We start from the raw sequence: 57,671 nt of genomic DNA on the forward strand, positions 1-57,671 counted from the left end.
CGGCCGGGTCCTGCTGCCCGGTGCGGGCCTGGTGGAACTGGCCCTCGCGGCCGGTGACGCGGCCGGCTCCGCCGCTCTCGAGGAACTGACCCTCGCCGCGCCGCTGGTGCTGCCCGAGGACACCGGACTCCAGCTCCGCGTCGTCGCGGGGCCGAAGACCGACGGACGCCGCACCGTGGCCGTCCACTCGCGGCCCGAAGGCGCGGAGGACGCGCCGTGGACAGCCCATGCGCACGGCTTCCTCACCGACGTCCCGACGGGCTCCGGCGAGGCCCTGACCGAGTGGCCCCCGCCCGGCGCCGAGCCGGTACCGGTCGAGCACGCCTACGAGGAGTTCCGCGAGCGTGGCTACGGCTACGGGCCGGTCTTCCAGGGCCTGTGCGCCGCCTGGCGGCGCGACGACGCGATGTTCGCGGAGGTGGCGCTCCCCGAGGACGCGGCAGGCGAGGCGAGCCGGTTCGGCCTGCACCCGGCCGTACTCGATGCCGCCATGCACGCCGGCATCCTGAACGAGGAGGAGGGCCAGGCAGTCGTTCCGTTCGCCTGGAACGACGTGGCCCTCCACGCCGTCGGCGCGTCCGCCGTCCGCGTACGGGTGAGCCGCACCGACGCCCACACCGTCTCCCTGACCCTCGCCGACTCCACCGGCGCGCCGGTCCTGACCGTGGGCTCCCTCGCGAGCCGCCCGGTCTCCGCCGAACAGCTCGGCAGTGCCTCGGCCGGCGCGGGCGCCCTTTACGGCATCGAGTGGACGCCGGCCACCGTGGACACCTCCACGGTCGGTGGCCATGTCTCCTGGGCCGAAGCCCTGGAGGCGGACACCACAGCGCCCGCAGCGGTCGTCCTGGAGGTGCGCGAACCCTCCGGTCCGGACGTCCCGGCGGCCGTCCGGGCCGTCCTGGACCAGGTCCTCTCCGCGATCCAGCAGTGGCTCCACGACGAGCGCTTCACCTCCTCGCGTCTGGTCGTCGTCACCCGTGGCGCGACACCGGCCGGTTCCGCCGTCGACGTCGTCCAGGCCCCCGTGTGGGGTCTGGTGCGGGCGGCGCTCGCGGAGAATCCGGGCCGGTTCGCCCTGGCCGATGTCGCCGTGGACGCGGGCGACGCGGCAGTGGGGCGTGCGGTCGCGGCCGTCCTCTCGGGCGAGGCCGAGGTCGCCGTCCGTGACGGTGAGGTGCTGGTGCCGAGGCTCGGCAGGCTCGGCGAGCCCGAAGTGCCGGTGTCCGTGCCGCCGTCGGACGGTGAGGGCGCGGTGTTGGTGACGGGTGGTACGGGTGGTCTGGGTGCGGTGATGGCCCGGTATCTGGTGGCTGAGCGTGGCGTGCGGGACCTGGTGCTGGTGTCGCGGCGTGGCGGGGACGCCCCGGGTGCGGCGGAGCTGGCCGGGGAGCTGCGCGAGGCCGGTGCCGCGGTGGAGGTCGTCGCGTGCGACCTGTCCGACCGTGAGTCGGTCGTCGGTCTGGTCGAGTCCCTCGTCGCAGGACGCGGGCTGCGCGCCGTCGTGCACGCGGCCGGGGTCGGGGGCGGCGGCCTGGTGGGCACGCTGTCGTCCGAGCGGTTCGGTGCGGTGCTGGGTGCGAAGGCCGATGCGGCGTGGTGGTTGCACGAGGCGACGGCGGGTGTGGGGTTGGCGGCGTTCGTACTGGTGTCGTCGGCGGGTGGTCTGGTGCTGACGGCTGGTCAGGGTGATTACGCTGCGGCCAATGTGTTCCTGGACGCGTTGGCGGCGCGGCGTCGGGCCGAGGGTCTGGTGGCGACGTCGATGGCCTTCGGGTTCTGGGACGTGGGCGCGGGGCTGGGTGAGTACCTGTCGGAGGTGGACCGGCGTCGGATGGCGTCGCAGGGTCTGCCGTCGTTGTCGCACGAGGCGGGGCTGGCGTTGTTCGCGGCGGGTCTGGACCGGAGTGAGGCGACGGTCGTGCCGCTGCGCGTCGACACCGCCGCGCTGCGCACCCGCACCGACGAGATCCCCGCGCTCCTGCGCGCACTGGCCCCCGCCCGCCGCGTCACCGCGGCCACGGGATCGGCGGTGGCGCCGGGCCAGGGTGACTCCCCGTCGCGCAAGCTCGCCGAACTGCCCGCGCCCGAACGGCACCGCACGGTGCTGCACCTGGTCCGGTCGCAGGTCGCGGCGGTGCTGGGCCACGGGTCGGCCGAGGCGATCGGCGCGGACCGGGCCTTCCAGGAACTGGGCTTCGACTCGCTGGCGGCGACCGAACTGCGCAACCGGCTCAACACACTGACCGGACTGCGGCTGCCCGCCACCCTGGTCTTCGACCACCCCAACGCCCTCGCCGTCACCGACCACCTCTCCGCGCGGCTCGCCGGCGAGACCGCGCGGACAAGGACCCCGGTCCGCACCGGCACAGGGGCGCCGGCCGCCGACGAGCCCATCGCCATCGTCGGCATGGCCTGCCGCTACCCCGGCGGCGTCACCACCCCCGAGGAACTGTGGCGCCTGGTCACCGAAGGCGTGGACACCGTCTCCGACCTTCCCGACGACCGGGGCTGGGACATCGACGGGCTCTACGACCCCGAGCCCGGCAAGGAGGGCAAGAGCTACACCAAGCGCGGCAGCTTCCTCCACGACGCCGCCCAGTTCGACCCCGGCTTCTTCGGCATCTCGCCACGCGAGGCCCTGTACATGGACCCGCAGCAGCGCCTGCTCCTGGAGACCTCCTGGGAGGCACTGGAGCGTGCCGGCATCGACCCGGCCACCCTGCGCGGCAGCCAGACCGGCGTCTTCGCCGGCGTCATGTACCACGACTACGCGCTGAACGTCTCGCCCTCCGGCACCGCCGGCGGCAGCGTGGTGTCCGGTCGCCTGTCGTACACCTTCGGCTGGGAGGGCCCGGCCGTCACCGTGGACACGGCCTGCTCCTCGTCCCTGGTCGCGCTGCACCTCGCGGTACAGGCGCTGCGCTCCGGCGAGTGCTCGCTCGCCGTGGCCGGCGGCGCCACCGTGATGTCGACGCCCGGCATGTTCGTCGAGTTCAGCCGCCAGCGGGGCCTCTCCGCCGACGGCCGCTGCAAGGCGTTCGCCGGCGCGGCGGACGGCGTCGGCTGGTCGGAGGGCGTCGGCGTCCTCCTGGTGGAGCGGCTCTCCGACGCCGTGCGCAACGGCCACCGCGTGCTGGCCGTCGTCAAGGGCACGGCCGTCAACCAGGACGGCGCCTCCAACGGCTTCACCGCGCCCAACGGCCCCTCCCAGCAGCGCGTCATCCGCCAGGCCCTGCGGGGCGCCGGAGTGCCCGCCTCCGAGGTGGACGTGGTCGAGGCGCACGGCACCGGCACCACCCTCGGTGACCCCATCGAGGCCCAGGCGCTGCTCGCCACCTACGGCCAGGACCGGCCCGGGGACCGGCCGCTGCTGCTCGGCTCCGTCAAGTCCAACATCGGCCACGCCCAGGCCGCAGCCGGGGTCGCCGGCGTCATCAAGATGGTCATGGCGATGGAGCACGGCACCGTGCCGCGCACCCTCCACGTCGACCAGCCGTCGCCGCACGTCGACTGGACCGAGGGCAGCGCCGAACTCGTCACCGAGGACCGGCCGTGGCCGGTCACCGGCCGTCCGCGCCGGGCGAGCGTCTCGGCGTTCGGCCTCAGCGGCACCAACGCCCACGTCGTCCTGGAGCAGGGGCCCGGCGTCGCGGCCGACGCGCCGCGATCCGCCGAGGAGGGCCGCGCCCCCGCCGTCCTCCCGTGGACGGTCTCGGCGGCCACCCCGGACGCCCTGCGCGCCCAGGCCACCCGTCTCCTGGATCACCTGGCGGACCGGCCCGAGGCGCGCCCCCTGGACGTCGCCCACGCGCTGGCCACCTCCCGCACCTCGCTGGAGTCCCGCGCGGTGGTCCTCGGTACTGGCCGGGACGACCTCCTGACCGGCCTGCGCTCCCTCGCGGCCGGCGAGAACGCCCCCGGGGTCGTCACCGGAACCGCCCGCTCCGTCGGCACCACGGCCTTCCTCTTCTCCGGGCAGGGCGCACAACGCCTGGAGATGGGGCGCGCCCTCCACGAGGCGTTCCCCGTCTTCGCTGAGGCGTTCGACGCGGTCTCGGCCGGGCTCGACGAGCACCTGGACCGGCCGCTGCGCGAGGTGGCCTGGGGCCAGAACGCGTCGGACCTCGACGGCACGGCATATGCCCAGTCCGCGCTGTTCGCCTACGAAGTCGCTCTCTTCCAGCTTCTCGCCTCGTGGGGCGTCACCCCGGACCTGGTGGCCGGCCATTCGATCGGTGAGGTGGCGGCCGCGCATGTGGCGGGTGTGTTCTCGCTGGCGGATGCGTGTGCTCTGGTGGCCGCCCGGGGTCGTCTGATGCAGGCGTTGCCGGAGGGTGGCGCCATGGTGGCTCTGGAGGCGTCCGAGGCCGAGGTGCTGCCGCATCTGGAATCCGTCGAGGGCGTTTCGGTCGCCGCCGTGAACGGTCCGTCGTCGGTGGTTGTCTCGGGCGTTGGGGAAGCCGTCGAGACGGTGGCGGAGGCGTTCCGTGAGCAGGGACGCCGAGTCAGCCGTCTGCGTGTGTCGCACGCCTTCCACTCGCCACTGATGGAGCCGATGCTCGCTGAATTCCAAGAGGTCCTGGTCGGCCTGTCGTACGCGGAGCCGTCGCTGCCCGTCGTCTCGAACGTCTCGGGCCGGATCGCGCAGTCCGGTGAACTGACCACGCCGGACTACTGGGTGCGGCACGTCCGTGAGGCCGTCCGCTTCGGCGACGGCGTCCGGGCGCTGCGTGCCGCGGGCGTGGACCGCTGTGTCGAGGTCGGCCCCGACGCCGTCCTCACCGGAATGGCCCGCACCTGCCTCGACGCCGACGAGGAGACCGCGGTCCTGCTGGTGCCGTCCGCCCGCAAGGGACGGGAGGAGCCCGACGCCCTGCTCACCGCGCTCGCGCAGCTGCACACCGCGGGCACGGCCGTCGACTGGGCCGGCTTCTTCGCCGGCTCCGGTGCCCGCCCCGTCGACCTGCCCACCTACGCCTTCCAGCGCGAGCGGTACTGGCTGACCGCCGCCGACGGGGCCCCGGCCGCCGCCGGCGCCGGGCTCGACACGGCCGACCACCCGTTGGTGGGAGCGGTGGTGTCGCTGCCGGACTCCGGCGGCGCGGTGCTGACGGGCCGGCTGTCGGTGGAGGCGCAGCCGTGGCTCGCCGACCACGTGGTCCTCGGCAGGACCATGCTGCCGGGCGCCGTCCTCGTCGAACTGGCCCTCACGGCTGGTGAGTCCGTCGACTGCGCCACGCTCGACGAACTGACCCTGGCGGCGCCCCTGGTGCTGCCCGAGCGGAGCGGTGCCCAAGTCCGCGTCGTCGTCGGGCCGCGCACCGCCGGACGCCGCACGGTCGCCGTCTACTCGCGCCCCGAGGACACCGAGCAGGAGTGGGCCACCCACGCCACCGGCTTCCTCACCGACACCTCCGTCCCGGCCGGGGACGAGCTGACGCAGTGGCCGCCGGCCGGCGCCGACACCGTGCCCGTGGAGCGGGCGTACGAGGTCTTCCACGAGCGCGGCTACGCGTACGGGCCGGTGTTCCAGGGGCTGCGCGCCGCCTGGCGGCGGGGCGGGGAACTCTTCGCGGAGGTGGCGCTCCCCGAGGAGGCGGCCGACGAGGCGAGGCTGTTCGGCCTGCACCCGGCGCTGCTCGACGCCGCCATGCACGCCGCGATCCTCAACGACAGCAACGACAGCAACGACAGCAACGACAGCGATGCCGGGGACGCCGGCGCCGAGGGAGGGAGCGGCGAGACGGTGATCCCGTTCGCGTGGAACCGCGTCGCCCTGCACGCGGTCGGTGCGACCGCCGTCCGCGTCCGGATCGCCACCGCCGACGACGGCGGGATGGACATCCGTGTCGCCGACGTCACCGGTGCCCCGGTGATGACGGTCGGCTCCATGGTGAGCCGCCCCGTCTCCGCCGACCAGCTCGGTGCCGCGTCCCGCGACGCGGGCGCGCTCTACGCCCCCGAGTGGATCCCCGCGACCGGGGCCGGTGTCACCGGCACGGCGTGGGCCCACTGGGCCGAGGTCGCGGAGTCCGGCGGCGAGGCGCCCGCCGTCGTGGTGCTGGACGCCTCCGTCATGTCCGGCCCGGACGAGGCCGAGGTGCCCGCCTCGCTGCGGTCGGTGCTGGACGGTGTGCTGGCCGTGGCGCAGCGCTGGCTGACCGAGGAGCGCTTCGGCGCCTCCCGCCTCGTGGTGGTGACGCGGGGCGCGATGCCGGTGGGCCTCGCCGGTGCCCCGGCCGTCGGTGATGTGGTCCTGGCTCCGGTGTGGGGTCTGGTGCGGGCGGCGGTGGCGGAGAATCCGGGTCGGTTCGCTCTGGCCGATGTGGCGGTGGACGCGGATGAGGTGGCGGTGGACCGTGCGGTCGCGGCGGTGCTGTCGGGCGAGGCGGAGGTGGCGGTTCGCGAGGGTGTGGTGTGGGTGCCGAGGCTGGCGCGGTTGCGGGAGGACGTTTCCGCTGTGGGGGTGCCGGTGTCCGTGCCGTCGTTGGATGGTGAGGGTGCGGTGTTGGTGACGGGTGGTACGGGTGGTCTGGGTGCGGTGATGGCCCGGTATCTGGTGGCTGAGCGTGGTGTGCGGGACCTGGTGCTGGTGTCGCGGCGGGGTGCGGATGCTCCGGGTGCTGGGGAGCTGGCGGGGGAGTTGCGTGCGGCTGGTGCGACGGTCGAGGTGGTCGCGTGTGATGTGTCGGACCGGTGGGCGGTGGTCGGTCTTGTCGAGTCTCTTGTCTGCGGCCGTGGGCTGCTTGCTGTGGTACATGCGGCCGGGGTCGGGGACAACGGTCTTGTGCGGGATCTGAGTTCCGAGCGGTTCGGTGCGGTGCTGGGTGCGAAGGCCGATGCGGCGTGGTGGTTGCACGAGGCGACGGCGGGTGTGGGGTTGGCGGCGTTCGTACTGGTGTCGTCGGCGGGTGGTCTGGTGCTGACGGCGGGTCAGGGGAATTACGCTGCGGCCAATGTGTTCCTGGACGCGTTGGCGGCGCGGCGTCGGGCCGAGGGTCTGGTGGCGACGTCGATGGCCTTCGGGTTCTGGGACGTGGGCGCGGGGCTGGGTGAGTACCTGTCGGAGGTGGACCGGCGTCGGATGGCGTCGCAGGGTCTGCCGTCGTTGTCGCACGAGGCGGGGCTGGCGTTGTTCGCGGCGGGTCTGGACCGGAGTGAGGCGACGGTCGTGCCGCTGCGCGTCGACACCGCCGCGCTGCGCACCCGCACCGACGAGATCCCCGCGCTCCTGCGCGCACTGGCCCCCGCCCGCCGCGTCACCGCGGCCACGGGATCGGCGGTGGCGCCGGGCCAGGGTGACTCCCCGTCGCGCAAGCTCGCCGAACTGCCCGCGCCCGAACGGCACCGCACGGTGCTGCACCTGGTCCGGTCGCAGGTCGCGGCGGTGCTGGGCCACGGGTCGGCCGAGGCGATCGGCGCGGACCGGGCCTTCCAGGAACTGGGCTTCGACTCGCTGGCGGCGACCGAACTGCGCAACCGGCTCAACACACTGACCGGGCTGCGGCTGCCCGCGACCCTGGTCTTCGACCACCCCAACGCCCTCGCCGTCACCGGGATCGTTCTGGACGAACTGGCAGCCGCCCACCCCCAGACCGGCCCGGGCAGCGCCACCGATGACGACGACGGGGTGCGCCGCGCCCTGTCCGCCATCCCCGCCCGTCGCCTGCGGGACGCCGGCCTGGCCGAGACGCTGCTCGAACTCGCCGGGGAGTCCGGCGGGGTCTCCGCCGGCGAACGGGACGCCCTGCTCGCGGCCTTCGACGACGCCCCGGACGAGGCACCCGGTCCGTACGACGGGAGCGACGGGGACGGCACCATCGCCGACGCGACCGGGGCCGCGGACGGCACCGCCGGGACCGGAGCGGCCCCGGCCACGGACCCGGGTGCCGGCGCGCTGCGCGCGGCCCGGGCCGAGACCGCCCGGCTGCGCCGCGACAACCGCAGGCTCGCCGCGGCCCAGCACGAGCCCATCGCCATCGTGGGCATGGCCTGCCGCTACCCGGGCGGCGTCAGCTCGCCCGAGGACCTCTGGCGACTGGTCACCTCCGGTGACGACGCGATCGTCCCGTTCCCCGAGGACCGTGGCTGGGACCTGTCGATCCTCCGCGACCCCGAGAGCGAGCACCCCGACGGCCTCTACGCCCGGGAAGGCGGATTCCTCGACGGAGCGGCCGACTTCGACCCCGGCTTCTTCGGCATCTCGCCGCGCGAGGCCCTCGGCATGGACCCGCAGCAGCGCCTGGCGCTGGAGATGTCCTGGGAGGCACTGGAACGCGCAGGGATCGACCCGACGTCGCTCAAGGGCAGCCGGACCGGCGTCTTCGCCGGCGTCATGTACCACGACTACCCCGGCAGCGACGGCAACGGCAGCGTCGTCACCGGCCGCGTCGCCTACAAGCTGGGCCTGGAGGGCCCGGCGGTCTCCGTCGACACCGCCTGTTCCTCCTCGCTGGTCGCCCTGCACCTCGCGGTGCAGGCGCTCCGGCAGGGCGAGTGCTCCCTGGCGATCACCGGCGGTGTCACGGTGCTGTCGACGCCCGCCGTGTTCGCCGAGTTCGGCCGCCAGGGAGGCCTCGCTCCCGACGGCCGCTGCAAGTCCTTCGCCTCGGCGGCCGACGGCACCGGATTCTCCGAGGGCGCGGGCTTCCTCGTCGTCGAGCGGCTGTCCGACGCGGTACGCAACGGTCACGAGGTGCTCGCCGTGGTCCGCGGTTCCGCCGTCAACCAGGACGGCGCGAGCAACGGCCTCACCGCGCCCAACGGCCCCTCCCAGCGCCGCGTCATCCGGCAGGCGCTGGCCAACGCCCGGCTCGCCGCCGACCAGGTCGACGCCGTCGAGGCGCACGGCACCGGCACCACCCTGGGCGACCCCATCGAGGCCCAGGCGCTGCTGGCCACCTACGGGCAGAACCGCGCCCCCGGGCAGCCGCTGCTGCTCGGCTCGGTCAAGTCGAACATCGGCCACACCCAGGCCGCCGCCGGGGTCGCCGGCGTCATCAAGATGGTGCTGGCCCTGCGCAACGGGCGACTGCCCGCCACGCTGAACGTCGACGCCCCCAGCGACCAGGTCGACTGGACCACGGGGTCGGTGGAACTGCTCACCGAGGCGCGGGAGTGGACCGGCTCCGGCCGTCCCCGCCGCGCCGGCGTCTCCTCCTTCGGGATCAGCGGCACCAACGCCCACGTCATCGTCGAGCAGGCGCCGGCCGCCGCCCTCCCGGCGGCCGGGCCCGCGACCGGCGACACCGACGGCGGGCAGGCCGCGGCCCCGGTCGTCCCGTGGCTGCTGTCGGCCCGCGACCGGGACGCCCTGCGCGCCCAGGCCGAGCGACTGCTCGACCACCTCACCGCGGCCAAAACGCGTGCGCCGCGCCCGCTGGACGTCGCCTGCTCCCTGGCCACCACCCGGGCCTCGTTCGAGCACCGGGTGGCCGTCACGGGCGCCGGCCGGAACGGCCTGCTGGCCGCGCTCGGCGCCGTCGCCCGCGGCGAGGAACCCTCCACGACGGCCGGCGAGGGACTGCTCGCCGTCCTGTTCCCGGGGCAGGGCTCGCAGCGGCTCGGCATGGGACGCGGCCTCCACGAGCGGTTCCCGGTCTTCGCCGAGGCGTTCGACGCGGTCTGCGCCGGACTCGACGAGCACCTGGACCGCCCGCTGCGCGAGGTGGTCTGGGGCGACGACGAGGACGCCCTGAACGCCACCGCGTACGCGCAGGCCGCGCTGTTCGCCCTCGGAGTGGCCCTCCATCGGCTCACCGCCTCGTGGGGCGTCACCCCCGACCTGGTGGCCGGGCACTCGATCGGTGAGATCGCCGCCGCGCACGTCGCCGGGGTGTTCTCGCTGGCGGACGCCTGCGCCCTGGTCGCCGCGCGTGGCCGGCTGATGCAGGCGCTGCCGGAGGGCGGCGCGATGGCCGCCGTCCAGGCCACCGAGGAGGAGGTGCTGCCGCGTCTCACCGACGGGGTCTCGGTCGCCGCCGTCAACGGCCCCGCCTCCGTGGTGGTCTCCGGTACCGCCGAGGGTGTGGAGAAGGTGACCGGAGCCCTGCGCGAGCTGGGCCGCCGGACCACCGCGCTCCGCGTCTCGCACGCCTTCCACTCGCCGCTGATGGAACCGATGCTGGAGGAGTTCCGGGCGGTCGTCGCCGGGCTCACCCCGCAGGCCCCCGCGATCCCGGTGGTCTCCAACCTCACCGGGACCACCGCCGGCGCCGAGGAACTGTGCTCCGCCGAGTACTGGGTGCGGCACGTCCGGGAGGCGGTCCGCTTCGCCGACGGCGTCCGCGCCCTGCACGAGGCCGGTGCCACCCGCTTCCTGGAGCTGGGCCCCGACGGCGTCGCCTGCGCCATGGCCCGCGAGTCCCTGCCCGAGACCGCCGTGACCGTCGCCGCCCAGCGGCGTACGGCCCCCGGGGAGGCCGCGCTGGTCGAGGCCGTCGCCCGGCTGCACGGACACGGCGTCCGCGTGGACTGGCCCGCCTTCTTCGCGGGCCTCGACGCCCGCCGGGTGGACCTGCCCACCTACGCCTTCCAGCGGCGCCGGTTCTGGCCCGCCGAGATGATGGCCATGGGCGCCGGCGCGGAGGCCGCGGGTCTCGCGCCGGCCGGCCACCCGTTGCTCGGCGGCGCGGTCGAACTGGCCGGCACCGACGGCCACCTGTTCACCGGACGCCTCTCCCAGGGCACCCACGGCTGGGTCTGCGACCACCGGGTCATGGGCGCCGTCCTGGTGCCCGGCACCGCCCTGCTGGAACTCGCCGTCCACGCCGGCGGCGTGCTCGGGTGCGAGCGGGTGGAGGAACTGACCCTGGCCGCACCGCTGGTCCTGCCCGAGCGGGGCACGGTCCAGGTGCAGGTCGGCGTCGCGGCCCCCGACCCGGAGGGCCGCCGCGCCATCGCCATCCACTCCCGGCCCGCCGACGACCCCGGCGCGCCGTGGACCTCGCACGCCGAGGGCACTCTGGCCGCCGGCCCCGCGCAGGCCCCCGCCACCGACTTCGACGCCACCGTGTGGCCGCCGGAGAAGGCCGAACCGCTGGACACCGCCGGACTGTACGAGCGCTTCGAGGACGCCGGGTTCTCCTACGGCCCCGTCTTCCAGGGGCTGCGGGCCGCCTGGAGCCGCGACGGCGAGATCTTCGCCGAGGCCGCGCTGCCCGACGGCACCCACGGCGAGGCGTTCACCCTGCACCCGGCGCTCTTCGACGCCGGGCTCCACGCCACCGCCCTGGCCGGCGAGGAGGGCGAAGGCGCTGGCGGGGTCCCGTTCTCCTGGAACTCGGTCTCCGTGCACGCCGTCGGCGCCTCCGCCGTGCGGCTGCGGCTCTCCCGCACCGAGGACGGCATCCTCACGATCGCCGTCAGCGACACGGCCGGCGCCCCGGTCGCCACGGTCGGTTCCCTGGCGACCCGCCCGATCTCCGCCGGACAGCCCGGTGGCACGGGCGGCCCGGGCCGCGACTCCCTGTTCCTCCTGGACTGGGTGCCTGCCGGGGAGACCACCACGCAGGACGCCGCGGCGGCCGGCCCGTTCGCCGTCCTCGGCGCGGACAGCACGCTCCTCGCGGACGGTACCGCGGGCGTGGCCGGCCTGACGGACCTCGCCACCGGCCCCGCCGCCGGGGACGGCGTGCCGCCCGTGGTCCTGCTGCCGGTCACCACCACCCCGGGGGCGGAGCCCGGCACGGGCGAGGGGGACATGGCAGGGGCCGCCCGCGTGGCGACCACCAGGGTTCTGGAGACGGTCCGCGACTGGCTGGCGGACGAGCGGTCCGCCGCCTCCCGCCTGGTGGTCCTCACCCGTGGCGCCTCCGACGGCGCCGACCCGGCGGCCGCGGCGGTCTGGGGCCTGATGCGCGCCGCACAGGCGGAGAACCCCGGCCGGTTCACCCTCCTCGACCTGGAGTCCGCCGCCACCGAGCCCGTCGAGCCGTCCGTCCTGCGGGAGGCGCTGGCCTTGGGCGAGCCGCAGCTCGCCCTGCGCGAGGGCCGCCTGCTGGCGCCCCGTCTGGTACGCGCCGCGGCGCCCGCCGGAGGGGACGCGGCCGGCTGGGACCCGGCGGGCACCGTCCTGGTCACCGGCGGCACCGGCGGCCTCGGCGCCGCCGTCGCCCGCCACCTGGTCACCGAGCACGGTGCCCGGAACCTGCTCCTGGTGAGCCGGCGCGGCCCGGACGCCGAGGGGGCCGGTGACCTCGCGGCCGCCTTGGAGGAGGCGGGCGCCCGCGTCACCGTCGCGGCCTGCGACGTCGGTGACCGGGCGGCCCTCGACGCCCTGCTGGCGGACCTCCCCGCCGACCGCCCGCTGCGGGCCGTGGTCCACGCGGCCGGCGTCCTGGACGACGGGGTCCTCGACTCCCTCAGCCCGGAACGCCTGGCCGCCGTACTGCGCCCCAAGGCGGACGCCGCCTGGCACCTGCACGAGGCGACCGCGGGGCTCCCGCTCGACGCTTTCGTGCTGTTCTCCTCCGTGGCGGGCACGTTCGGCAGCGCCGGACAGGCCAACTACGCGGCGGGCAACGCCTTCCTCGACGCACTGGCCCGCCACCGCCGGGACCGCGGACTGCCCGCGGTGTCGATGGCCTGGGGCCCGTGGACGCGGGGGAGCGGCATGACCGGCGAGCTGACCGAGGCGGACATCGCCCGGATGTCCCGCGCGGGCATGCCCCCGATCGACCCGGAGCAGGGCCTGGCCCTGTTCGACACGGTCATCGGTGCCGCCGATCCCGCCCCGGCCCTCCTCCCGGTCCGGCTGGACCTGTCGGCCCTGCGCTCCCTCGGTGAGGTGCCGCCACTGTTCCGCTCGCTGATCCGGGCCCAGGCGCGCCGCGCCTCCGACGGAGGGGCCGCGGCCGCCGCCGGCCTCACCCGGCGCCTCGCCGGCCTGACCCGGGCCGAGGGAGAGGAGGTCCTGCTCGACCTGGTGCGCGGCCAGATCGCGACCGTACTGGGCCACACCGGCCTGGCCGACGTCGAACCCACCCGCGCGTTCCAGGACCTGGGCTTCGACTCGCTCACCTCCGTCGAGCTGCGGAACCGGCTCGGCGCCCTCACCGGTGTCCGGCTCCCGGCCACCCTGCTGTTCGACCACCCCACCCCAAGTGAGCTCGTCGCACACCTGTACACCCGGGTGGCACCCGCCCCGGCGGACGGGCCGGGGGCGGTCCTGGCCGAACTGGACAAGCTGGAGAAGTCCTTCACGGGTGTGGAGATGGGGGCGGAACTCTTCGACCAGGTGGCCGGTCGGCTGGAGGTGCTCCGCAGCAAGTGGCAGGAACTGCGGGCCGAGGCCGTCAAGGGTGCCGAGAAGGCGGAGGAGGAGACCTTCGACTTCGACTCGGCCTCCGACGAGGACATGTTCGACATGCTCGACAACGAACTCGGGCTCTCCTGACCCGACGGTGGTGGGGGCCGCCCGCACCGGCGGCCCCCACCACCGTCCCCGTGCAACTGAGGGCGGCCCTGGGGCCCGGCATCGTCACGATGCCGGGCCCCAGGGCCGCCCTCTCGCCGCTGTCCGGATTCGCCCCCCCGGGGCGGTCCGTTCGGGACGTCCGGTCACCCGAGCGAGTAGCCGATCCCGGGCGACGAAGCCCGATCCTGCCCGTTCAGGTGCGGTCGATGACCGCTTTTTTGTGCACGGAGAGTCCTTCTCCACTGGTCACGACCGCGCGTGTGTGAGGCAGGTGGGTCCTGCCTGCCCCCGTGCCCGCCGACCGTGCCCGTTGCGGGCGCAGTGCGTCCGGGTGGCCTCATCCCTCAGGCAGGTGCCGCCAGCCGCCCGTTCGCGAGTCGCGGCAGCGTCCCCGCGGTGGCCTTCGCCGGCGTCGAGCGAGCGCCTCAGGGCTCCTGGATGAACATGTCCGGCGGATTCTGGTGGAAGCGAGAGGCTTTTCGGAGTTCTTCAGTCCGTTTCTGTGCGAGCGGGTGCCCGCTTTTGCCCGCCGTTCAGGGCGTGCCTGCCGGGTCCCACCCCGGCAAGCTCCGGAGTTCGAGGGATTCCGCCGAGGGCTGACAGCGGGCGCTGCCCGTTCGGGTGCCCGCCGACGTGACCGCATGCCCGTCTCCCACGCGGAAGGGAGCGTGCGCCCAGCGGTCCCGCCCCTCCGGCTGAGGGAGCCCGTCGCCGGCCGGACACGGGAAAGGCCCGTGGACGCGGGGGGAGCGTCCACGGGCCTCGTCCCCGCACGCACGGGGGGAGTCGCGTGCGGGGAGTCAGAGCGGCCGGCGGAAACCGCGTACGGCGGCCGCCATGCCGGTCACGGCGATCACGGCGCAGATCACCACGGCGGGGACCGCGTGGTCCAGGCCGGGCACGTCCAGGGCGAGCGCCCGGGTGGCGTCGATCGCGTACGTCAGGGGGTTGACGCTCGCGACCGCGCCCAGCCAGGCGGGCAGGTCCTCGACCGGGACGTACGCGCTGGAGGCGAACATCAGCGGGAAGATCACGATCAGGGCGAGGTTCTGCAGCGGCTCGGCCCGCCGCAGCCAGGCGCCCGCCGCGATGAACGCCCAGCCCAGCGAGAAGCTGATGAACAGCGTCAGCCCGGCGGAGAGCGCCAGTTCGGCCGCCCCGCCGTTGGGGGAGTAGCCGAGGACGGTCATCGCCAGCGCCATGATGACGACGATCTGCACGGCGCCGCGCACCAGGCCGACCAGGCTGCGGGCGGCCAGCAGCGCCCCCGGGTGCACCGGCATGGACCGCAGCCGGGCCACCATGCCGTTCTTCTGGTCCTCCACCAGGCCCACGCCGGACTGCATCGCCGACTGGGCGGCGTTGTCCACCAGGACGGCCGGCAGCACGTAGTCGAGGTAGCTGACGCCGCCCGGGAAGTGCGGTGGCATGCCCATCCTGCTGAAGACCTGGGTCAGCACGAAGAGGATGACCACCGGCTGGATCAGGCCGAAGAGCACGATGCCCGGGTCGGTCACCATGGCCCGCAGGGACCGGCCGGTGAGCACCCGGATCTGGGTGAGGAGCGAACTCCCCCCGAAGGCGGGCACCGCACCGCCCTCATGCCGCGGCGCGGCCGGAGCGGCCGGCGGGGCGAGCTGAGTGGTCAAGGGGTCCTCCACGAAAGGCGTCGTCGGCCGGCGGGGCACCGGCCGGGGTGTCGAGGGGTGCGCGCGGCGCGCGACGGCACGCCGGGCCGGGCCCGGGGGCGGCCGGGGGCCTGAGCCGTCAGGCCGGGGTCCGGGCGGCGGCCTGATCGGCCAGGGTCAGGTACACGTCGTCGAGGGTGGGCTCGCCGAAGGTCAGCTCGCCCGCCTCGACGCCCACCTGGTCCAGGGTCCGGATGACGTCGGCGATCTCCCGGGTGGCGTCGATGGGTACGACGACGGTCCGGTCCGGGCCCTCGCCGTTGACCGGGGCGAAACCCGCCCGGCGCAGCGCCGCGCCCGCCGAGCGCACCTCCTCGCCCGACCCCAGCGTCAGCGTCACCGTGCGGCGGCCGACGGTCGCCTTCAGCTCCGACGCCGTCCCCGCCGCGACGACCCGGCCCGCGGACAGCACCGCGATCCGGTCCGCCAGCCGGTCGGCCTCCTCCAGGTACTGCGTGGTCAGCAGCACCGTCGTGCCCTGCTCGACCAGCCCCTCGACGATCTCCCACAGGTTGAGGCGGCTGGAGGGGTCCAGACCGGTGGTGGGCTCGTCGAGGAAGAGCACCTCCGGCGCGCCGACCAGCGACACCGCCAGGTCCAGGCGCCGCCGCAGACCGCCCGAGTAGCCGCTCGCACGCCGGTCGGCGACCTCCGTCAGCCGGAACACGTCCAGCAACTCCTGCGCGCGCGCTCGGGCAGCCCGGCGCCCCGCGCCCAGCAGACGGGCGATCAGCACGATGTTCTCCCGCCCGCTGAGCTGCGCGTCCACCGACGCGAACTGCCCGGTGAGCCCGATGCGCCGACGGATCTCGACCGGCCGGCCGGCCACGTCGTAGCCGGCGACCCTCGCCCGCCCCGACGTCGGCGGCAGAGCCGTGGTGAGGATGTCGACCAGAGTGGTCTTCCCGGCCCCGTTGTGGCCGAGGAGCCCCAGCACCGTGCCTCGCGGGACACTGACGCTGACCGAGTCCAGCGCGAGGACCGTGCCGTACGACTTGGTGACGTCCTCCGCCTCGATCATCAGGTCGCCGCACGCGGTGCCGGCGGCCGGTGCGGGCGTGGTGACAGGGGGCAGGTGGAGCCCGCTCATGGGGTGTACTCCCGCTCGTGGGTCTGTGCAGGGTGGACGACCGGCCGAGGGCCGGCCGGACGGGGACGCTCGCCACGCCCGCGCCGGGCGGGAGCGGTGCCGGGGCACCGGAACGACGGGCCCGGGAGGGCGGGGTGATCAGGAGCCCCGTACGGGGCGCCCCCCGCCGTACCGGGGGCGGAGGCCGTCGGGCCGCGGGGGTACCGCCGGGCCGGGAGGGTCACGGCGTGCCGCCGTCCATGAGGCGGAACAGCTCCTCGTCCGACGCGTCGTCCAGATCCAGCGGCGCGCTCGCCGGGGCCGCCGGGCCACCGCTCGGCGCCCACCGGCCGGCCAGGGCCCGCAGCCGCGCCGCCGTGTCCGAGTCGACCTCGGCGCCCGAGACGAGCAGCGCCTCCAGTTCGTCGACCAGCGAGACGGCGTCCCGGCACCGCGGGGCCGGACCGCCCCGGAGCGTGTCGCACACCAGGCGGGCCACGGCGGCGGGGGAGGGGTGGTCGAAGACGAGGGTCGGGGGAAGTCTCACGCCGGTGACGGCGGTCAGCCTGTTGCGCAGTTCCACGGCCGTGACGGAGGTGACGCCCAGCTCGGTGAAGGCCGTGTCCGGCCCGGCGTGCGAGAGGTCGTCGCCGGTCACCGCCGCCAGCTCGGCCCGCACCAGCTCGGTGACCAGCGCGCCCGCCTCGCTCCCGGACAGGCCCGACAGCCGCTCGGCCAGCTCGGGACCGGCGGCGCCGTCCGCTGAGCCGCCGGGCAGGGAGAGCCCGGTGACCACGGACCGGGACGAGGCGAGCCAGTACGCCTCGTGCTGGAAGGCGTACGTCGGCAACGGCACCGTGCGGGCCTGCGGCAGCACCTCCCGCCAGTCGACGTCGAGGCCGAGCGCGTGCAGCCGTACGGCCGCGGTCAGCGCCGACCGCTCCTCGTCCCCGTCGCCGCGTACCACCGGCTCCACGGCGGGGCCCTCGCCCGCAGCTTCGCCCAGGCACTCCCCGACCATCGGGGTGAGCGCGGCCTCAGGGCCCAACTCGACGTAGACGGCCGTGCCTTCGTCCGCCAGGTGCCCGATGGCGTCGGCGAACCGGACGGTCTCGCGGGCGTGGCGCACCCAGTGGTCCGGATCGCTGACCTCCTCGGCGGTGAGCGGCCTGCCGGTGACGCCGGAGACCACCGGCATCGCGGGCGCGGCGAACGACAGCCCGGCGACCGTCGCGCGGAACTCCGGGAGCATCGGCTCCATGAGAGGCGAGTGGAAGGCGTGGCTGACCATGAGCCGGTGCGTCTTGTGCCCGGCGGCGGCTAGCTCCGTGACCATTTCGGACAGGGCTTCCTCGGCCCCCGACAGGACCACGGAGCGCGGGCCGTTGACGGCGGCGACGGCGACCTCGCCGGCGCGGCCCGCCAGCAGCGGCAGGAGCTCCGCCTCGGAGCAGCGCACCGCCGCCATGGCGCCGCCCGGCGGCAGCGCCGCCATCAGCCGGCCGCGTGCCGTGACCAGGGCGCAGGCGTCGGGCAGGGACAGCACGCCCGCCACGTGGGCGGCGGCGATCTCGCCCACCGAGTGCCCGACCAGCCGCGTGGGGACGATCCCCCAGGACTCCAGGAGCCGGTACAGGGCGACCTCGAACGCGAACAGCGCGGGCTGGGCGTGGCCCGTGCCGTCGAGCAGCCCGGCCTCGTCACTGTCGGGCGCCGCCCACATGACCTCGGTCAGGGGCCGCTCAAGCAGCGGGTCGAGGACCTGGCACACCTCGCGCAGCGCGGTGTCGAAGACGGGGAAGGCGGTGGCCAGCCCACGGCCCATGCCGAGTCGCTGGCTGCCTTGCCCGGTGAGGACGAAGGCGGTCTCCGGGGCCGGGCCGAGCGGCCCGCGTCCGGCGCTCCCGGGGGCCTCGCCCCGGGCGAAGGTGTCGGCGGACCGGGCCAGCGCGTCCCGGTCGCCGCCGGTCAGCACGGCCGTGCGCGGGTGCAGCGCCCGGGTGGTGAGCAGGGAGTACGCGATGTCGCGGGCGGAGACCTCCGGATGGGCGGCGGCGTACCCGGCCAGGCGCCGCGCCTGCCCGCGCAGCGCGTCCGCGCTCTTCGCCGAGACCAGCCACGGCACGGCGGCGCGCGGGGTGAGGGTGTCCGCGCCCTCGGTCGGTTCCTCGTCGGGGGCCGGTGCCGGCGCCTCCTCCAGGACGAGGTGGGCGTTGGTGCCGCTGATGCCGAAGGAGGAGATGCCCGCGCGGCGCGGCCGCCCCTCCTCGCGGGGCCAGTCACGGGGAGCGGACAGCAGCCGTACGGTGCCCGGCGACCAGTCCACCCGGGAGGTCGGCGGGTCCGCGTGCAGGGTGCGCGGGAGCAGGTCGTGCTGGAGGGCCAGGACCATCTTGATCACCGCGGCGGCGCCGGCCGCGGCCTGGGTGTGGCCGAGGTTGGACTTCACGGAGCCCAGCCACAGCGGCCGGCCCTCCGGCCGGTCCCGCCCGTAGGTGCCCAGCAGCCCGTCCGCCTCGATCGGGTCGCCGAGGGCGGTGCCGGTGCCGTGCGCCTCGACCACGTCCACCTCGGCGGCCCGGACACCGGCGTCGGCGAGGGCCTGCCGGATCACCCGGCGCTGGGCCGGACCGTTGGGGGCGGTGAGGCCGTTGGAGGCGCCGTCCTGGTTGACGGCGGAGCCGCGGATCACGGCGAGGACTCGGTGGCCGTTGCGGCGGGCGTCGCAGAGCCGTTCCAGCATCAGCAGGCCCGCGCCCTCGGACCAGGCGGCGCCGTCGGCGCCCTCGCCGAACGACTTGCAGCGACCGTCGGGGGACAGGCCCCGCAGCCGGGAGAAGCCCACGAAGGGGGCCGGGGTGGACATCACGGCGACGCCGCCCGCCAGCGCGAGGTCGCACTCCCCGGAGCGCAGCGAGCGGCAGGCCAGGTGCAGCGCGACCAGGGACGAGGAGCAGGCGGTGTCCACGGTGAGCGCCGGACCGTTCAGCCCGAGTGTGTACGCGATCCGCCCGGAGAGCGCGCCGCCCGCGGTGCCGACCGGCAGCAGACTCTCCAGCTCCCCGGTCGGGTCGGCGGCGCCGGCCGCGTAGTCGTGGTACATCGCGCCGGTGAAGACGCCGCTCCGGCTGCCCCGCAGGGCCTTCGGCGCGATGCCGGCGCGTTCCACGGCCTCCCAGGCCGTCTCCAGCAGCAGCCGCTGCTGCGGGTCGGTGGCGAGCGCCTCGCGCGCCGACATCCCGAAGAAGCCCGCGTCGAAGTGGGCCGCGTCGCGCAGGAACCCGCCCTCGCGCGCCACCGAGGTGCCGGGCACGTCGGGGTCGTCGCCGAAGAGGGTGTCCAGCTCCCAGCCACGGTCCTCGGGGAAGCCGGACACGGCGTCGGTGCCGTCGCGCAGCAGCTCCCACAGCGCCTCGGGGGAGGCGGCGCCGCCGGGCAGGCGGCAGGCCATCGAGACGATCGCGACGGGCTCGCCGTCGTGAGCCGCCGTGCCGGGGCTCTCCTCCTCGGCCGGGGAGGAGAGGCCGGCCAGCTCCCGGGCCAGGGCGGCCGGGGTAGGGAAGTCGAAGGCGACGCCGGCGGGCAGCGGCAGCCCGGTGGCAGCGGCGAGCGCGTTGCGCAGCCGTACCGAGGCGACCGAGTCCAGGCCGTGGGCACGGAAGGTGGTGTCCGGCCCGATCGGCGCCGCGGCGGCTCGTGCGCCGGCCTCACCGGGCGCGGCGGCCAGCACCTCGGCGACCGTGGCGACCACCAGCTCCAGTGCCGCCCGGGGGCCGGGGCGGGGCGTCCCGGCCGGAACGGCGGCAGGACGCCCGGCCGCCTCGGCGAGATACCGCTCCAGCGCCCGCCGGTTGATCTTTCCGGCCGGGGTACGGGGCAGCTCGGGCAGGGCCACCAGCTCCAGCGGGATCTTGTACTCGGCGATGCCCTGGCCACGCAGGAACGCCGTCACCTCGTCGAGCCCGACCGTGCCGCGCGGGCGCGGTGCCACGCCGTCCGAGGGTGCGCCGGAGGGCCGTTCGGTGACGACCAGCACCGGGTACTCGCCCAGGCGGGGGTCCGGCGCGGCGCACACGGCGAGCGGGCCGATGCCCGGAAGCTCGGCCAGCAGTGCCTGGATCTCCACCGCGTTGAACTTGCGGCCGCCGACGTTGATCAGCTCCGCCGAGCGGCCGTGGAAGACGACCAGGCCGTCCTCGCCGATCGAGGCCAGGTCACCGGTGCGCAGCCAGCCGTCCTCCGACACCACCGACCGGGTCAGCTCCGGCTCGCCGAAATAGCCGCGGAACATACTGGGGCTGCGGTAGTACAGCTCGCCGGGCACTCCGGGCGGGCACGGCGCGCCGTCCTCGTCCAGGACGCGCGTCTCGGCGTCGCGCGTGGGCCGGCCGACGCTGCGCGAGACCACCTCCGGCGCGTCCGCGGACAGGCTGCTGGTGCCGTTGCCGGCCTCCGACATGCCCCACACCACCACCAGGGTGGTGTCCAGGGTCTCCCGCACCTCCCGGACGAGGGCCGGCGGCAGCGCGGCTCCGGCGGTGAGGACCCGGCCGGGGCGGAAGCCCGGTCCCGCGGCGTCCTCGCGCACCCGGGAGACCACGTCGTGCAGTTGGGCGGGGACCGCCACGACCACGCTCGGCCGCTCCCGGCGGGCCAGCTCCAGGAACCGGTCGACGTCCCATCCGGGCAGCAGCACCTGGCAGCCGCCGCGGAAGAGCGCCGAGTACGCCGACTGGAGGCCGAAGCAGTGGGTCAGCGGGCACGCCGTGAGCAGGGTGCCCGCGAAGGCCTCCGCGGTGTCCTCGGTGGCGGCCCGGGAGTTGGTGAGCAGTCCCTCGTGCGAGTGGAGGCAGATCTTGGGACGCGCCGAGGTGGTGCCCGAGGACGGCAGCAGCAGGAACGGCGAGTCGGGGCACACCTCCACGGGCAGCGGGTCGCGCCCGGACCACCGCTCCAGCATCTCGGTCACGGTCTCCGTGCCCTCGCCCGCCACGTCCCCCGTGACCAGCACCGCGCCCAGACCCGGCAGCGCCTCCCGCAGCGCCGGTCCGGAGAGCGGGCCCCCGCTCTCCTGGGTGCGCGGCGGCAGGACGACGGCGGCGGGTCCGACCCGCTCCAGCAGGGACCGGACATCCGCGGCCGCGTTGCCCTGGTGCACGGGCATCGTGACCGCGCCGACAGAGGCCGCGGCCAGATGGAGCGTCAGGTACTCCCAGCTGTTGGGCAGGTGCAGGGCCACCACGTCGCCGGGGACCACCCCCGCCTCCTGGAGGCCGCGCGCCAGCGCGTCCACCGCGGTCCGCCAGGCGTTCCAGGTCAGGGCGTACTCCCCGTCGACCAGGGCCACGGCGTCGCCGCCGTGCCGCACGGCCTCGGCGAACACCCGGGGCAGGGTCAGCCCGTCCAGGGCCCGGCCGGTGGCGCCGGGCGGATCGGTCACGTAGTCGTGTGCGTGGACGGGCACCATCACTCCTGGATGTCGAGCGTCGCCGTCGAGGGGGGGAACGGTTCCAGGCTGTTCCCACCCGGCCCGGGTTTTCCCTAGAGATCCCGCCGTAGCGGTCCGGGTGCGGCCCCGCCGGGCCGGGCCGCTCGGCGAGGTGACCGTGTGCGGATACGACTCAGCCCCGGCATACCGGGCAACGGGTGGCCGGGGAGGAGGTCCTGCGCCGTACGCGATGCCCCGGTGGCCGGGCCACCGGGGCATCGCGGAGGTCACCCGGGCAGGGCGAGGCCCTTCGGGGCTTCCTGGGACGGACGGCCTTCCGGGCCCTCGCCGTGGTCCGCGCCGGGTGCCTCCCGGCCGGGGAACGCGGTGTTGAGCAGACGCAGCAGCGGGGCGGCCTTGACCGCCGTCTCCTCGAACTCGTCCGCCGGGTCGGAGAGCGCGATGACGGCGCCGCCGACGCCGTAGCGCAGCCGGCCGCCGCTGAGCACGACGGTGCGGATCACGATGGACAGGTCCACCGCGCCGGTGAGGGAGAAGTAGCCGATGGCACCCGAGTAGACGCCGCGCGGCCCGCCCTCCAGCCGGTCGATGATCCGCATGGTGCGGATCTTCGGCGCGCCGGTCATCGACCCGCCGGGGAAGGCGGCCCGGACCGCCGCCACCGGACCGCTGTCCTGGCGCAGCCGCGCCGTGACGGTGCTGACCAACTGGTGCACGGTCGCGTACGACTCCACCTGGAACACCGGCTCGGCGACGACCGAGCCGACCTCCGCGCACCGGCCCAGGTCGTGCCGGACCAGATCCACGATCATCAGGTTCTCGGCCCGGTCCTTCTCACAGGTGGCCAGCGCGCGCACGAGCGCGGCGTCCTCCTGCGGGGTGGCGCCACGCGGCCGCGTGCCCTTGATCGGCTTGGACTCCATCCGACCGTACCGGTCGATGCGCAGGAACCGCTCGGGGGAGCTGCTGAGCACCGCCATCGGGCCGAAGTCCAGGTACGCGGCGAACGGGGCGGCGCTCACCCGGCGCAGTGCCCGGTAGGCCGCCCAGGGGGTGAGGTCGGTGTCCGCCTCGGCCATGTTGGTCAGGCAGACCTCGTAGGTCTCCCCGGCGGCGATCTCCTGCTGGCAGACGTCGATCAGCTTGAGGTAGGCGTCCCGGTCGTGGCGCAGCTCGACCGGCCCGGTGGTGCACCGGGGGGCCTCGGCGCACGGTTCGGGTTCCCGTCCGGCGATGTCGTCCAAGGTGGTGGCGGCCGCCGTGAGCCAGGAGCGCGCCGCCTCCTCGGCGTCGTCCTCCACCAGCGCCAGCAGGTACGTGGTGCGGGTGCGGTGGTCCAGCACCAGGGCCCGGTCGGCGAAGACCAGCACGGCGTCGGGATCGGGCGAACGGTGCGCGGCGTCGCCGTCGCACTCGGCCTTCAGCTCGTAGCCGAGGCAGCCGACCCAGCCGAGCGCGAACTCGAAGGGCAGCTCGGGCACGTCCGTGCGCAGACCCGCCAGGTCGTTCTCCAGCCACGTCAGGAAGGGGCTCTCGACGGTGCTGTCGGCGCCGCCGGCGGTCACCGTGACCGTCCCGGCGTGCACGTCGGCCCTGGCGGTCCGGGCGAGCGGGCCGGAGGCGTCGCCCATCACGGAGAGCTGCCCCAGGCTCCCCCCGGGGCGGGCGCTGTCGAGCCAGAAGGGGTGGTCGCCGGTGCGGAACAGCGCGTCGAAGGCGACCTCGTCGTCCCAGTGGGTGGGCAGTGACTCGACGATCACCCGGAGGCGCCGCGCCGCGCCCGCCGCCGCCGGGGCCGCCGGTCCGCCCGCCGGCCCGGCGGCCGTGACCTCCGGGCCGGGGAGGTCCGCGGCGGTCCGCTGGGCGGGCACGGTCGCCAGGAGCGGACCGCGCCCGCCCGGGGCACCGCGTCGCGGACGGTCGTACCGCTCGGTCAGGCCACGGAAGTTGGCCAGCAGCCGGTGGCCCTCCTCGGTGCCGATCGACTCGGGGTGGAACTGCACTCCCCACAGCGGCAGCGTGCGGTGGCGCAGCGCCATCAGCACCCCCTCCGCCGACCAGGCGGTGGCCTCCAGCTCCGGCGGCAGCTCCGTCACCGCGAGGGAGTGGTAGCGGACGACCTCCAGCGGGTGCGGAAGCCCCTCGAAGAGGCCGGTGCCGTCGTGCCGGACGGCCGAGGTACGGCCGTGGCGGGGCTCGGGGGCGCGTCCCACCCGCGCGCCGTGGGCGAGCGCCATGCCCTGGTGCCCGAGGCAGACGCCGAGCACCGGCAGCCGCCCCTCCTCGGCGATTCCGGCGCACAGGCCGAAGTCGGTGGGGCGGTGCGGGGTGCCCGGCCCGGGGGAGAGCACCACGTTGTCGAAGGCGTCGAGCAGACCGGGGCGCCAGGCCGGGTCGTCGTTGCGGATGACCTCGGGTTCACGGCCGTTGACCCGGGACAGGTAGTGGAAGAGGTTGTAGGTGAACGAGTCGTAGTTGTCGACGAGAAGTGTGCGCATGGTGTCCTTGTCCCTCAGGCGCGTGAGCGGAAAGTGACGGGGGAGGCGGCGGACGGGGCCGCCGTCCGGGCCTGTGCGGGCTCTCCGGTGGTGCGGACCACGGCCGCCGCGTACGCGCGTACGCGGCGGCCGTGCGTCGGTCACGGCTCCAGCGCCTGCCCGGACGGCGGTCCCGCCGCCGTCCGGGCCGGACGCTCAGGCGGTCGGAGCGGGCCGGCCGGGGGCAAGGGCCTGGGCGATCTCCCCGTTGACCGCCTGGAGGTGCTGGGTGAGGAAGAAGTGGCCGCCCGCGAACACCCGCAGCCGGAACGGCCCCGTGGTGTGGTCGCGCCACCGCCCGGCCTCCTCGACCGTGGTCAGCGGGTCGTCCTCGCCCGTCAGGACGGTCAGGCCGCAGTCCAGCCGCCGGTCCGGCGGGCAGGTGTAGGTCTCGATGGCGCGGTAGTCGCCGCGCAGCGCGGGCAGCGCCATGCGGAGGATCTCCTCGTCGCCGAGGACTCCGGCGGCCGTGCCGTTCAGCCGCTTCATCTCCGCGACGATCCCGTCGTCGTCCCGCAGGTGGACCTCCTCGGCGCGGGTGGAGGACGGGGAGCGGCGCCCGGAAGCGATGACGGTGCGCGGCCCGGCGCCCTTCTGCTCCAGCCGCCACGCCGTCTCGAAGGCCAGCGCGGCCCCCATGCTGTGCCCGAAGAAGACGGTGGGCCGCTCGTCGAGTGTCAGGAGCTGCTCGGTGATCCGGTCGGCCAGCGTGCCGAGATCGGTGACGCAGGGCTCCTTGCGGCGGTCCTGCCGCCCGGGGTACTGGAGCGAGACGACCTCGGCGCCCGGGCTGAAGCGGGCCGAGACCGGGTGGTGGAAGCTGGCGGAGCCGCCGGCGTGCGGGAAGCACACCAGGCGTACCGCGTCGGCGTCGGCCGGGTGGTAGCGCCGCAGCCAGAGGGCCGCGATGTCGTCAGCGGTGGTCACGGAGTGGGTCCCTTCGGTGGTTCTGTCGCCGGTCGGTCTTCCGCCGGCGGGAGGCCCCGCGTGCGACGGCGACCCGCTTCCGCCCTCCACCCCGGGGCATGTGGGGACGGAAGGCGTCGGCCGCTCCCCGCGTGAGTGAGGGCCGGGGAGCGCCCACGCGTGGACCGGGGCCGGTGGCCCGGCCGGAGCTGGTCCAGGTGATCGTCACATCGGTTCCGGTCCTCGTGTCGCGCGGGTTCAGTCCTCGTGGACGGTGACCGAGGCCGACGGGCACAGGTCACCCGCCGTACGGACCGCCTCGCGGTCCTGCCCGTCCGGCTCCTCGCGGAGCAGGACCACCACCCCGTCGTCGTCCTGGTCGAAGACGTCCGGCGCGTTCAGCACGCACTGGCCCGCCCCGACGCACTGCTCCTTGTCGACGGTGACACGCATGATCGTTGGCTCCTCGGTGGATGGGGGCGGCGGCGGGCACGGACCGCCTGCTACCAGCGGACCGGCAGCTCGTGCAGCCCGAACAGGATTCCGTCGTACTTGTAGGCGAGCTGGTCCTCGGGGACGGCCAGGCGCAGGTCCGGGATGCGCTCGAAGAGCTTGCGGTAGGCGATCTCCATCTCGACGCGGACCAGGTTCTGGCCCAGGCACTGGTGGACGCCGTAGCCGAACGCCACGTGGCGGCGTTCCGTGCGCTCCGGGTCGAAGGCGTGCGGGCAGCCGAACGCCTCGGAGTCGTGGTTGGCGGAGGCGAGCAGCGGCACGATGCCCTCGCCCCTGCGGATGACCTGGCCGGCGATCTCCACGTCGTCCACGGCCACCCGCAGCGCCACCATGTCGGCCACCGAGTGCAGGCGCAGCAACTCCTCCACGAGCCGGTCGTTGCCGATCCACTCCCGGTGCGAGAGGAGCGTGACGACGCCGAGCCCGATGTTGTTCGCCGTGGTCTCGTGGCCCGCGATCAGCAGGAGCAGCAGGACGCCCGACAGCTCCTCGTCGGAGAGCCGGCCCGTCGACAGCAGGCGGCTGATGAGGTCCTCGCCGCGCCACTTCCGCTTGATGACGATGAGCCGGTTGATGTACCGCAGGAGCTGCCGGGTGGCCTCGGCGCGCTCCTCGTCGGTGGAGGTGCGGATGGCGACCAGGGTGCGGGTGCGGGACTCGAAGAAGTCCCGGTCCGCGGACGGCACGCCCAGCAGTGAGGAGATGACCAGGGACGGCACCGGCAGCGCGAAGTCGTTCACCAGGTCCGCGGTGTCCCCGCCGGCCAGCATCGCGTCGATCCGCTCGTCGACGGTCCGTTCGATCGCCGGCCGCAGCTCGCGGACGCGGCGCACGGTGAACTCGGGGATGAGCACCTTGCGGAACCGGTCGTGCTCGGGGGAGTCCAGACCGACGAACCAGCCCGGGATCTGCTCCTGCTTGGGCACCCCCATCGTCTCGCCGACGTTGGGGAAGCCCTCGTTGTCGGGGTTGGCGCTGATCCGCGGATGGGTGAGGACCGCGCGCACGTCCTCGTGCCGGGTCACCAGCCAGATCGGCCGGCCGTTCGGCAGGTGGGTCTGCACCAGGCCGTTCCGCTTCCGGTGTTCGGCGTACTGGGACAGCGGCAGCGGCTCCTGGGGCGTGCGCCGTGGGAAGTCGACCACCGTCGGGCCGGGGCTGGTCATGTCCGCTCCTCGTCTCTCGTCCTGCGGTCGGCTGTGCCGCGCCCGGTCGGGCGGGCGTCGGGCGGTCGGCACGGCCCGCTGCTCGGGCCGTGGGTCAGCCCGCGCGGTAGAAGTCCCGGACGGCGCCGGTGATGTGCTCCTGGTCGGCGGCGGTCAGCCCGGTGTGGGTGGGCAGGTACAGCCCGTCCTCGCTGAACCGGTGGGCGTTGAGCGTCGGCCACACCGGGTCGAGGTAGCCGGGCTGGCGGCTCATCGGCTTGAAGAACAACCGGGTCTCGATGCCCCGCTCGTCGAGGTGGGCGCGCAGCTCCTCGCGGCGCTCGGCGCGCAGGTCGTACATCCACAGCACGTCGCGCGGGGGCATCAAGGTGATCCCGGGGACGTCCCGGAGCCCGGCGTCGTAGCGGGCCTCGATCTCCCGGCGTACGGCGAGGATCTCGTCCAGCCGCTCCGTCTGGGCCAGCGCGACGGCGCCCTGCATGGCCGTCATACGGTAGTTGTAGGCCAGTTTCTTGTGCAGGAAGCTGTGGTCGCGGGTGAAGGCCATGGCCCGCAGGTGGGCCATCTGCTCGGCGAGCCGGGGGTCGTCGGTGAGGCAGATCCCGCCCTCGCCGGCGGTGATGATCTTGTTGGCGAACAGCGAGAAGCAGGCGATGTCGCCGACCGGGCGGACCCCGTGCGCCTCCGCCGAGTCCTCCACCACCCGCAGGTTGTACTGGACCGCGAGGTCCATCACGGCGTCCATGTCGCAGCGCCGCCCGTAGATGTGCACCGGCATGATCGCCCGGGTGCGCGGGGTGATCTCCTCCTCGACGCGGGTGACGTCGATGTTCAGGTCGTCACCGCAGTCCACGAAGACCGGGGTGGCTCCGGTGTAGGTGACCGCCCACGCGGAGGCGACCATGGTGAACTCCGGCACGATCACCTCGTCGCCCGGACCGATGTTCAGCGCGCGCAGCGCGAGGGTGAGGGCGGCGGTGCCCGAGGAGCACGCGACGCCGTGCCGCACGCCGTTCCACTCGGCGAAGGCGTCCTCGAAGCGCCGGACGTACGGTCCCTGGGAGGAGATCCAGCCGCCGGAGACGGCGTCGGAGACGTACTCCAGCTCTCTGCCGTCCAGACCGGGCCGGGAGACGGGATGGGTGAAGGCCATGGGGGTCCTCGCTGCTGTCGCTCGATGGGTCCGGCCGCCTCGGTGCGGCCGCTGTCATGCCGCCGGGAGCAGGCCGGTCACCAGGTCGGCGGCGGTTTCCCGGCCGCCCGCTTCCCGCTGGAGGGCACCCAGCCGCTCGGCCTCCTCGCGGAACGAGGGCTCCGCGGTGACCCGGGTGAGCTTGTCCACCACGTCGTCGGGGTCGACGGTGTGCGGCTTGTCCAGGGTCAGACTGATGCCGAGGTCGCGGCCGCGGACCGCCTGGTCGAAGCAGTCCACCCACAGGGGCCGCACGACCTGCGGCTTACCGAAGTAGACGCCCTCGTGGTAGGCGTTGCCGCCGCCGTGCGAGAAGAAGGCCGACACGTGCGGATGGGCCAGGACGTCGAGTTGCGAGGGCACCCAGCTCTCCACCCGCAGGTTCGCCGGCAGCGACCCGTCGGCCGGCAGCAGGTGCTGCTGCTCCTTGGGCAGCTTCCACAGGAACTGGTGGGTGGCGGACATCCGCCGGGCCACCTCCACCAGCGCCCCGACCTCCTCGCGGGTGAGGCGGGTGATGGTGCCGAACCCCATGTAGACCACGGACGACTGCTCGTCGAGCCACTTGGAGACCTCGTCGCCGTCCGGGGCCTCCGGCAGCGGCGGCAGCACGGCGCCCACCAGGTTCAGCTTCTCGGGGAGGTCGAAGGGGTAGTCCAGCTCCGCGATGGAGGAGCAGACCACCGCGGCGGCCTCGTCGACCCGGGTCATGGCGTTCGGCGGGGCGATGCCCAGCTCCTTGCGGAGCGCGGCGTCCTCGCGCAGCAGCCTCCCCATCTCCGGGTCCAGGAACATGCCGAGCGTCCGCCACCTGAACATCGTGTTGGCCAGCTTCTGCCGGGCCGACATCCGCGCGGGCAGCCCCGAGTTGGGCACCGGGAAGTTCTTCGGCGTGTACGAGGCCCCGAACGGGTTGTGCGAGGTCAGGACGTTGCTCGCGACGAACGGCACGTTCAGGACGTACGGGATGCCCCGGGCCAGGGCCAGGTCGACGGCGAAGCCCGCCACGCAGTCCACGACCATCAGCGCAGGCCGTACCTCGTCGACGACCTTCTCCAGCTCGCGGTACTTACGCGCCTGGAGCGCGGGCCGGTAGGACTGCCGCACGACCGCGCGGTGCGCCTTGAACCGGGAGGACTGCGTCACCTCGCGGTACACCTCGTCGTCCCAGGTCACCGCGGACAGCTCGGACACCACCTCGCCGAGTGAGGCGAACGACACCCCCGACACGGCCGACAGCGCCTCCACGTCCGCACGCCGGTGCTCGTCGGTGGCGAACCACAGGTCCGCCACACCGCGCCGGGCAAGCTCTCCGGCCAGCACCAGCAACGGGTTGAGCAGCCCGCTCTCGGGGAGGCTGACGAAGAGGATCGGCCGGGCGGCGGAGTCCATGAGGGCCCTTTCACGAGGTGACTGCTCACGAGGTGACTGCGTAAGTGGCCGCGGTCCGCCGGTCACACGGGCGCGGGGCGGCGGCGAGAGCCGCCCGCCGGCCGGGCCGGACGGGGCGGCCCCGACCGCACCACCACTTGATCTCACGTCGGCCACCGGGGAAATCCTTAGATTCGGCGCCGGCCCGCTGCGTCCGCCGGCCGGATGTGTGTAGATGGGGCCCGGTGGACAGGTGACCGGTGCCAGGACGGGCCGGACGCACCCGGCCCGGCCCTGCCCGTACGACGCGAGGGAGACCCCAGTGACCAGCCCGGCCCGCACCGTCTCCCCGGACCAGCCCCTCGTCGGGCGGGGCGGCCAGCTCGACGCCCTCGGCCGGCACGCGGAGGCCGCCCGTTCGGGCAGGCCCCGCCTGGTGCTCCTGGACGGCCCCGCGGGCATCGGCAAGACCGCCCTGCTGGAGGCGGCCCTCGCGAAGGGCGGCCCCCTCTCCGGCATGACCGCCCTGCACGGGGCGTGCCGGGCCGTCGACGTCGCCACCGGCTACAGCGGGGTGCGTGCCCTGTTCGGAGGGCTCGGCCTCACGGGCCGCCGGAGCCGCAACTCCCGGCTCCTGGAGGGCGGGGCCCGGCGCGCGCTGCCCGCCCTGGCGGCCGACCCCGGAGAACTCGACCCCGATCCGGGCAGCACCTTCTCCGTGCTCCAGGGGCTGTACTGGCTGGCGGCCAACCTGATGGCCGACGGGCCCCTGGTACTCGTCCTCGACGACGCCCAGTGGTGCGACGAACGCTCCCTGCGCTGGCTCGACTTCCTGCTGCGCCGGGCGGACGGCCTGCCGCTGCTGGTCGTCGCGGCCCACCGCACCGGCACCGGCCTCCCCGCTCCCGACGCTCTCGCCGACCTTGTCGCCCACCACCTCCCGGCTCCGCTGCGCCTCAGTCCCCTGGACACCGCCGAGACGACGGAGCTGACCGCCGGATTCTTCCCCGGGCAGAAGCCCCTGCCGTCGTTCGTGGGCCACCTGCTCTCCGTCACCGGCGGCAGCCCGCTCGCGATCGTCCGCCTGCTGCGCGACCTGAGATCCGCGGGCATGGGCCCCGACGGGCCCGGCGAGGCCCGCCTGGCCGGAGCCGGCGAGAAGGTCGTCGCCGCCTCGGTGCAGGGCGTCCTCGGGCAGCAGCCGGGCTGGGTACGGCAGGTCGCCCGGGCCGTGGCCGTGCTCGGTCAGGAGGAGCCGGCCTACCTCGCCGCCCTCGCCGGGGTGTCCGTCGTGCACGTGGAGGAGGCCGTGGAGATCCTGCGCCACGCCGGACTGGTCCACCCCGAGCGTCTGGAACCCGCTCACGACCTGGTGCGCGCCGCCGTCCTCGACACCCTCGGCGGCTCGGCCACCGCCGCCCTGCGCGGTCGCGCCGCGCGCCTCCTCAGCGACATCGGACGCCCTCCCGAGGAGAGCGCCGCCCACCTGCTGCTCCTGCCCGGCGCCTCCGACGACTGGGCGCTCTCGGTGCTGCGCGCCGCCGCGGCCCAGGCCGAACAGCGCGGCGCCTCCGAGGCCGCCGCCCGCTACCTGGAGCGGGTGCGGGAGGCCGGGCCGGAGGACCCCGTCGTCCTGTCCCGGCTCGGCAAGGCGCTGGCCGAGACGGATCCGGCCCGCTCGGTGACCCTGCTGCACGAGGCGCACACCCTGACAGCCGATGTCCGGGCCCGCGCCGCCACGGCGGTCCAGTACGGCCTCACCTGCCTCGCCGTGCAGCAGGCACCGGAGGGCGCCCGCGTCCTCACCGAGACGCTGCACGCGCTCGACTCCGAGCTGGGCCCGGCCCCCGAACCCGCCGACCGTGAACTGCGCACGCTCGCGGAGTCGGCCCTGCTGATCGTCGGCTCCGACGAGAAGTCCACCCTGCCCGACGCCCTGCGCCTGGCCGCCGGCCTCACTCCGCCGCCGGGCGACACCCCTGCCCAGCGCCAGCAACTCGCCATGCTGAGCGTGCTCCGGGCCGCGGACGGCGGGGGAGCGGAGGAGACCGCGCGCCGGGCCCGGCGCGCGCTGCGCGCCCCCGGCGTGCCGCTGGGCGTGTGGTCGCTGCTGCCCGCCTCACTCGCCCTGTCGCTGGCCGACGAGAACGAGGCCGCCGACGAGGTGCTGGAGACCGTGCTGCGGGACAGCCGCGACTCCGCCGCGGTGTGGACGTACGTACTCGCGCTCTCCACCCGGTCGCTGTTCCGCCTGGAGAACGGTGCGGTGACGGACGCCATGGCCGACGCGCAGACCGCGTCGGAGATCCTCGGCCAGGAACGCTGGGGCGACACCACCACGATGCCGCACACGGCGTACGCCTCCGTCCTCACCGAACGCGGTGACCCGGCGCGCGCGCTGGCGGCGCTCGACGCCATCAAACGCCCCCACCTCGACCGCTTCGTCTGGGAGTACCACTGGTACCTGATGGCACGCGGCCGGGCGCTCGCCGCCGACGGCGATCCGGGCGGAGCCCTGGAGGTGTTCCGCGGCTGCGGCGACTCGATGGCCGAGGCCGGACTCACCAACCCGGTTCTCGCGCCCTGGTGGCTGGAGGCGGCCTGCCTGCTGGGTGCCGCCGGCCACGGGGCGGAGGCGTACGAGGCCGCCGCGCACGGCACACGGCTCGCCGAACGCTGGGGCACCCCGCGCGCCCTCGGCTACGCCGCGCTCGCCCGGGGCGCGGCCGCGCGCGGTCAGGCACGGACCGGGGCGCTGCGGCAGGCGGTGAGCCTGCTGGCGGAATCGCCCGCGCGGGCCCAGCACGCCCGCGCGTCGTTGTCGCTGGGGCGGGCGCTGGTGGCGGACGGAGCCGTGCGGGAGGGCCGCGAGCACATGCGGGAGGCCGTCGGGCTCGCCCGGCGGTGCGGCTGCGTCGCCCTCGCCCGGCAGGCCCGTGACGACCTGGTCGCGGCCGGCGGGCGGATGCGCGAGGTCACCGCCTCACCCCTGGACATGCTCACCGGCACCGAACGCACCGTGGCCGGACTGGTCGCGTCCGGCGCCGGCAACCGGGAGGTGGCGGAGTCGCTCTTCGTCACCGTGCGGACCGTGGAACTCCACCTGACCAGCGTCTACCGGAAACTGGGGGTGGCCCGGCGGGGCGAGCTGGCCGAGGCCCTCCGCGCGGACGGCACCGCGGCCGCCTCCCGACCGGCCGGACGGCTGAGGGATGCGAAGAAGCGAAAACCATAGGAAGAACACTGGGTTACAGACGCTCACCTGCGGTAGTGCGCAAATGTATGATCATTCCATGCCGCCCATCGAGCTTCCGCTCCTGGAGCGCGACCGTGAACAGGCCGCCCTCTCCGCCGTGATCGGGGAGCTCCGGTCCGGGCGCCCCGCGGTGGTCACCGTGACGGGAGAACCCGGACTCGGCCAGAACGACCTGCTGCGCTGGGCCGCCGAGCACGCCCGGGAGGCGGGCCTGCGCGTCCTGACCGCCCACGCCACCCCCGCCGAGCACGAGGTGCGCTACGGCGTGGTGGCTCAGCTCCTCGCGGCGGAGAACCGCGCGCTGGCCTCCCGGTTGTTCCTCACCGAGGAACAACCGGGAGGCCTGCCGGGGCTCAACGGCCTGCTCGCCGCCGCCCGGCACCGGCCCACCCTGCTGGTGGTGCGCGACACGCAGTGGCTCGACCCGGCCTCCCTGCGGTGGCTGGAAGCCCTCGTCCGCCGGCTGCCCCGGTCCTCCACGGCCCTGCTCACCAGCACCACCGGCACCGCCCTCGCCCGGCCCGAGTGGAACGTCGGCACACCCCTGACCGGACTGGCCACCACCATCGAACTCGCCTTGCCGCCCCTCACCTCCAGCGGCACCGCCACCGCCGTCCTGGAGGTGTTCGAAGTCCCCGGGGACCCCGCCTTCACGGAGGTCCTCGCCGAGGCCACCCGGGGCATCCCGGCCGTCGTCCACGACGTGCTGGACCGTTTCGCCCGCGCCGGACACCGCCCCAGCGCCGATCTCATCGGCCCGCTGCGCACGCTCACCGCCGAGGTCATCGGCGACCACGCCGCCCGCGCTCTGAGCGACCTGCGCGACCCCGCCGCGGTCGACGCCCTGCGCGCCCTCGCCGTCTGCGGCGACCTGCTCGACTTCCCGCTGGTCTGCACCCTCGCCGGGCCGCACGCCGTCTCCGAGTCCCGGCTGCGTGCCGCGCTGGTGGCCAGCGGCCTGACCACCCTCCGCGACGGCTCCCCACGCGTCCAGGACGCGGTCGTGCGTGCCCGCATCCTGGAGGAGATGCCCGCCGCCGCCCGCGCCGAGCTGTACGCGTGCGCCGCCGCCCTCGCCCAGCGCGTCGCCGCCGACGACCAGGGCATCGCCGACCTCCTGCTGCCGGCCCGGCCCATCGGAGACCCCTGGGCCGTCGACACCCTGCGGCGCGGCTTCACCTCCGCCCTGCGCGTCGGGCGGCGCGACCAGGCGGTCGCCTACCTGGCCCGGGCCCTCGACGAACCCCTGCGCCCCGTGGAGCGGGCGCGCATCGAGTTCCAGCTCGCCTCCGTGGAGATGGTCACCGCCCCCGCCGCCGCGGAGCGCCGCCTGAGCGGCCTCACCCGTGCCCCGGGCTCCGGACTGCGTGCCCGCGCCACGGACCTGTGTCTGCTGGGCGGCGACACCCGCTCGGCCCGTCACGCGCTCGCCGGTACCATCGACTCGCCCAGCGCGGCCCCCGAACCGCGCCGCGGCACAGCCGGCGCCCCGCACCTGCCCGGTACGGTCCACGCCCACGACACCGCCCGGCCCCCCGTCCCCGAGCGCACCGGAGGCCGCGGCAGGGGCGGGCCCGGCGAGAATCCCGCCGACGCCGAGCGCGACGAACTGACCGTCCTGTGCCGGGTCGCGTACTTCCTCCGCCACGAGGACGCCGAACTCGACGTGCTCCCTGTCCCCGCTCTGCCCGATGCCGTGCACAATCCGGCCGTCGCCGGAATCTGGGCCTGGGAGCACGGCGTGGTCGGTCTCCACCGCGAGGAGGTGCGCCGGCTCGCCCGGTCCGCCTTCGTCCCCGGCGCCTTCGGACGGCCGCTCCTCGTGGTGCCCCGGCTGCTCGGCTGCCGCGCCCTCCTGCTCACCGACGACGGCGACGAGGCGGAGAACCACCTCGGCGCCCTGCTGGACGAGGCCCGCCGGGAACGCGCGGCCATCTCGGTGGCCCACATCCTCACCGTCCGCGCCGAACTCCACATCCGCCACGGCCGCCCCGACGCCGCGGCCCGGGACCTCGCGGCGGCCGAGGCAGAGCTGCCCCTCGAGCGGCTGCACCCGCTGTTCCTCCCGTACTGGCTCGCGCTCACCATGATCACCGATCTCCAGAACGGCCACGTCGGCCGGGCCCGCGAGACCGCCGCCCGCCCCCTGCCGCCGCTCGCCCACGAGAGCGCCACCGCCGCCCAGTTCCTCTTCGCCCGCGGCGTGCTGGCCCGGACCGACGACGATCCGCAGCAGGCACGGGAGTACTTCCGGGCCTGTGGGCGCCGACTGCTCCAGCACGGCTGCGTCAACCCCGCCGTCCAGCCCTGGCGTTCTCTCGCCGCCGAGGCCGCCCACGCCCTCGGCGACACCGAGGAGGCGCGGCGGCTGGCCGGCGAGGAACTCCGCCTCGCCCGCCGCTGGGGGGCGCCCAGCCCCCTCGGCCGCGCCCAGCTCAGCCTCGCCCTGATCCGTGAGGAGGACCGGGTCGAGAACCTGCGCACCGCCGTCGCCACGCTCGGCGAAGCCCCGGCCCGCACCGCGTACACCCGCGCCGTCCTCGAACTGGCCCAGGCCCGGAGCGCGGGGGACCCGCGCGGACCCGCCCTGGCGCTCGGCGCGGGGGCGGCGGCCCCGCCCGTGAGCGGGCACCCCCTCGGCGCCCCCGTCATGCCGACGGCACAGCGCTCCTGGGGGCCGGCCGGCCCGCCCCTCGTCCAGCCGGCACGAAGCGGCTCGCGCGCCCCGGAGCGGGCGCCGGCCGCCTTGCGCGGGCTGAGCGCCGCCGAACGTGAGACGGCCCTCCTCGCCGCCCGGGGAATGGGCAACCGGGACATCGCCTCGGAACTCGCGGTGACCACCCGCACCGTGGAACTGCGCCTCAGCGGTGTCTACCGCAAGCTCCGCCTCCGCGGACGTGAGGAACTGCGCGCACTCGTCAAAGAATCGGAGGGCAGTTGACCGCATGCTGCTGGAGCGCAACACCGAGATCGCCCTGGTCGACGCCGCACTCGGCGCCGCGGCCGAAGGCAGGTCGTCCCTGGTCCTGCTCACCGGGCCGCTCGGCATCGGCCGCTCCGCCCTGCTCCAACGGCTCTCCGGCCTCGCAGAGGACCAGGACGACGTCCGTGTGCTGCGGGCCAACGCGGCACCGATGGAACAGGACTTCGCCTTCGGCGTCGTACGGCAGCTCTTCGAGACGCTGCTGAACGACTCGCCCGAGGACGTCCTCGACCGCTGGATGGACGCCCACGCCTCCTTCGCCCGCCACGTCCTGGCCGACGACGCCGCGCCATCCGGCGCCGACCAGGCGATCGCCGCCACCGAGGCCGTCCTGCACGGACTGCTCTCCCTGCTCGTCAACGTCAGCGCCGACAACCGCCTGCTGATCCTCGTCGACGACCTGCAATGGTCCGACGTGCCCTCGCTGCGCTGGCTCACCTTCCTCGCCAACCGGCTGCACGGACTGCGGGCCGTCGTCGTCTGCGCCCTGCGCGACGGGGACCCCCGCAGCCACCACACGCTGGTCCGCGAGATCCGCGAGGCCGCCACCCAGACCCTGCGCCCGGCCTCCCTCAGCCGGGAGGCCACCCGCACGCTGGTCCACGCCCGGTTCGGGGAGGCGGGCGACGAGGAGTTCGTCCGGGCCTGCCACGAGGTGTCCGTCGGCAACCCCCTCTTCCTCCTCTCGACCCTCAACACGGGGCTTCTCGGCCACCGGCCCCTGGCCGAACACGCCGAGGAGGCACGCCTGCTGCGCCCCTCTCAGCTCCGTGAACGCCTCGCCAGCATCCTGCGCACCCAGCCCGCCCCGGTCCGTGCCCTCGCCGCGGCCATCGCCGTCCTCGGCGAGCAGAGCGACCCCAAGACCCTCTCCCAGCTCGCCGGACTCGACCCGATCGGCTACTCCGGGGCCCTTCGCACCCTGGGCGCGCTCGGTGCCCTCGCGGCCCCGGACGAACCGCGTTTCGTCCACCGCTCCGTCCGGGACGCCGCCGAGTCCACCCTCACCATGGTCCAGCGGGAGCGGATGCACGACGAGGCCGCCGCCCTGCTGTACACCGCCGGGTTCCCGGCCGAACAGGTCGCCGCGCAGCTCATGGCCGTGGTCACGCGACGCCAGCCGTGGGCCGTGGACGTCCTGCGCGCCGCCGCCGACACCGCGCTGCGCCGCGGAGCACCGGACACCGCCGCCGGCTATCTGCGCCGTGCGCTGCTGGACAGCACCGCGGCAGGCGTGGACCGCGCCCGCCTGCTCGTCGAACTCGGCACTGCCGAGAGGGGGTTCGACCCCCTGGCGTGCGAACGCCACATCGCCCAGGCGATGACCCTGCTGCCCGGCCCCCGAGACAGAGCCGTCGCCGCGCTGCGCCTCTCGCCGACCCCGCTCGGCCCCGCCCCGCTCACCGTCGTCGACCTGCTGCGCCAGGCCGCCGAGGGCCTCGGTCCCGCCGACCTGCTCACCGGCCCCGACCGCGACCTCGCGCTGCGCCTGGAGGCCAGGCTGCGCCACTGCGGGCACGAGGACCCCTACGAGCTGGCCGCCTCCGCCGACCGGTTGAAGGAGCTGGGCCCCGAGCCGCCGGTCGACACCGGGGCCGAGCGGGAGCTGACGATCGCCCTGCTCGGCGCCGCGACCCTCGGCTGCCACCTGCCCGCCTCCGAGGTGGTGCGCCTCGCCGGACGTGTCCTCGACCGCGAGCCCGCCACCTCCGCCCGGGTCCACTCGACCCTCCCGCTGGCGATCATCACGATGATCGCCGCCGACTCGCTGGAGGCCGTCGACTCCTGGCTCGCCGTCGAGCACCGCGCCCACGCGCAGGGGACCACCCCCGCCAACGCGCTGGTCCACATCGAGCAGGCCCTCGTCCACCTCGGCCGCGGCCGGCTCGCCCAGGCCCGGGAGCAGTCCGAGACGGCCCTCGGCATGACCGAGTCCGCCGACCACGGCCTGGGCACCGCGGCCACTCTGACGCACGCCATCGTCGCCCTGGAGTCCCGCGATCCCTCGCTCGCCCAGAAGGTGCTGCGGCGCGCGAGCCGCATCCGGCCGCAGGGCCTGACCCTCACCGGCATCCTGCGCCTGCTGGAGGCCACCGGCGAGATCGCCGCGGGCGACCACACCGGCGCCGTCGACTCCCTGCACTCCTGCGGCCGCCAGTTGGAGGCCGCGGGCTGGCTCAACCCGGTCCTCTTCCCCTGGCGCCCCTGGGCCGTCGGCGTCCACCGCCGCCTGGGCGACGTACGCACCGCCCGGAGCCTCGCCGAGGAGGAGTACGCGCGCGCCGAACAGTGGGGCGCTCCCGTCGGCGTCGGCCGTGCGCTGCGGCTGCTCGGCCGTCTGGAGGACGGCGGCCGGGGCACCGCCCTGCTGCGCGAGGCCGTCACCGTGCTGCGCGGCTCCGCCAGCCAGCTCGAACTGGCCCGTGCGCTGCTCTCCCTCGCCGAACGCCTGGGCGGTGGCCCCGAACCCGAGGCGTTCGCCAGGGAAGCCGCCACCCTGGCCATCGCCTGCGGCGCCCCAGGCCTCGCCGAGCGGGCGGCGCGCGGCGCCGGCGACCGCTCCGCTCCGCCGCTCACGCCGGAGAACGCGCTCACGCCGACCGAGCGCCGCGTGGTCGGCTTCGCGTGCCGGGGGCTGACGAACCAGGAGATCGCGGCCGCCCTCCAAGTCAGCTCGCGTGCCGTCGAGAAGCACCTGACCCACGCCTACCGGCGACTGGGCATCTCCGGCCGCCAGGAACTGATCGCCCTCTTCTCCCGTACGGAATTCACGGGGGTCGGCGAGTAATACGCCGCACGGGAAACGCCCGGGACTCGTTCCGCCGAACATTCGGAGACGGTCCCGGGCATTCGTGCTTCTCCGGCAGGGTGAGGCCCGGAGGATCCGAAGGCCGTGGAACTGTCGCTTGTGACCCCATCCGGAAAATGGGCGACGTGTGGCATCATCTCTGCGGCGCGAGGGGAACATTCCACGACACGATAAGGGCTTTCCGGCCCCGATCCGGGGGCCGTTCGCCGCACGCGGTCCGTCCCGGCAGGTCGACGAGGTACCGAACGGTGGGTCGCGGACACCGAACCCCCTCCGGCCGAACCTCTTCGGTACGGGACCGTACCCACCGAAGGGGACACCACAGTATTGCCCGGTCAGCCCCGGTGCGCGTTGACCCGTCGACAGCGGTGTTCATAGGATCCAAAACATCTTCTTTCTCGCCGCTTTCCCTTTCTCAAGGGTCCTCTGGCGCGGTCCCCTCTTCTTGTGTGCGGCTCGCGTCACCCCTCCCCCCGTAATTGCGCAACGAAGAAGGGTCACGAGTTCCTTGATGCCCGCCACCCCCCACAGCACGCTCATGGAGCCCGCGCGGACGGCCGATCCGGCCGGTTCCCCGGAGCAGGCCGCCGTCCTCACGGACGGGTTCGACCAGGCCGGCGCCTACGTCGCCTGCCTCGACCCGTCCCTCACCATCCAGCAGGTCAACCAGGAGTTCGACCGCCGCTTCGGCGGACCGTCCGCCGAACTCTGCGGCAGTCGTTTCTGCGACCTCGTCCACCCGAGCGTCCAGCAGCCCCTCAAGCATCAGTTCGCGCGGATGCTGGAGGGCAAGCGGCACCGCTTCACCACCGAGGTCATCGCGGTCGGCCAGGAACGCGCCGCGTCCACCCTGCCGCTGAACGCCCTGGCGGTCCGCGGTGGACGCACGCCCGAGGTGGCCGCGATCCTCGTGGTGATGAACGCCGCGGACGAGCGGACCGGGGAGGCGGACGTCATGGCGCCGCGCAAGAAGCTCCTCAGCGAGATCGACGCGCGCATCCTGGAGGGCATAGCCGCCGGGGTCTCCACCATTCCGCTCGCCTCACGCCTCTACCTCAGTCGCCAGGGAGTGGAGTACCACGTCACCGGGCTGCTCCGTAAGCTCAAGGTGCCCAACCGGGCGGCCCTCGTCTCCCGCGCCTACTCCATGGGTGTCCTCAAGGTCGGTACCTGGCCGCCCAAGGTCGTCGAGGACTTCATCAAGTGACGCGTACGCTGTGTGCTCGCGCCTGCGGCGTCCCCGCCGCCGGCCGGCACCCCGCTCAGGCCCGTGGGGCGGTCCTCCCACGGTGCGGCGGTCTCAGGGACGGGATGAGGTCATGATCGAACTGGACGGGGAACCCGCCGGGTCCGAGGCGCTGGCCGCCCTGGCCCTCACCAACTACGGCCACTTCACCACGCTGCTCGTCGAAGACGGCCGGGTGCGCGGGCTCGACCTCCACCTGGAGCGCCTGATCCGCGACTGCCGGACCCTCTTCGACGCGGCACTCGACCCCGGCCGGGTACGGGCGCTCGCCCGTCGGGCGGCGCCGGAGCGCGGCCGCCGGACGGTCCGGATCACCGTGTTCGACCCGGCCCTGAACCTCGGGAGCATCGGCGCACAGGCCCGGCCGCGCGTCCTGGTGACCGCCCGGCCCGCCCCCGGGACGGAACCCGGCCCCCTGCGGGTACGCTCCGTGGTCCACCGCCGGGACCTCCCCGAGGTCAAGTCGGTCGGCCTGTGCCCCACGCTCCGGCTGCGCCGCCGGGCGCAGCGCGAGGGCTACGACGACGTGCTGTTCACCGGCTCGGACGGGCAGATCCTGGAGGGCGGCACCTGGAACATCGGCCTGGTGCGGGACGGGCAGGTGGTCTGGCCCGGCGGCGATGTCCTGGCCGGCACGACCCGGACGCTGCTGCGGCGCGCCGCCGGCGACCCCACCGCCCTGGTCGACCTCTCCGAACTCGACTCGTACGAGGCGGTGTTCGCGACCAACGCCGCCACCGGGGTCCGCCCCGTCACCGGCATCGACGACCGGGAGTTCCCCGCCGCACACCCCGCGGTGACCCGGCTCGCCGAGATCCACCGGGCGCTCCCGTCCACCCCGCTCTGACGGGACGGGGGCGAGCTGTTCCGTCACTGTCGCACCTGCGTGCGCGCCCCGCCGAACGGCCGGGACAGGTGCCGCCGTCCCGCCCGGGACGCGGCGCTGTTCGCCCGTCCGCCCCTGTTCCCGGTCGCCCTCGGACGATCCCTTGGCGAGCTTCCGGGTGAAGGGGCCGGCGCGGTACGGCATGCAAAGGAAAGGGAAGCGCGGTGGAATGATTTCGTGCGCGTCCGGGCGCGCGGGTGATGCGCGGGCCCCCGGAGAAGGTCCCGCCTCTCCCGCCGCACTCGGAAGGGCGCGGAGTTCGTGGTATTCGCCCGCATCCGGGGCGACTTGACGGCCCGATGGATCTCTGACGTGCCGGGCGCCCGCCTCGATAAGGTTTCGCGGGTGCCCGTGCCGCGAACGTAGGCGCAGATGTCCGGGGCGGCGAACGGCCGGCTTGTTCGCCCGTGCGGAAAAGACCGAAACGGGCACCGGAAACCGAAGAAATGGGGAGCCAGTCATGCGTGGAGGCAGCGTAGCCGTGGTCGGCGGCAGTATCGCGGGGTGTGCCGCGGCCCTGGCGGCGTCGCGCGGCGGAGCGGAGAGGATCACCGTCTTCGAACGTGCCGACGCGCGACTCCGCGACAGGGGAGTGGGGATCGGTGTCCACGACGCCCGGTACGCCGAGCTGCGCGACGCCGGGTACATGGCCGACGAGATGCCGTGGGCGCCGCTGAACCGCCGGGTGTGGAGCGTTCGCGACGGTGACGCCGAGCACGGCAGAGCCATCGGCACCCAGCCGTTTCCGTTCCGGGCCTACAACTGGGGATCGCTCTGGAGCGAGCTGCGCCGGCGCGTGCCCGACACGGTCAGCTACCGGGCGGGCGCCAAGGTGGCCGCGGTGGAGCCTGACGGCGACGGGGTGACGGTACGCCTCGCCGACGGACAGCAGGACCACTACGACCTGGTCATCGGCGCCGACGGTTACCGTTCCGTGGTCCGCGAGGCCATGTACCCGGACACCGGCGCCGCGTACGCCGGGTACATAGGCTGGCGGGGCACGTCCCCGGACGTCTCGGGCCTGCCCTCCGACGGTCTGGACGCCCACAACATCACCTTCCCCGGCGGCCACTGCATGGCCTACCGCATCCCGGACGGCGCCGGCGGCCACCGCCTCAACTGGGTGCTCTACACGGCGCCCCCGCGGATCGACGGCCTCCACCCCGACCTGCGGACCCCCACCTCGCTGCCGCCCGGCCGGCTCAACGCGGAACTGACGGAGCACCTGCGTGCGCTGGTGGCCGAGCACTTCCCGCCCTTCTGGGCCGCCAAGCTCCTCTCCACCCCGGCCGAGACCACCTTCATCCAGCCCATCTACGACCTGGACGTGCCGCACTACGCCACCGACCGGATGGTGCTCATCGGCGACGCCGCCAGCGTGGCCCGGCCCCACCTCGGCGCCGGCAGCGTCAAAGCGCTCCAGGACGCCACCGCGCTGGAGGCCGCCTGGGTGGCGGGGGACAACTGGAAGGAGATCCTGGAGGGGTACCACGCGGTCCGCGGCCCGGTCGGCACCGCCATGGTGGGGCTCGCCCGCAGGATGGGCAGCGCCCAGGTCGAGAACACGCCCGACTGGTCCGCGATGGGCCAGCCGGAGTTCGACGCCTGGTGGCAGGAGCAGAACGACGGCTCCGACCGGCGCAGCGGCTTCGGCGGACACAGTTTGAAGTCCTGACGGACGTGAGAGGGCCGGCACGGGAGGGCGCGGCCGGAATGAGGCCGCCCCCTCCCGTGCCGGCCCTCTCAGGGGTGGCCGTCCCCCGCCGCTGCCGCCCGCGCGTCAGGCCGCCGTCGGGGCCAGTTCGAGCGCGGCGTTCAGCGCGGTGGCGTCGGCGCGGGCCTCGTCGCCGTCCAGGCGCAGGACAGCGCGGCCCGAGGTGAGCACCGTGAGGCGGTCGGCGCACCGGACCGCCTGGGCGGGGCTCGGGGAGACCAGCAGCACCGCGATTCCCTCCCCGGCCAGCGTCCCCACCAGTTCGTACACCTGCTGGACCAGGGTCGGGGCCAGCCCCTCGGTCGGCTCGTCGAGGAGCAGCACGCTCGGCGAGGCCAGCAGCGCGCGGGCCAGCGCCAGCATCTGCTGCTCGCCGCCCGACAGGTGCGTGCCCCGGTGGCCGCGGCGCTCGCCCAGTCTGGGCAGCAGGTCCAGGACGCGCGCGGGCGTCCACACACTGGGGCGCGTCCGGTCGCCGGAGCGCGGCGGGCGGTGGGAGAGCCGCAGGTGTTCGGCGACGGTGAGCCCCGCGAACACCCGGCGGCCCTGCGGCACCAGCCCGATCCCCGCGCGGGCGATCCGGTGTGCGGGGAGCCCCGTCACGTCCCGGCCGCCCAGCCGCACGGTCCCGGAGGCCGGCCGCATCAGCCCCGCCACGGTGTGCACGAGGGTGGTCTTGCCCGCGCCGTTGTGCCCCACCACGGCGTGCACCGCCCCCGCGGACACCGCCAGGTCGAGCCCGTGCAGGACGGTGCCGCCGTGGTAGCCCGCGGTCAGGCCGGTCAGTTCGAGCATCGCGTCGGTCACCTTCTCGTGTCGGGAGCGGACGGAGCGGCGGCGCGGGAGCCGTCGTCGGCCGGGGGCGGAGGCGCACCCTTACCAGGGGCGGACTCCAGGACGGCGCCGGTGCCGCGGTAGGCGTCGCGGACCGACGGGTGGGCGAGCGCCTCCCCGGTCGGGCCGGTGACCAGGACGCGTCCGGCCGTCAGCACGGTCACCGTGTCCGCGAAGTGGGCGACCACTTCGACGTGGTGCTCGACCAGGATCACCGCGACCTGCTCCGGGAGCCCGTCGAGGATGCCGAGCAGCCGCCCGATGTCACCGTCGGTGAGCCCGGCCGCCGGCTCGTCCAGGAGCAGTAGCCGGGGCTCGCCCGCCAGGGCGGCGGCGAGGTCGAGCATGCGCCGCTGCCCGTGGGAGAGCCGTGAGGCGGGCCAGTGGGCGGCCTCGGCGAGGCCGACCGCCTCCAGATGGCGCCCGGCCGCCTCGGCCCGCGCGCGCAGCCGGCCGGGCCGGCGCCAGGCGGCGTGACCGCCCCGGCCGTGCGGCCAGCCCGCCAGGACGACGTTGTCCAGCACCGTCAACTCGCCGATCACCACGGGCTGCTGGAAGCTGCGGGCAATGCCGGCGCGGCTGCGGCGGGCGGTACTCGTCCGGGTGACGTCCGCCCCGCCCAGCACGATGGAGCCCTGGTCCGGCCGGTCGGTGCCCGCGATCAGGTTGAGCAGGGTGGTCTTGCCCGCGCCGTTCGGTCCGATGACCGCGTGCCGGGCCCCCGGAGCCAGCCGCAGACTCACGTCGTCGACCGCGGTGAGACTGCCGAACGTGCGGGTGACACCGGTCAGTTCCAGTGCCGCGCCCGGGCGGGCCAGGGTCGGTGTGGGCGTCATGGGGCAGCCTTCCCAACGGGGCTCGGAGCCGGGGACGACGAGGGTGCGGACACGGCGGTCGGCGGGTCCGGGGGCCCGGCGGTCCCGGACGCCGCCTGCTCGCCGCCGGGGGTGCCGCGCAGCCCCGCCAGCCCCCGGGGCAGCAGGTAGACGGCCGCGACGAAGAGCACACCGAGCAGCAGCGGACCGTGACCGGGCCACGCTCCGGCCACCCAGTCCCGGGTGGCGACGATGAGCCCGGCGCCGAAGAGCGCGCCGACGACCGAGGTCGTACCGCCGATGACCGCCGCCAGCAGAGCGAACGCCGCGATCTCGAACCCCACGTCGGCCGGGGAGAGGTACTGCTGGACGGTCACCATCAGGGATCCGCCGACGCCGGCCAGCGCCCCGGCGCCGATGTAGGCCACCAGCAGGTAGCGCCCGACCGGGTGCCCGGAGGCACGCATCCGCGCCTCCGCCCCGCGCGCTCCGGTCAGCAGCTTCCCCGCCGGGGACCGGAGCACCAGCAGGGTGACGGCGAGCGCGACGGCCGCCACGACGAGGGCGTACGTGTACAGCTCGCCCTCCTCGAACATGCCCTCCGCGCCCCACAACGCCTGCGCCGACGGGAAGCCGACGAGGCCGTCGGCGCCCCCCGTGACGGACTTGAACTGGTTGACGGCGGCACTCGTCAGCTCACCGACGGCCAGCGTGATCATGAGTACGGTCGTGCCACGGGCCCGGATCACCGCGGGACCGGTGACCGCGGAGAACACCGCGGCGGCGAGGGCCGAGAGCAGGACCTGGACGGGGCCCACGGTCCAGCCGGCCTCCGCCAGGTTCACCGTCGCGTAGGCCCCGACGGCGAAGGGCGCGGTCTGCCCCAGCGTCGGAAGCCCCGCGTAGCCGGTGAGGACGGTGACGCTGACGGCGAGCAGCCCCAGCGCCAGCGCCGAACCGGCCAGCGAGACGGCGTACGCGTCGAGCAGCCACGGCAGGGCCACGAGCACCGCCGCCAGGACGAGCAGGGGGGTCGCCCGCCGCCACGCGGGCCCGGACGGAAGCAGGGTGCGTCCCGGCGGCGCCTCGGCCGAGGCCCTGGCCGGGCGGGACGCCCGGCGCAGGCGGGTGCCGAGCCGGCCGACGAGCCGGCCCAGCGGGTCCGGGGCCGGCCCGTCCGTGCCGTGACCGGTGGCGGGCTCCGCCAGCCGCGAACGCAGCACCAGCACCGCCGCCATCGCGGCGAACAACAGGTACGGGGCGAGGCTCGGCGCCACCGAGACACCGAGCGTCTGGACCTCGCCGACGCCGATCGCCGCGAAGAACGTCGCCCACAGCGAGCGCAGCCCGCCGAGCACGACCACCACCAGGGAGAGCATCAGCACGGTCTCGGCGGTACCGGGGCCGGGGCCGATGATCGGCGCGCCCAGGACCCCGGCGGCACCGGCCAGCGCGCCGGCGGCGGCGAGCACGCCGAGGTGTACCGTCCGCGGGCTGTACCCGGTGGCCGCGAGCATCTGCGGGTCGTCCGCGGCGGCCCGCACCGCCGCGCCCACCCGGGTGCGGACCAGCACCCAGGTGCCGGCGGCGGCCAGCAGCACCGCCATGACGATGAAGCAGAGCCGGTAGGCGGGGTAGCGGTGGCCCAGCAGCGACACCGAGGAGTCCAGGGCCGCGGGGACACGCACCGGCAGTTCGTCCGCCCCGAAGAACTGGATGAGCAGGTCTCCGCCGATCAGGGCGAGTCCGAAGGTCAGCAGTGCCTGGGCGAGGTGCCCGCGCCGCGCGAGCGGGAACGAGGCGGCGGACAGCCCCGCCCCCACCAGGCAGGCGGCCGCGGTGCCGGCGAGCAGCCCGAGGACGAGGCCGCCCCAGGTGCCGTCGCTCAACTCGGCCCCTGTGTAGGCGCCGACCGCGTACAGCATGCCGTGGGAGAGGTTGAGCACGCCGGCGGTGCCGAAGGCGAGGCTGAGCCCCGAGGCGACCACGAACAGCAGCAGGCCGTAGGCCACCCCGTCCACCATCGGCACGAGGTGGGCGTCGAGGAGTCCCATCTCAGCCGCCGAGCGTGGCCAGGTCCTCGACCATGACGTTGGCCAACTGGTCACCGTCCGGGCGCACCTGACGCAGGTACCAGGTCTGCACCGGGGAGTGCGCCTTCTCGCCGAACTCCCAGGCGCCGCGCGGACTGTCGATCTGGCCCAGGCCCGCGATCGCCTTGTTGACGGTCTGCGGCGTCACCTCACCCTTCTTCGCCGCGTCCGCGACCGCCTTGTCCAGCACGGCCGCAGCGTCGTAGGAGGACATGGCGTAGGTGGTGGGCTGCGTGTCGTGCTTGGCCGTCCAGTCGGCGACGAACGTGCGGTTGGCCTCGTTGTCCAGGTCTGCCGCGTAGTTGAGGACCGAGTAGATGCCCTTCGCCGCGTCGCCCTGGGCCTGGAGCACGCTGCCCTCGGTGACGAACGCCGTGTAGAGCGGCAGGTGGGCGATGTCCGACTGCGCGTACTGCTTGGCGAAGTCGATCGCGGCCTTGCCGGCGTAGAAGCAGTACACCGCCTTGGCGTCCGTCTTGGCGATCTCCGCGAAGTACGGCATGAAGTTGGTGGTCTTCGGGAACGGCGTCCACGTGGTCTTGCCGCCGGGGTTGGCGAGCTTCCCCTCGACCCGCTCGAACTCCTCCGTGAAGCCCCGCAGTTCGTCGTGGCCGCCCTGGTAGTCGGGTCCGATCGCGTAGACCGGGCCGTCCACCTTCTCCTTGACGTACGGAGCGATGGCCCTGCCCGGCTCGTCGGACATGAAGCTCGTCGTCCAGACGTACTCGGGGTCCTTGACGTCCGGCCGCGCGTTGGACCCCAGGAACGGGATCTTCGCCTGGTCGACCAGGGGCAGCACGGCGTTGACCGAGCCACCGCTGACGAAACCGGTCAGCACGTCGACCTTGTCCTTCTTGACCAGCTTCGTCGTCGCGGGGACGGCGGTGGGCGGACCGTCGCCCTCGTCCGCGACGATCAGCTCGACCTCGCGGCCGCCCAGCTTGTTGTCGTGGGTCTCCAGGTACAGCTCGAAGCCGGCCCGCAGCTCGGTCCCGACCGGCTTGTAGGTACCGGAGAGCGAGGCGACCAGGCCGACCTTCAGCTTGTCGTCGTCCGCCCCGGCGCCGCCGGAGCATCCGGTGACCGCGGCCAGGCCCAGGGCGATGACACCGGCGCCGAGGGCGCGCATTCTGTGCCGGGAGGCGAGGGACGTGTGGAAGAGCATGGGGGTCTCCATCAGGGCGGGGCGGAAAGGGGCGGAGCGAGGAGGGCGGTACGGGTCGACCTGCCGCCGCGCGCGGTCGGGAGCGGGTCCGGGCAGCCGGCGGGTCGGGTGCGTGCTACGCGCGGATCTGCGGGGACAGCGCGTCGCCGACCTGGTTGATCAACTCGGCCATCATGTAGCTGACCTCACCGATGTCGGCGTCCCGGGTGGTCGTCACCAGGAGCGAGGCCCCGGTGGAGACGGCCATGGAGAACAGGTAGCCGCCCTCCATCGCGGTCAGACTGTGCTCCACCGGATCGGTCTCCGTGGCCTGCGCCGCCGCGGACAGCAGGTTCACGATGCCGGAGGCGATGGCGGCGAGCCGGTCGGCCTCGTCGCGGTCCAGACCCGCGTATGCCAGCGCGAGCCCGTCCACGGAGACCGCGATCGCCCGGGTGACCTCCGGGATACGACTGGTGAAGTCGTTGAGTATCCAGCTCAGTTCGGTGGGTTGGTTCATCACTTGCTCCGTTCGGTGTTGCCTTCGTCGGTGGGGCGACCGCGATGGGTCGTGCTCCTGTTGACCCCCTGGGCGTAGGCCGCCAGAACGTCGGAGACCTGCCGGGAGTCCCGTCGGCGGGGCGGCTTGCGGGGACCGCTCGCCCCGGGGCGCCGCTCGGCGTTCTCGCGCTTGGCGGTCGTGGGCCACTGCTGCGGTGCGCTGCGCTTACGGACGGGCAGACCCGAGGCGCTGACCCCCGCGATCCGGTCGGCCGGCTCGCCGGCCGGGGGCAGCGGGGGCGCCGAACCCGGCTCCCGCTCAGGCGGCGTGGCCGGCCCGGGCCGGTGCGGTGCCTCCTTGCGGGGGGCACGGGAGCGGCCGGCGGCGAGCTCCGCGCCGGCCCTGCCGGGCGCGGCGCCCGTCTCCCAGGACGGCGCGGCGGAGTCCCGCTCGATCCTCACCAGCACGCCCGCCGGCAGGGTGATCTCGGCGATGGTGCCGGGCCCGGAGGAGTCGCGCAGCTCCACGACGATGCCGTGCCGCGCGGCGAGCCGCGCCACGACGTGCAGACCCATGAAGCGGACGTCGCCGACGCCGGCCCGCGGTTCGCGCAACGCGGCGTTGTGGACGGCACGGCGGTCGGCCGGGATGCCCACGCCTTCGTCGACGATCTGCACGACCGCCTGCTCGCCCAGCCGCCAGACGGTGACACCGACCGGAGACTCGGGGGACGAGAAGCGGGTCGCGTTGTCGAGGATCTCGGCGAGGATGTGTGCCACGTCGTGCACGGCACGGGCGGCGATGCCGACATCCGCCTCGACGACGCCGAGCGAGACCCGGTCGAAGCGCTCGATCTGCTGGGCCGCCGCCACGATGACCGTCGAGCAGTCGACGTCGTCGGTCCGCACCCGGCCGTGCCCGTAACCGCCCAGCACCAGGATGTTGTTGGTGTTGCGCTCCATGCGGACGGCGAGGTGGTCGAGGGCGAAGAGGGTCTTCATCCGCTCGGGATCGGCCTCGTCGCGCTGCACGGTGTCCAGCTCGGACACCATGATGCTGGTGAGCTGCGCGCCGCGACGGGCGACCCCGACCAGGGTTTCCGCGAACTGCGCGTGGATGTGCGCCTGTTGGGCGGCGAGTCGGACGGCCTCGTGGTGCACGGCGTTGAACGCCTCACCGACCTCGCCGATCTCGTCGTCACCCGTCGTCTCGACCGGGTCGCTGGTCCGCTTCGCGACCTCCTCCGGAGTCGCGCCGCGCAGGGCGCCGGGCTGGGACAGTTCGTTCATCACGGCGGGCAGACCGGTCTGGGCGACACCGCGTGCGGCGTTGCGCAGACCGTGCAGGCGGTGGATCATGACGCGGCCGAGGCGGAAGGCCACCACGACGGCGCCGACCAGCGTCAGCACCACCAGGACGAGTTCGCCGCCGGCCGTCCAGAACAGCAGGGTGCGTTCCGCGGAGACACTCTCGTGGACGGAGGCGTCGATCTGCTTCTCCACCGACCGCAGCAGCTCCTGACGGTCCGTGGACGCCTTGAGCCACTCCTTCGCGGTGACGTCGATGTCCGTGTTGTTGCCGGTACGGCTGATGCGGTCCTCGAGCCTGCGTGCCTGTAGCGCCTTCTCACCCGAGAGGGTGCGTTCCAGCCAGGTCCGCCACTCGCCGGGCCCGAGGTCGTACAGGACCCCGACGGACTCGGTGTAGCCGAGGCGGCTGGCGTCGAACGTCCGACGCGAGGAGGTCGTGAAGCCCCCCGCGGCCTGCGCGCGCATGACCGTGACCTGCTCCTGCGCCGTGTACTCGGCGGCTTCGGAGAGGGCCGCGGCGGCACGGATCCGGTCGGCGATGTGGGCGTCGACCCCCTCGGCCTGGGCGATACCGTCCCGGTAGCCGATCAGGTCGGCGATCACGATGCGGTAGCCGAAGGCGAGCGCGGAGATGGTGCTGCTGCCGGAACGCGCCTGGGCGCGCAGGGACACCAGCTTCTCGACCGAGCGCTCGATGCGGTCCAGCATGACCTGGGCGTTGTCGGGCACCTCGGACAGGTCCGTGACCTCTTGACGGAACCTGTCGACGCTCTCGTCGGTCGCCTCGGCACTCTCGCGCAGCCGGTCCGGGTCTCCCTGACCCGAGACGAGCGCGGTCGCCGCGACCCGTTCATGCTGCAACTTCTCGGCCAACTCCGCTGCTCCGGCCGCGGCTTTCACCATGGCGGTCAGCCGGTCGGCCTGGAGCGCGTCGCTGGCGGCCGGAGCGAGAGCCAGGCCGGAGAAGGTGACGGCCACCGCCAGGGGAGCGGTCACGAGCAGGGCGAGGCGGCGATTGATTTTCACTGCACGGCTCCATCGCAGGAACCGGTGTGGAGTATCGGTGACACGCAGATACCTAGGTGATGGGGAATGAGTGGGGGGTGGAGCTGGCGCACCGCGCGCGTCGCCACGGAGAGGGCGACGGGGCACCGATGGCGCGGCCTGATCCTACGTGGTAGCTCGTGACCACGGATGTACGCATCGTTGAGGATTGCGAGCGCTGAAGTGCACACAATCACCTTGGTTTGATCACATGGAGTGCGGGTCGCGACGCCTCGCGGCGGGTCGGCCGGGCGTTCCGAACGCGCCGGAATGTGCGCCTTCGTGGTCGTCTGGCGCTGCTCCGGTCCTGCCCCGTCACACGCGGCCGAGGCATGGCCCACGGACGTCAAGTGCACGTATGTGCAGGACGTGTGACGGTCTGTCGAGTGCCTTCACAAGCGGGGCACTTGAGCCCTGTTTCCGCCGGACGAGAGGTACGGGGAGCGCTCTGGGACGTGCTCCGGCCACGCGTGCGGGCGGGGGCCGGCACGAAAGCGCACGTGAGAGGGGGCTTCGCTCCGTCGGGACGCGGCAGGGGCGGCCGCCGCGCCTGCTGCGCCCGCGCCCCCGGACCGCGCGCACCACTAGGTAATCACTTGAAAGATATGAGGAATACATGGTTCGGAGGGGCGTGTCCCGGCCGATTCCGGTGACCCTGCCGGGCTTCCGCGGGTCGCCGGGCCCGTCGGCGCGGCGTCGGACACCGCCACCGTGCGCACGTACCCGAAGGAGGTGCGCGGAGCACCTCCTTCGCACCACAGCGGATGCGAGCCCGCGTGTCGGCCTCGGCACCCGTCTCGTCAGGGGCTCGGCCGGCACGTGGGCGTGGGGTGGCGCAGGGGGCCGCGACGGGCGTAGTGACACGCGGAGCAGACCGACCCTCCCTCCGGTGCCTTCCCGCAGTGGGCGCGCGACCCCGCCGCTGACGCACGACCTTGGCGGACGCACGACCTCGGCGCGGACGGGCGGCGCGCGCGCCGGCGGCGGGCCGGGGAAGCCGACGCCGGGACGAGCCCCTCCGGCAGCGGGAAGCGCGTGCCGACGCGCGCCGGTGGGTCCCGCGCGTGGAGTACCCCGGCCGGAGCGGACAACTCCGGCCGGACGGTCGTCACGGGCGGCGGATCTCCTCACCTTCGTCCGGGCGGTCCGCGGAACCGGCCGCCGGGTGGGAGCGGCCGTGCTCGCGCGCCATGCGCCACAGCGTGTCGGCGACCTCACGGGCAGCCGGCGCGCCCGGCTCGATGAGCGTGTAATGGCCGGTACCCGGCAGGACGACGGTTCGCAGGTCGCGGTGGACGGCCGCGTAGTCGGAGAACTGGCTCAGCGGCACCTCCTCATCGGCCTCCCCGTGCAGCAGCACCGTCGGCACGGTCGTCGTCCCCACCCCGCTGAGCAGGGTGAGTGGGTCCACGGACGCCATGTGTGCGTCGAACCCCGCCTCGTCGCCCATCAGTTGCAGCGCGGCGTCGTCGCTCAGCCCGTCCCGGCGGGTCGCCGCGAGGTCGGTGAGCGGCGCCAGGGCCAGCACACTGGTGGGGAGCGTCCCGGTGTGCCAAGGGGACTCCGGCGGCAGCAGGCCGCGGGCCGCGCACCACAGGGCCAGGTGCCCGCCCGAGCAGTGCCCGGCCAGGACGTACGGCCGCCCCTCGGGCAGGGTGTCGACGATGCGGGCGACGTCGTCGAAGGTCTCGGGGTACCCGCCCGCCCCGCCGGACCTGCGGAACCCCGGAAGCACCGTGGAGAGCCCCTGCCGCGCCAGGTAGGCGGCGAACGGTGTCAGGTGCATCCGGTCGTACCGCCAGTACCCGCCGTGCAGCAGGATCACCAGCGGGGCGTCCGGGTCCTCGGCCGGCCAGGCGTCGTAGACCTGGTGCGGGTGCTCGCCGTACCGGCCGTGGCGCGGTGCCAGCACCGGCTTCAGGCTCAGGACGCGCTTCTCCTCCTCCGCGGCGGACGCGGAGACGATCCTAGAGCGCACCGCGTGCCTCCCACAGTTCGGGGAAGACCACGCGCCGGGCACGCTGCTCCAGGTAGGCGAGTCCGGCGGTGCCGCCGCTGCCGGGCTTGGCGCCCATGGCCCGGCGCACCACCATCAGGTGGTCGAAGCGCCAGCGGGCGACCAGTTCGGCGATGTCCGTCAGCGCCTCCGCGAGCACCGCCGGCGGGTCGTACGGCGAGCCCGCGTAGACACCGCGCCACAGCTCCACCACGGCCGGGTCGGAGGTGTGGGGGAGGGTCACGTCCCGCTCGCGGACGTGCGCCGGCACGGGCAGGCCCTGGCGGTGCAGGAAGCACAGGACCTCGTCGTACAGGGACGGCTCGCGGTGGGCGTCGCCCAGCGCCTCGTGGACGGCCGGGTCGCCGCGGTGGGCACGGACCAGGGCCGCCGATTTCTCACCCAGCAGGAACTCGATGTGCCGGTACATCGCCGACTGGAAGCCGGAGGCGCGGCCGAACGCCGCCCTGAACCCCTCGAACTGCAGGGGGGTCAGCGCGGCGATCGGCCGCCAGGAGTCGTTCAGCGCCGACAAGGCGCGCCGGCTGCGCGTCAGCGCGTCGAGCGCCGCGGGCAGGTCGTCCTTGACGAGGGCCTCGCGTGCCGCCCGCCACTCGTGGACGATCAGCGTGAACCACAACTCCATCACCTGTGTGGTGACGAGGAACCCCATCTCGTCGGCCGCCTCGGTGAGCGGTTGTTGCAGTGAGCTGAGGACGGAGGCACGGACGTACTCCTCGTAGGGACTGGCACCGGCGAAGGGGCGGGTCAGCGCGGTGTCCTCGGCGAGGTCCGCGGGGGCGGACGGGCCGTCGTTCATCAGGGCTCCTAGGGACGGGCCGGGGTGGGGGTGCGGGGACGGCCGGGCGGCCGCCCCCGCCGGTCGCGCGGCGGTCGCCGCCCGGGGCCTCAGGGGTCACAGACCGAGACCGACACCACCGGTGGCGTCGATCCACTGCCCGGTGACCCAGCGGGCCTCCTCGCTCGCGACGAAGGAGACGACGTCGGCGATGTCGGCCGGGGCGCCGAGCCGGTCGAAGACGGATGCCGAGGAGAGGGCCTTGCGGATCTCCGGGTTGCTCAGCGTCGGGTTGATCTCGGTCTCGGTGAATCCGGGCGCGACCGTGTTCACCGTGATGCCTCGGGGACCGAGCTGCTTGGCGAGCGCCGGCGTGAGCGTGTCCAGGGCACCCTTGCTCATCGAGTAGGCGACGATCGCCGGGTAGGCGGTGCGGGTCGCGGCCGAGGAGATGCTGATGATCCGGCCGCCGTCGCGCAGCCGCTCCAGCGCCCGCTGGACGATGAAGAACGGCGCCCGGGTGTTGACGGCGAAGACCCGGTCGTACTCCTCCTCGGTGACGGCGGCGACCGGACGGGGCAGGGTGATGCCGGCGTTGTTGACCAGGATGTCCAGCCCCGGCTCGGACCCCGTCCCCGCCAGCGCCTGGTCGAAGGCCGCCCAGAGCGTGGCGGCGTCCTGCGGCACGCCCAGTTCGGCGTGGACGGCGAACGCGCGTCCGCCGTCCGCCTCGATCTCCTCGACCGTCCGCCCGGCCGCCTCGTGGTCGTGGCCGTAGTGGACGGCCACCAGCGCGCCCTCCGCGGCCAGCCGCCTGCTGATGGCGCGGCCGATGCCCCGGCTGCCGCCGGTGACGAGCGCGATTCTTCCCTGGTGCCGCCGGCTCGTGGTCACGGGTCTCTCCTCGTGGAAGTGGTGCTGATGAAAGGAAGGGGTCTCAGGCGTCGAAGTCGAGGGTCACGTCGTCGGTGCGTGGCCGGGCCCGGCACGCGAGGGTGTAGCCCGCCGCCAGGTCCACCGCGTCCAGCGCGTGCTGGCGGCCGAGGGCCACGGCCCCTCGCACGACCTTGGCGCGGCAGTTCCCGCACACCCCGTCGCGGCAGGCGTACGGCACGTCGGGGCGGGCCCGCAGCACCGCGTCCAGGAGGGTGGTGTCCTGCGGCGCCATCGTCACCGTGCCGGTACGCCCGGCGAGCACGGTGGTGACGCGGCCCCGTCGCACGGCGGGCGCCTCGGGACCGGGCTCCGGCGGAGCCCCGTCGGTGGAGAACAGCTCGAAGCGGACGGTGTCCGGCTCGGCCCCCCACCGGGCGAGCGCTGTGCGGACCGTCTCCACCAGGCCGTACGGTCCGCACAGCGCGAACCGTGTGCCGGGGCCGGGCCGGGCGCCCAGCACGGCCAGCAGCCGAGCCAGCCGGTCCGCGTCGATCCGGCCACTGGACAACTCGCTCTCGCGCCGCTCGCGGGAGAGCACGTACAGCGCGGTGAAGCGGTCGACGTAGGTGTCCTTCAGCACGGCCAGCTCGTCGGCCAGCAGGGCGTCGCGGGCGGTGCGCGCCGCGTGGACGAGGGAGACCCGGCACTCCGGGTCCTCGCGCAGCGCGGCCGCCGCCATGGGGGCCAGCGGCGTGATTCCGCAGCCACCCGCGATCAGTACGTGGTGCGCGCCCCGTACCGGCGGCAGCCCGAAGTGGCCCGCGGGCGGGCCGACCTCCAGGATGTCGCCGACCGCGAGCCGTCGCAGGGCGTGTGCGCCGAATCCGTCGGGGGTGTTGCGCTTCACCACCAGCCGCAGCGCCGCCGGGTCCTCGGGGGGCGGGCACACCGAGTAGCTGCGGCGCAGTTCCCGGCCGCCGGCCCGGTGCCGGACGACGACATGGGCGCCCGGCCGGTGGGCGAAGCGCTCGCGCGCGCCGTCCGGCACCTCCAGGGTGATCGCCGTGGTGTCCTCGGTGAGACGGTGGAGGAAGGTGACCGGCAGCGGGTACCAGCCGGTGCGCGGCGCCGCCGCGTCCGCCGTCTTCGTCGTGACCGCAGTGTCCATGGGGTGTCGCCTCACATCGCCGTCATGAGGGGGAACGTCTCCTGACAGCCGGCACAGTGGAGCATCGACTGGCAGCGGGCGGGACCGAACGCGCTGTGCGGACGGGTGGCCAGGGAACCGCAGTGCGGGCAGGGTGTCCCGAGACCCAGCCGGACGGGCTCGGGAGCGTCCGGGGCGGCGGGCGGCGCGATCCCGTGCGCGGCCAGCGCGGCACGGCCCCGCTCACTGATCCGGTCCGAACTCCAGGGGGGCGCCAGTACCTGCCGGACCCGTCCCTCCGGGTGGCCGCACCGCGCCAGCACCTCCAGCACGGAGGCGGTGATCGCGGGGAGCGCCGGACAGCCCAGGAAGGTCGGCAGGATCGCCACTTCGAGGTTCCCGTCGTCGGCGACCGCCACGGACTCGACCACGCCGAGATCGCCGAGGCCGATCATCGGCAGCTCCGGGTCGGGCACCTCGCCCACCCGCCGCGCCACCTCCGCCACCGGCAGCCGGGGGCAGGAAGGCCCGACGGGGGAGTGGGCCGGGAACAGGGGGCCGCTCACCACGTGCCTCCCGGGAACTGCCGGCGCACCGACTGGAGTTCGGCGACCAGCGGGCCGAACGCCTCGGTGTGCAGGCCGTCGCGGCCCCCCGTGGCGTGCCACTTCGGCGCGGGGAGCGGCAGTCCGGCGCGGTCCAGTACGGCCGCCACCTCCTGGCGCCAGCGCTCGTGCAGCGGACCGGGCGCGGGCACGGCGCCCGACGCGACGAGCCCGCGCACCAACGGGTCCTCCTCGAACAGCTCGGCCGTGCAGGGCCACACCCGCTCCAGCCCCGCCCGCATCCGCCGCGCGCTCTCCTCAGTACCCAGGCCCAGCCGCACGACCCAGTCGTCGGCGTGCCGCCGGTGGTAGGCGACCTCCTTCGCCGCCCGCACCGCGAACGCCGCCAGCTCCTGATGGGTGCTCTCGGCCAGCGCCCCGTACAGCAGCACGGCGTGGTGGGTGTAGGCGAGCTGCCGTGCCACCGTCCGGGCGAAGTCGCCGCCCGGCAGTTCGACCAGCAGGGCGTTGGTGAACTCCCGTTCCGTGCGCAGGAACGCGAGGTCGTCCTCGGTGCGGCCGGTGCCGTCCAGGCGTCCGCCGAGGGCCAGCAGCGTCCGGGCGTGCCCGACGAGGTCCAGCGCGATGTTGGACAGCGCCAGGTCCTCCTCGATGGTGGGCGCCCTGGTGATCCACTGGCACAGCCGCTGCGCGAGCACCAGTGCGTCGTCGCCGATCCGCAGCGTGTACCGCGCCAGCGCGGCCTCAGTGACCTGCTCCGGCCGCGTGGCCGCCGTGTCAGCCATCGCCCTCGCCTCCCTCCGACAACGGGACGAACTCCTCCGGGTAGCGGTACGGCTTGTGCCGTGCGTTGCTGAAGAACGGGTCACGTTCGCCGGGCGACGCCGCGTACACCGCCTCCGAGCGCACGACCCACAGCGACAGCGGGTCACCGCGCCTGGTGTACAGGTCCCGGGCGTGCGACAGCGCCATGTCGGGGTCGCTCGCCCGGACCGACCCCACATGCTGGTGGGACAGTCCGCGGCGGGGCCGCAGGAAGACCTCCCAGGACGCCGGGGCGCCCTCCGCCGGGCTGCTCACGCGATCCCCTCCGTGCTCCTCGTGCCCGCGGCGTCCGTGCCGGACGGCCGCGCCGCGTACGCGGCGGCCGCCTCACGGACCCACGCGCCGTCCTCGTGCGCGGCGACCCGGTGGGCCAGCCGCTGCCGGGCGGTGTGGGTGTCGTCGCCCAGCGCGCCCCGGTACAGCTCCCAGTCGACGGGACCGAAGTCGTAGTGCCCGCGCTCCTCGTTCCAGCGGATGCCCGGGTCGGGCAGGGCCAGCCCGAGACGTTCGGCCTGCGGCACGCAGTGGTCGACGAACCGCTGGCGCAGCTCGTCGTTGGTGTGCCGCTTGATGCCCCAGGCGATGGCCCGCCGGGAGACCGCGGCGCCGAGCGCGGCGGTCCTGGCGTCACCGCCCGCCGCCTCCGTGTCCGGCGGCCCGAACATCAGCGCCACCGCCGGCAGCCACCAGCGGTCCACCGCGTCCTGCGCCATCGCCTTCTGCGCGGGCGTGCCTTCGCAGAGCGCCTTCATCAGGTCGTACCCCTGCCGGACGTGGAACGCCTCCTCCTGGCACACCCGGCGCATGGCCCGGGCGTAGGGCCCGTACGAGGTGTGGCACAGCGGGGCCTGGTTGATCACCGCCGCGCCGTCCGTCAGCCAGGCGATGGCCCCGGTGTCGGCCCAGGTCAGCGCCGGGTGGTTGAAGGTCGCCGCGTACCGCTGCTGGCCCCGGTGCAGGGCCGCGAGCAGCTCCGCGCGGTCCACGCCCAGCGTCTCGGCCGCCGAGTACAGGTACAGGCCGTGGCCCGCCTCGTCCTGCACCTTCGCCAGCAGGACCGACTTGCGGTGCAGCGACGGCGCGCGGGTCAGCCAGGCGCCCTCCGGCTGCATGCCGATGATCTCGGAGTGGGCGTGCTGGGCGATCTGGCGGACCAGCATGCGCCGGTAGCCGTCCGGCATCCAGTCCCGCGGCTCGACCGTCTCCCCCTCGGCGAGCAGTGCCTCGAACTCCGCGGTGAGCTGGTCCTGCGTCATCGGCTGTGCCGCCGGACCCGGCCCGGCCGCCGCCCGCGTCCGTGCGCCGGTCATCGGGGCCCGGTCCCGGGGAGGGGCCACGCCGGACCGCCGTCGCGGACCGCGACGGCGGCGTGCGCGCGCTGCCTGAGCACCTGCATCACATCCTCTGCTGCCTTTGGCGAGATCTGCCGCGCCCGCCCGGCGGAGCCGTCGCGGGACGGCCCCGTGGGCGGAACCCCCGTACCCGAGGAAGAGGCCCCTGCCCGGCCCCGCTATC

General features: G+C 74.6%; 30 protein-coding genes (1 of these 30 only partly in view). 7 read left to right on the top strand and 23 right to left on the bottom strand.

Annotation, left to right across the window (positions count from 1 at the left end):
* Positions 1-13,396, top strand: partial view of a type I polyketide synthase gene (locus tag Sdia_RS15985; protein ID WP_191835350.1) — the 3' portion only. It extends 18,548 nt beyond the left edge of the window; 13,396 of the gene's 31,944 nt are visible here — the last part of the coding sequence; the start codon falls outside the window, past its left edge; its stop codon occupies positions 13,394-13,396.
* A gap of 821 nt (positions 13,397-14,217) precedes the next feature.
* Here Sdia_RS15985 and Sdia_RS15990 read toward each other — a convergent pair.
* The 9 genes from Sdia_RS15990 to Sdia_RS16030 form a co-directional block, all read right to left on the bottom strand.
* Positions 14,218-15,066 (bottom strand): ABC transporter permease, encoded by an 849-nt coding sequence (locus Sdia_RS15990; RefSeq protein WP_100457177.1) that lies wholly within the window; start codon positions 15,064-15,066, stop codon positions 14,218-14,220.
* 118 nt (positions 15,067-15,184) lie between these two features.
* Complete coding sequence (locus Sdia_RS15995; RefSeq protein ID WP_100457003.1) at positions 15,185-16,195, bottom strand: ATP-binding cassette domain-containing protein; 1,011 nt, start codon at positions 16,193-16,195, stop codon at positions 15,185-15,187.
* Between the two features lie 220 nt (positions 16,196-16,415).
* Positions 16,416-21,641, bottom strand: coding sequence for a type I polyketide synthase (locus tag Sdia_RS16000; RefSeq protein WP_115068698.1), 5,226 nt, complete (start codon positions 21,639-21,641; stop codon positions 16,416-16,418).
* Between the two features lie 248 nt (positions 21,642-21,889).
* Entirely contained in the window at positions 21,890-24,121 is a 2,232-nt protein-coding gene (pabB, locus tag Sdia_RS16005) for an aminodeoxychorismate synthase component I (protein ID WP_229831111.1), read from the bottom strand.
* Positions 24,122-24,316: 195 nt separating this feature from the next.
* Positions 24,317-25,087, bottom strand: coding sequence for a thioesterase II family protein (locus tag Sdia_RS16010; protein ID WP_100457005.1), 771 nt, complete (start codon positions 25,085-25,087; stop codon positions 24,317-24,319).
* A 237-nt stretch (positions 25,088-25,324) separates the two neighbouring features.
* Positions 25,325-25,519, bottom strand: coding sequence for a ferredoxin (locus tag Sdia_RS16015; protein ID WP_100457006.1), 195 nt, complete (start codon positions 25,517-25,519; stop codon positions 25,325-25,327).
* 50 nt (positions 25,520-25,569) lie between these two features.
* Entirely contained in the window at positions 25,570-26,748 is a 1,179-nt protein-coding gene (locus tag Sdia_RS16020; RefSeq protein WP_185392714.1) for a cytochrome P450, read from the bottom strand.
* Positions 26,749-26,842: 94 nt separating this feature from the next.
* Positions 26,843-27,901 carry a DegT/DnrJ/EryC1/StrS family aminotransferase gene (locus tag Sdia_RS16025; RefSeq protein WP_100457008.1) on the bottom strand — a complete coding sequence of 353 codons (1,059 nt, stop codon included), beginning with the start codon at positions 27,899-27,901 and terminating at the stop codon, positions 26,843-26,845.
* A gap of 54 nt (positions 27,902-27,955) precedes the next feature.
* Positions 27,956-29,332, bottom strand: coding sequence for a glycosyltransferase (locus Sdia_RS16030; protein WP_189500183.1), 1,377 nt, complete (start codon positions 29,330-29,332; stop codon positions 27,956-27,958).
* Between the two features lie 301 nt (positions 29,333-29,633).
* On the opposite strand from Sdia_RS16030, the gene Sdia_RS16035 reads away from it, so the two are divergent.
* From Sdia_RS16035 to Sdia_RS16060, 6 genes are all read left to right on the top strand, one after another.
* Complete coding sequence (locus Sdia_RS16035; RefSeq protein ID WP_124288319.1) at positions 29,634-32,546, top strand: ATP-binding protein; 2,913 nt, start codon at positions 29,634-29,636, stop codon at positions 32,544-32,546.
* A gap of 58 nt (positions 32,547-32,604) precedes the next feature.
* A complete protein-coding gene (locus Sdia_RS16040) occupies positions 32,605-35,508 on the top strand; it encodes a helix-turn-helix transcriptional regulator (protein ID WP_189500184.1) in 2,904 nt (967 codons plus the stop codon).
* A gap of 4 nt (positions 35,509-35,512) precedes the next feature.
* Entirely contained in the window at positions 35,513-38,338 is a 2,826-nt protein-coding gene (locus Sdia_RS16045; RefSeq protein WP_124288321.1) for an ATP-binding protein, read from the top strand.
* 532 nt (positions 38,339-38,870) lie between these two features.
* Positions 38,871-39,566: a PAS and helix-turn-helix domain-containing protein gene (locus Sdia_RS16050; protein WP_100457013.1), complete on the top strand. Its 696-nt coding sequence runs from the start codon at positions 38,871-38,873 to the stop codon at positions 39,564-39,566.
* A 112-nt stretch (positions 39,567-39,678) separates the two neighbouring features.
* A complete protein-coding gene (locus tag Sdia_RS16055) occupies positions 39,679-40,452 on the top strand; it encodes an aminotransferase class IV (protein ID WP_100457014.1) in 774 nt (257 codons plus the stop codon).
* Between the two features lie 499 nt (positions 40,453-40,951).
* Positions 40,952-42,166: an FAD-dependent monooxygenase gene (locus Sdia_RS16060; RefSeq protein ID WP_100457015.1), complete on the top strand. Its 1,215-nt coding sequence runs from the start codon at positions 40,952-40,954 to the stop codon at positions 42,164-42,166.
* A 105-nt stretch (positions 42,167-42,271) separates the two neighbouring features.
* Here Sdia_RS16060 and Sdia_RS16065 read toward each other — a convergent pair whose 3' ends face one another.
* From Sdia_RS16065 to paaA, 14 genes are all read right to left on the bottom strand, one after another.
* Complete coding sequence (locus tag Sdia_RS16065; RefSeq protein ID WP_100457178.1) at positions 42,272-43,000, bottom strand: ABC transporter ATP-binding protein; 729 nt, start codon at positions 42,998-43,000, stop codon at positions 42,272-42,274.
* An 8-nt stretch (positions 43,001-43,008) separates the two neighbouring features.
* Positions 43,009-43,875: an ABC transporter ATP-binding protein gene (locus tag Sdia_RS16070; protein WP_189500185.1), complete on the bottom strand. Its 867-nt coding sequence runs from the start codon at positions 43,873-43,875 to the stop codon at positions 43,009-43,011.
* A complete protein-coding gene (locus Sdia_RS16075; protein WP_189500186.1) occupies positions 43,872-45,908 on the bottom strand; it encodes a branched-chain amino acid ABC transporter permease in 2,037 nt (678 codons plus the stop codon). Before Sdia_RS16075 ends, Sdia_RS16070 begins: the two co-directional genes overlap by 4 nt.
* A 1-nt stretch (position 45,909) precedes the next feature.
* Complete coding sequence (locus tag Sdia_RS16080; RefSeq protein WP_100457018.1) at positions 45,910-47,112, bottom strand: ABC transporter substrate-binding protein; 1,203 nt, start codon at positions 47,110-47,112, stop codon at positions 45,910-45,912.
* A gap of 115 nt (positions 47,113-47,227) precedes the next feature.
* A complete protein-coding gene (locus Sdia_RS16085; RefSeq protein ID WP_100457019.1) occupies positions 47,228-47,611 on the bottom strand; it encodes a roadblock/LC7 domain-containing protein in 384 nt (127 codons plus the stop codon).
* Entirely contained in the window at positions 47,611-49,929 is a 2,319-nt protein-coding gene (locus Sdia_RS16090; RefSeq protein WP_189500187.1) for a sensor histidine kinase, read from the bottom strand. The genes Sdia_RS16085 and Sdia_RS16090 overlap by 1 nt, the downstream gene beginning before the upstream one ends.
* 1,126 nt (positions 49,930-51,055) lie before the next feature.
* Positions 51,056-51,925, bottom strand: a complete 870-nt coding sequence (locus Sdia_RS16095; protein ID WP_229831134.1) for an alpha/beta hydrolase family protein — start codon at positions 51,923-51,925, stop codon at positions 51,056-51,058.
* Entirely contained in the window at positions 51,915-52,763 is an 849-nt protein-coding gene (locus Sdia_RS16100; protein ID WP_100457021.1) for a tryptophan 2,3-dioxygenase, read from the bottom strand. Before Sdia_RS16100 ends, Sdia_RS16095 begins: the two co-directional genes overlap by 11 nt.
* A gap of 96 nt (positions 52,764-52,859) precedes the next feature.
* Positions 52,860-53,636, bottom strand: a complete 777-nt coding sequence (locus Sdia_RS16105) for an SDR family oxidoreductase (protein WP_100457022.1) — start codon at positions 53,634-53,636, stop codon at positions 52,860-52,862.
* Between the two features lie 43 nt (positions 53,637-53,679).
* A complete protein-coding gene (locus Sdia_RS16110; RefSeq protein ID WP_185392704.1) occupies positions 53,680-54,786 on the bottom strand; it encodes a 2Fe-2S iron-sulfur cluster-binding protein in 1,107 nt (368 codons plus the stop codon).
* A gap of 11 nt (positions 54,787-54,797) precedes the next feature.
* A complete protein-coding gene (paaD, locus tag Sdia_RS16115; RefSeq protein ID WP_370464568.1) occupies positions 54,798-55,331 on the bottom strand; it encodes a 1,2-phenylacetyl-CoA epoxidase subunit PaaD in 534 nt (177 codons plus the stop codon).
* Positions 55,328-56,116 (bottom strand): 1,2-phenylacetyl-CoA epoxidase subunit PaaC, encoded by a 789-nt coding sequence (paaC, locus tag Sdia_RS16120; protein ID WP_100457024.1) that lies wholly within the window; start codon positions 56,114-56,116, stop codon positions 55,328-55,330. Before paaC ends, paaD begins: the two co-directional genes overlap by 4 nt.
* On the bottom strand, positions 56,109-56,411 hold the full coding sequence (gene paaB, locus Sdia_RS16125; protein ID WP_100457025.1) for a 1,2-phenylacetyl-CoA epoxidase subunit PaaB: 303 nt from the start codon (positions 56,409-56,411) through the stop codon (positions 56,109-56,111). The genes paaC and paaB overlap by 8 nt, the downstream gene beginning before the upstream one ends.
* Positions 56,408-57,466 carry a 1,2-phenylacetyl-CoA epoxidase subunit PaaA gene (gene paaA / locus Sdia_RS16130; protein WP_181843997.1) on the bottom strand — a complete coding sequence of 353 codons (1,059 nt, stop codon included), beginning with the start codon at positions 57,464-57,466 and terminating at the stop codon, positions 56,408-56,410. Before paaA ends, paaB begins: the two co-directional genes overlap by 4 nt.
* Positions 57,467-57,671: the final 205 nt, after the last annotated feature.

This window comes from Streptomyces diastaticus subsp. diastaticus (assembly GCF_011170125.1).
GTDB lineage: Bacteria > Actinomycetota > Actinomycetes > Streptomycetales > Streptomycetaceae > Streptomyces > Streptomyces diastaticus.

Bases quoted from the DNA above. Each gene is read 5' to 3' on its own strand.
- Sdia_RS15995 (WP_100457003.1), bottom strand. From the start codon at position 16,195: ATGAGCGGGCTCCACCTGCCCCCTGTCACCACGCCCGCACCGGCCGCC.
- Sdia_RS16000 (WP_115068698.1), bottom strand. From the start codon at position 21,641: ATGGTGCCCGTCCACGCACACGACTACGTGACCGATCCGCCCGGCGCC.
- pabB (WP_229831111.1), bottom strand. From the start codon at position 24,121: ATGCGCACACTTCTCGTCGACAACTACGACTCGTTCACCTACAACCTC.
- Sdia_RS16015 (WP_100457006.1), bottom strand. From the start codon at position 25,519: ATGCGTGTCACCGTCGACAAGGAGCAGTGCGTCGGGGCGGGCCAGTGC.
- Sdia_RS16020 (WP_185392714.1), bottom strand. From the start codon at position 26,748: ATGACCAGCCCCGGCCCGACGGTGGTCGACTTCCCACGGCGCACGCCC.
- Sdia_RS16025 (WP_100457008.1), bottom strand. From the start codon at position 27,901: ATGGCCTTCACCCATCCCGTCTCCCGGCCCGGTCTGGACGGCAGAGAG.
- Sdia_RS16030 (WP_189500183.1), bottom strand. From the start codon at position 29,332: ATGGACTCCGCCGCCCGGCCGATCCTCTTCGTCAGCCTCCCCGAGAGC.
- Sdia_RS16040 (WP_189500184.1), top strand. From the start codon at position 32,605: ATGCCGCCCATCGAGCTTCCGCTCCTGGAGCGCGACCGTGAACAGGCC.
- Sdia_RS16045 (WP_124288321.1), top strand. From the start codon at position 35,513: ATGCTGCTGGAGCGCAACACCGAGATCGCCCTGGTCGACGCCGCACTC.
- Sdia_RS16050 (WP_100457013.1), top strand. From the start codon at position 38,871: ATGCCCGCCACCCCCCACAGCACGCTCATGGAGCCCGCGCGGACGGCC.
- Sdia_RS16055 (WP_100457014.1), top strand. From the start codon at position 39,679: ATGATCGAACTGGACGGGGAACCCGCCGGGTCCGAGGCGCTGGCCGCC.
- Sdia_RS16060 (WP_100457015.1), top strand. From the start codon at position 40,952: ATGCGTGGAGGCAGCGTAGCCGTGGTCGGCGGCAGTATCGCGGGGTGT.
- Sdia_RS16065 (WP_100457178.1), bottom strand. From the start codon at position 43,000: ATGCTCGAACTGACCGGCCTGACCGCGGGCTACCACGGCGGCACCGTC.
- Sdia_RS16070 (WP_189500185.1), bottom strand. From the start codon at position 43,875: ATGACGCCCACACCGACCCTGGCCCGCCCGGGCGCGGCACTGGAACTG.
- Sdia_RS16075 (WP_189500186.1), bottom strand. From the start codon at position 45,908: ATGGGACTCCTCGACGCCCACCTCGTGCCGATGGTGGACGGGGTGGCC.
- Sdia_RS16080 (WP_100457018.1), bottom strand. From the start codon at position 47,112: ATGCTCTTCCACACGTCCCTCGCCTCCCGGCACAGAATGCGCGCCCTC.
- Sdia_RS16085 (WP_100457019.1), bottom strand. From the start codon at position 47,611: ATGAACCAACCCACCGAACTGAGCTGGATACTCAACGACTTCACCAGT.
- Sdia_RS16100 (WP_100457021.1), bottom strand. From the start codon at position 52,763: ATGAACGACGGCCCGTCCGCCCCCGCGGACCTCGCCGAGGACACCGCG.
- Sdia_RS16110 (WP_185392704.1), bottom strand. From the start codon at position 54,786: ATGGACACTGCGGTCACGACGAAGACGGCGGACGCGGCGGCGCCGCGC.
- paaC (WP_100457024.1), bottom strand. From the start codon at position 56,116: ATGGCTGACACGGCGGCCACGCGGCCGGAGCAGGTCACTGAGGCCGCG.
- paaA (WP_181843997.1), bottom strand. From the start codon at position 57,466: ATGACCGGCGCACGGACGCGGGCGGCGGCCGGGCCGGGTCCGGCGGCA.